Annotated in this window: 54 protein-coding genes, 1 tRNA gene and 1 riboswitch (1 of these 56 only partly in view); of the genes, 34 read left to right on the top strand and 21 right to left on the bottom strand. The window is 69.9% G+C overall.

Annotated features, from left to right (window positions below; all coding sequences use genetic code 11):
- Window positions 1-306, bottom strand: the 5' portion of a protein-coding gene (locus ABE488_RS14210) for a hypothetical protein (RefSeq protein WP_346449037.1). The gene continues 198 nt to the left of window position 1, outside the view; the window shows 306 of its 504 coding nt (coding positions 1-306); the start codon lies at window positions 304-306; its stop codon lies beyond the left edge, outside the window.
- A gap of 120 nt (window positions 307-426) precedes the next feature.
- Between ABE488_RS14210 and ABE488_RS14205 the strand changes: the two genes are divergently transcribed.
- Both ABE488_RS14205 and ABE488_RS14200 read left to right on the top strand, forming a co-directional pair.
- A tRNA-Leu gene (locus tag ABE488_RS14205) sits at window positions 427-512 on the top strand.
- 104 nt (window positions 513-616) lie between these two features.
- Window positions 617-1,387, top strand: a complete 771-nt coding sequence (locus ABE488_RS14200) for an NRDE family protein (protein ID WP_346449036.1) — start codon at window positions 617-619, stop codon at window positions 1,385-1,387.
- A 16-nt stretch (window positions 1,388-1,403) separates the two neighbouring features.
- Here ABE488_RS14200 and ABE488_RS14195 read toward each other — a convergent pair whose 3' ends face one another.
- The 5 genes from ABE488_RS14195 to ABE488_RS14175 form a co-directional block, all read right to left on the bottom strand.
- On the bottom strand, window positions 1,404-1,868 hold the full coding sequence (locus ABE488_RS14195) for a hypothetical protein (protein WP_346444958.1): 465 nt from the start codon (window positions 1,866-1,868) through the stop codon (window positions 1,404-1,406).
- A gap of 4 nt (window positions 1,869-1,872) precedes the next feature.
- Window positions 1,873-2,076, bottom strand: a complete 204-nt coding sequence (locus ABE488_RS14190; RefSeq protein ID WP_346444960.1) for a PspC domain-containing protein — start codon at window positions 2,074-2,076, stop codon at window positions 1,873-1,875.
- 46 nt (window positions 2,077-2,122) lie between these two features.
- A complete protein-coding gene (gene phaC / locus ABE488_RS14185; protein WP_346444961.1) occupies window positions 2,123-3,190 on the bottom strand; it encodes a class III poly(R)-hydroxyalkanoic acid synthase subunit PhaC in 1,068 nt (355 codons plus the stop codon).
- A gap of 1 nt (window position 3,191) precedes the next feature.
- Window positions 3,192-4,370 (bottom strand): poly(R)-hydroxyalkanoic acid synthase subunit PhaE, encoded by a 1,179-nt coding sequence (locus ABE488_RS14180; protein ID WP_346449035.1) that lies wholly within the window; start codon window positions 4,368-4,370, stop codon window positions 3,192-3,194.
- Between the two features lie 93 nt (window positions 4,371-4,463).
- Window positions 4,464-5,084, bottom strand: a complete 621-nt coding sequence (locus tag ABE488_RS14175) for a CDP-alcohol phosphatidyltransferase family protein (protein ID WP_346444965.1) — start codon at window positions 5,082-5,084, stop codon at window positions 4,464-4,466.
- Window positions 5,085-5,205: 121 nt separating this feature from the next.
- Here ABE488_RS14175 and ABE488_RS14170 point away from each other — a divergent pair, with 121 nt between their 5' ends.
- From ABE488_RS14170 to ABE488_RS14145, 6 genes are read left to right on the top strand one after another with little or no spacing between them, the layout of a single operon-like run.
- Window positions 5,206-6,057 carry an SPFH domain-containing protein gene (locus tag ABE488_RS14170; RefSeq protein WP_346444967.1) on the top strand — a complete coding sequence of 284 codons (852 nt, stop codon included), beginning with the start codon at window positions 5,206-5,208 and terminating at the stop codon, window positions 6,055-6,057.
- Window positions 6,057-6,395, top strand: a complete 339-nt coding sequence (locus ABE488_RS14165) for a hypothetical protein (RefSeq protein ID WP_346444969.1) — start codon at window positions 6,057-6,059, stop codon at window positions 6,393-6,395. Before ABE488_RS14170 ends, ABE488_RS14165 begins: the two co-directional genes overlap by 1 nt.
- A complete protein-coding gene (locus ABE488_RS14160) occupies window positions 6,392-6,589 on the top strand; it encodes an Arc family DNA binding domain-containing protein (RefSeq protein WP_346444971.1) in 198 nt (65 codons plus the stop codon). Before ABE488_RS14165 ends, ABE488_RS14160 begins: the two co-directional genes overlap by 4 nt.
- Window positions 6,582-6,758 carry a DUF4177 domain-containing protein gene (locus ABE488_RS14155; protein WP_346444973.1) on the top strand — a complete coding sequence of 59 codons (177 nt, stop codon included), beginning with the start codon at window positions 6,582-6,584 and terminating at the stop codon, window positions 6,756-6,758. The genes ABE488_RS14160 and ABE488_RS14155 overlap by 8 nt, the downstream gene beginning before the upstream one ends.
- A complete protein-coding gene (locus ABE488_RS14150) occupies window positions 6,755-7,576 on the top strand; it encodes a CPBP family intramembrane glutamic endopeptidase (RefSeq protein WP_346444975.1) in 822 nt (273 codons plus the stop codon). Before ABE488_RS14155 ends, ABE488_RS14150 begins: the two co-directional genes overlap by 4 nt.
- Before the next feature lie 56 nt (window positions 7,577-7,632).
- Window positions 7,633-8,427, top strand: coding sequence for a M15 family metallopeptidase (locus tag ABE488_RS14145; RefSeq protein WP_346444976.1), 795 nt, complete (start codon window positions 7,633-7,635; stop codon window positions 8,425-8,427).
- Between the two features lie 25 nt (window positions 8,428-8,452).
- Here ABE488_RS14145 and ABE488_RS14140 read toward each other — a convergent pair whose 3' ends face one another.
- The 4 genes from ABE488_RS14140 to ABE488_RS14125 all read right to left on the bottom strand — a co-directional run bounded on the left by ABE488_RS14140 (window position 8,453) and on the right by ABE488_RS14125 (window position 12,224).
- Window positions 8,453-8,821: a DUF423 domain-containing protein gene (locus tag ABE488_RS14140; protein ID WP_346444978.1), complete on the bottom strand. Its 369-nt coding sequence runs from the start codon at window positions 8,819-8,821 to the stop codon at window positions 8,453-8,455.
- Window positions 8,822-8,936: 115 nt separating this feature from the next.
- Window positions 8,937-10,103: an SRPBCC family protein gene (locus ABE488_RS14135; protein ID WP_346444980.1), complete on the bottom strand. Its 1,167-nt coding sequence runs from the start codon at window positions 10,101-10,103 to the stop codon at window positions 8,937-8,939.
- 241 nt (window positions 10,104-10,344) lie between these two features.
- Window positions 10,345-10,986, bottom strand: coding sequence for a response regulator transcription factor (locus tag ABE488_RS14130; RefSeq protein ID WP_337246030.1), 642 nt, complete (start codon window positions 10,984-10,986; stop codon window positions 10,345-10,347).
- A gap of 23 nt (window positions 10,987-11,009) precedes the next feature.
- Window positions 11,010-12,224, bottom strand: a complete 1,215-nt coding sequence (locus tag ABE488_RS14125; RefSeq protein ID WP_346444982.1) for a histidine kinase — start codon at window positions 12,222-12,224, stop codon at window positions 11,010-11,012.
- Window positions 12,225-12,403: 179 nt separating this feature from the next.
- Between ABE488_RS14125 and ABE488_RS14120 the strand changes: the two genes are divergently transcribed.
- From ABE488_RS14120 to ABE488_RS14095, 6 genes are all read left to right on the top strand, one after another.
- Complete coding sequence (locus ABE488_RS14120) at window positions 12,404-12,991, top strand: GNAT family N-acetyltransferase (RefSeq protein WP_346444984.1); 588 nt, start codon at window positions 12,404-12,406, stop codon at window positions 12,989-12,991.
- The gene (gene minC, locus ABE488_RS14115) at window positions 12,991-13,776 is read left to right on the top strand and encodes a septum site-determining protein MinC (RefSeq protein WP_346444985.1); all 786 of its coding nucleotides are present in this window, start codon (window positions 12,991-12,993) and stop codon (window positions 13,774-13,776) included. Before ABE488_RS14120 ends, minC begins: the two co-directional genes overlap by 1 nt.
- Before the next feature lie 26 nt (window positions 13,777-13,802).
- A complete protein-coding gene (minD, locus tag ABE488_RS14110; RefSeq protein ID WP_346444987.1) occupies window positions 13,803-14,612 on the top strand; it encodes a septum site-determining protein MinD in 810 nt (269 codons plus the stop codon).
- A gap of 2 nt (window positions 14,613-14,614) precedes the next feature.
- Entirely contained in the window at window positions 14,615-14,878 is a 264-nt protein-coding gene (minE, locus tag ABE488_RS14105) for a cell division topological specificity factor MinE (RefSeq protein ID WP_346444989.1), read from the top strand.
- A gap of 6 nt (window positions 14,879-14,884) precedes the next feature.
- Window positions 14,885-15,412, top strand: coding sequence for a hypothetical protein (locus tag ABE488_RS14100; protein WP_346449034.1), 528 nt, complete (start codon window positions 14,885-14,887; stop codon window positions 15,410-15,412).
- 110 nt (window positions 15,413-15,522) lie between these two features.
- Complete coding sequence (locus ABE488_RS14095) at window positions 15,523-17,523, top strand: M2 family metallopeptidase (protein ID WP_346444993.1); 2,001 nt, start codon at window positions 15,523-15,525, stop codon at window positions 17,521-17,523.
- A gap of 220 nt (window positions 17,524-17,743) precedes the next feature.
- Here the strand turns inward: ABE488_RS14095 and ABE488_RS14090 are convergent, their stop codons facing one another.
- Window positions 17,744-18,988 carry a multidrug effflux MFS transporter gene (locus ABE488_RS14090; protein ID WP_346449032.1) on the bottom strand — a complete coding sequence of 415 codons (1,245 nt, stop codon included), beginning with the start codon at window positions 18,986-18,988 and terminating at the stop codon, window positions 17,744-17,746.
- Between the two features lie 385 nt (window positions 18,989-19,373).
- A riboswitch (glycine riboswitch) is annotated at window positions 19,374-19,469 on the top strand.
- 93 nt (window positions 19,470-19,562) lie between these two features.
- Between ABE488_RS14090 and gcvP the strand changes: the two genes are divergently transcribed.
- Entirely contained in the window at window positions 19,563-22,493 is a 2,931-nt protein-coding gene (gene gcvP, locus ABE488_RS14085) for an aminomethyl-transferring glycine dehydrogenase (protein WP_346449030.1), read from the top strand.
- A 110-nt stretch (window positions 22,494-22,603) separates the two neighbouring features.
- Here gcvP and ABE488_RS14080 read toward each other — a convergent pair whose 3' ends face one another.
- The 7 genes from ABE488_RS14080 to ABE488_RS14050 form a co-directional block, all read right to left on the bottom strand.
- Window positions 22,604-22,870, bottom strand: a complete 267-nt coding sequence (locus ABE488_RS14080; RefSeq protein ID WP_346444998.1) for a hypothetical protein — start codon at window positions 22,868-22,870, stop codon at window positions 22,604-22,606.
- Window positions 22,860-23,588, bottom strand: a complete 729-nt coding sequence (locus tag ABE488_RS14075) for a glycosyltransferase family 2 protein (protein ID WP_346449029.1) — start codon at window positions 23,586-23,588, stop codon at window positions 22,860-22,862. The genes ABE488_RS14080 and ABE488_RS14075 overlap by 11 nt, the downstream gene beginning before the upstream one ends.
- Window positions 23,585-24,190, bottom strand: a complete 606-nt coding sequence (locus ABE488_RS14070) for a class I SAM-dependent methyltransferase (protein WP_346449027.1) — start codon at window positions 24,188-24,190, stop codon at window positions 23,585-23,587. Before ABE488_RS14070 ends, ABE488_RS14075 begins: the two co-directional genes overlap by 4 nt.
- Window positions 24,187-24,963 (bottom strand): PIG-L family deacetylase, encoded by a 777-nt coding sequence (locus tag ABE488_RS14065; protein ID WP_346449026.1) that lies wholly within the window; start codon window positions 24,961-24,963, stop codon window positions 24,187-24,189. Before ABE488_RS14065 ends, ABE488_RS14070 begins: the two co-directional genes overlap by 4 nt.
- Entirely contained in the window at window positions 24,951-25,910 is a 960-nt protein-coding gene (locus tag ABE488_RS14060; protein WP_346449024.1) for an acyl-CoA dehydrogenase, read from the bottom strand. Before ABE488_RS14060 ends, ABE488_RS14065 begins: the two co-directional genes overlap by 13 nt.
- A 158-nt stretch (window positions 25,911-26,068) precedes the next feature.
- Window positions 26,069-28,468 (bottom strand): catalase, encoded by a 2,400-nt coding sequence (locus tag ABE488_RS14055; protein ID WP_346445007.1) that lies wholly within the window; start codon window positions 28,466-28,468, stop codon window positions 26,069-26,071.
- A 160-nt stretch (window positions 28,469-28,628) separates the two neighbouring features.
- Window positions 28,629-31,541, bottom strand: coding sequence for an EAL domain-containing protein (locus ABE488_RS14050; protein ID WP_346449022.1), 2,913 nt, complete (start codon window positions 31,539-31,541; stop codon window positions 28,629-28,631).
- Between the two features lie 245 nt (window positions 31,542-31,786).
- Here ABE488_RS14050 and ABE488_RS14045 point away from each other — a divergent pair, with 245 nt between their 5' ends.
- The gene (locus ABE488_RS14045) at window positions 31,787-32,053 is read left to right on the top strand and encodes a hypothetical protein (RefSeq protein ID WP_346449020.1); all 267 of its coding nucleotides are present in this window, start codon (window positions 31,787-31,789) and stop codon (window positions 32,051-32,053) included.
- 136 nt (window positions 32,054-32,189) lie between these two features.
- On the opposite strand, the gene ABE488_RS14040 is transcribed toward ABE488_RS14045, so the two are convergent.
- Window positions 32,190-32,690, bottom strand: coding sequence for a DNA-binding protein (locus tag ABE488_RS14040; protein ID WP_346449019.1), 501 nt, complete (start codon window positions 32,688-32,690; stop codon window positions 32,190-32,192).
- A 170-nt stretch (window positions 32,691-32,860) separates the two neighbouring features.
- On the opposite strand from ABE488_RS14040, the gene pyrH reads away from it, so the two are divergent.
- The 15 genes from pyrH (at window position 32,861) to ABE488_RS13965 (ending at window position 50,969) form a co-directional block, all read left to right on the top strand.
- Complete coding sequence (gene pyrH, locus ABE488_RS14035; protein ID WP_183425800.1) at window positions 32,861-33,586, top strand: UMP kinase; 726 nt, start codon at window positions 32,861-32,863, stop codon at window positions 33,584-33,586.
- An 89-nt stretch (window positions 33,587-33,675) separates the two neighbouring features.
- Window positions 33,676-34,233 (top strand): ribosome recycling factor, encoded by a 558-nt coding sequence (frr, locus tag ABE488_RS14030; RefSeq protein ID WP_346449017.1) that lies wholly within the window; start codon window positions 33,676-33,678, stop codon window positions 34,231-34,233.
- A 141-nt stretch (window positions 34,234-34,374) separates the two neighbouring features.
- Window positions 34,375-35,112, top strand: coding sequence for a polyprenyl diphosphate synthase (gene uppS / locus ABE488_RS14025; RefSeq protein WP_346449042.1), 738 nt, complete (start codon window positions 34,375-34,377; stop codon window positions 35,110-35,112).
- Window positions 35,109-35,948 (top strand): phosphatidate cytidylyltransferase, encoded by an 840-nt coding sequence (locus ABE488_RS14020; RefSeq protein ID WP_346449016.1) that lies wholly within the window; start codon window positions 35,109-35,111, stop codon window positions 35,946-35,948. The genes uppS and ABE488_RS14020 overlap by 4 nt, the downstream gene beginning before the upstream one ends.
- Window positions 35,949-35,988: 40 nt before the next feature.
- Complete coding sequence (gene dxr / locus ABE488_RS14015) at window positions 35,989-37,167, top strand: 1-deoxy-D-xylulose-5-phosphate reductoisomerase (protein WP_346449014.1); 1,179 nt, start codon at window positions 35,989-35,991, stop codon at window positions 37,165-37,167.
- 9 nt (window positions 37,168-37,176) lie between these two features.
- Window positions 37,177-38,541: an RIP metalloprotease RseP gene (rseP, locus tag ABE488_RS14010; protein WP_346449013.1), complete on the top strand. Its 1,365-nt coding sequence runs from the start codon at window positions 37,177-37,179 to the stop codon at window positions 38,539-38,541.
- A gap of 65 nt (window positions 38,542-38,606) precedes the next feature.
- Window positions 38,607-41,126: an outer membrane protein assembly factor BamA gene (bamA, locus tag ABE488_RS14005; protein ID WP_346445021.1), complete on the top strand. Its 2,520-nt coding sequence runs from the start codon at window positions 38,607-38,609 to the stop codon at window positions 41,124-41,126.
- A gap of 13 nt (window positions 41,127-41,139) precedes the next feature.
- The gene (lpxD, locus tag ABE488_RS14000) at window positions 41,140-42,165 is read left to right on the top strand and encodes a UDP-3-O-(3-hydroxymyristoyl)glucosamine N-acyltransferase (RefSeq protein ID WP_346449012.1); all 1,026 of its coding nucleotides are present in this window, start codon (window positions 41,140-41,142) and stop codon (window positions 42,163-42,165) included.
- Entirely contained in the window at window positions 42,162-42,617 is a 456-nt protein-coding gene (gene fabZ / locus ABE488_RS13995; RefSeq protein WP_346445024.1) for a 3-hydroxyacyl-ACP dehydratase FabZ, read from the top strand. The genes lpxD and fabZ overlap by 4 nt, the downstream gene beginning before the upstream one ends.
- Before the next feature lie 2 nt (window positions 42,618-42,619).
- A complete protein-coding gene (gene lpxA, locus ABE488_RS13990) occupies window positions 42,620-43,405 on the top strand; it encodes an acyl-ACP--UDP-N-acetylglucosamine O-acyltransferase (protein WP_346445026.1) in 786 nt (261 codons plus the stop codon).
- A gap of 73 nt (window positions 43,406-43,478) precedes the next feature.
- Window positions 43,479-44,711: a lipid-A-disaccharide synthase gene (gene lpxB, locus ABE488_RS13985; RefSeq protein WP_346449010.1), complete on the top strand. Its 1,233-nt coding sequence runs from the start codon at window positions 43,479-43,481 to the stop codon at window positions 44,709-44,711.
- Window positions 44,708-45,334, top strand: a complete 627-nt coding sequence (rnhB, locus tag ABE488_RS13980) for a ribonuclease HII (protein ID WP_346449009.1) — start codon at window positions 44,708-44,710, stop codon at window positions 45,332-45,334. Before lpxB ends, rnhB begins: the two co-directional genes overlap by 4 nt.
- 118 nt (window positions 45,335-45,452) lie before the next feature.
- Window positions 45,453-48,983 (top strand): DNA polymerase III subunit alpha, encoded by a 3,531-nt coding sequence (dnaE, locus tag ABE488_RS13975; protein ID WP_346449007.1) that lies wholly within the window; start codon window positions 45,453-45,455, stop codon window positions 48,981-48,983.
- Between the two features lie 47 nt (window positions 48,984-49,030).
- On the top strand, window positions 49,031-49,903 hold the full coding sequence (locus ABE488_RS13970) for a hypothetical protein (protein WP_346449006.1): 873 nt from the start codon (window positions 49,031-49,033) through the stop codon (window positions 49,901-49,903).
- A gap of 106 nt (window positions 49,904-50,009) precedes the next feature.
- Entirely contained in the window at window positions 50,010-50,969 is a 960-nt protein-coding gene (locus ABE488_RS13965; protein ID WP_346445036.1) for an acetyl-CoA carboxylase carboxyltransferase subunit alpha, read from the top strand.
- A 58-nt stretch (window positions 50,970-51,027) separates the two neighbouring features.
- On the opposite strand, the gene ABE488_RS13960 is transcribed toward ABE488_RS13965, so the two are convergent.
- Window positions 51,028-52,089, bottom strand: coding sequence for an NADH:flavin oxidoreductase/NADH oxidase (locus tag ABE488_RS13960; protein WP_346449004.1), 1,062 nt, complete (start codon window positions 52,087-52,089; stop codon window positions 51,028-51,030).
- Between the two features lie 103 nt (window positions 52,090-52,192).
- Here ABE488_RS13960 and tilS point away from each other — a divergent pair, with 103 nt between their 5' ends.
- The 3 genes from tilS to ABE488_RS13945 are packed head-to-tail and all read left to right on the top strand — an operon-like array spanning window position 52,193 to window position 54,760.
- The gene (gene tilS, locus ABE488_RS13955; protein WP_346449003.1) at window positions 52,193-53,533 is read left to right on the top strand and encodes a tRNA lysidine(34) synthetase TilS; all 1,341 of its coding nucleotides are present in this window, start codon (window positions 52,193-52,195) and stop codon (window positions 53,531-53,533) included.
- Window positions 53,534-53,580: 47 nt separating this feature from the next.
- Window positions 53,581-53,868, top strand: coding sequence for an exodeoxyribonuclease VII small subunit (locus ABE488_RS13950; RefSeq protein WP_346449001.1), 288 nt, complete (start codon window positions 53,581-53,583; stop codon window positions 53,866-53,868).
- Window positions 53,861-54,760 (top strand): farnesyl diphosphate synthase, encoded by a 900-nt coding sequence (locus ABE488_RS13945; RefSeq protein WP_346448999.1) that lies wholly within the window; start codon window positions 53,861-53,863, stop codon window positions 54,758-54,760. Before ABE488_RS13950 ends, ABE488_RS13945 begins: the two co-directional genes overlap by 8 nt.
- A 201-nt stretch (window positions 54,761-54,961) precedes the next feature.
- On the opposite strand, the gene ABE488_RS13940 is transcribed toward ABE488_RS13945, so the two are convergent.
- Window positions 54,962-55,405, bottom strand: coding sequence for a DUF4870 domain-containing protein (locus ABE488_RS13940; protein WP_346448997.1), 444 nt, complete (start codon window positions 55,403-55,405; stop codon window positions 54,962-54,964).
- Window positions 55,406-55,644 lie beyond the last annotated feature (239 nt).

Here is a 55,644-nt window from a genome sequence, read left to right as displayed (position 1 = left end):
CGCAGGCTGTCCCTCGACGTCGGACACCATGTAGCCGTTGGGACAGGGCGCACGCACGCAGCGGATGTTGCTCAGGTGCACGCGGAAGACGCCCTGCGCCAGACGCAGCTGTCCGGATGGCTGCGCCGGCACCCGCAACACTGCAGGATCGAGCACCCGTTCGCCGACGGGCTCGGCGGCGCCCACGTGCCGGCCGGACGGGCTTGCGCATGCGGCCAGCGCCAGGAGCAGCATGCCGACCGGCACGCCTACGAGCCGTCGCCCCAAGCGGTCTGCGCGCCCGCGTCCACGTTGACTGCCCGCCATGCCCGTCTCCTGCTGCCACCGGCACGCGCCGGCCCGCGGAGCATGCCAGGCGGGATGTTCGGATGGCGCGAATGCGTTGTCCGCTCCACCGCCGGACGATCCGCTATACTCGCCCTCCGCGCCGGAGTGGCGGAATGGTAGACGCAGTGGACTCAAAATCCACCGCCTTTAAAAGCGTGCGGGTTCGAGTCCCGCCTCCGGTACCAGCAGGCCGCATCCCGACGGGCCTGGACGCAATCTTGGCGTCGTTTGAGCAGTGCAGCCCAGCCAGTGCGCACGGCGCCGCCCCGCATTCGACTAGCATCGGCGCATGTGCCTGATCGCCGTCGCCTGGAACACCCGCCCCGACCTGCCGCTGGCGCTGATCGCCAATCGCGACGAGGCGCATGCGCGTCCGACCGCGGCGGCCGGCGCCGACCCCGAGGCGCCGCATGTGTTCGGCGGCCGCGACCTGCGGTCGGGTGGCAGTTGGCTGCAGGCCTCGTCGCGCCGCCGGTTGGCGGCGGTGACCAATGTCCGCGCCGGCGTGGCGCCGGAGACCGCGCCATTGTCGCGCGGCTGGCTGGTGCGCGACTTCGTCCGCGGCGACGCTCCGGCCGAACGCTTCGCCCATGCCTTGGCCGACAATGCTGCAGGCTACGGGCGCTTCAACCTGCTGCTGTGGGACGGCGACGCGCTGTGGTTTGCCAGCAACCATCCCCGCTTCGCGGTCGCCGAGGTCGCACCGGGATTGCACGCGATGTCCAACGGCGCATTCGATGCGCCCTGGCCCAAGAGCAACGCGGCCACACGCACTTTGCACGACTGGCTGGCCGCGTCGCCTGACGCTTCAGGGTCTCTGGCGCCGCTGTTCGCCGGCCTGCGCGACGTGCGCCCCGCCGACGATGCGCAACTGCCCGATACCGGCGTCGGCCTCGCGCTGGAACGGCGCCTGTCGCCGCCCTTCATCGAGGATCCGGTCTACGGCACGCGCAGCAGCACCGTGGTCCTGGCCGGCACCGACGACATCATGTTCGCCGAACGGCGCTTCGCTGCGGACGGGATGCCGGCGGGTGAAACCTGCGTGCAGCTCGGGCGCTGAATCGGGACGCGTCCAGTCACGGCGTCGGCCACGGCCACCAACCGTGCCCGGTCAGCGCATAGCGGTCGGCGGCGCGTTCGAAGCGGTTGCGCACGCTGACGCCGCCGCACAATAGATACAACGGCAAGAACAGCGGACCGAGCACCATGTACTGGTAGACATGGGCGCGCTCGTGGTCGCTCAGGCGGATCGGCGCCTCCACGCACAGTGCGGCGCGGTGCGCGTACGTGTAGCAGGCGCAGTCGAGCGAGTCGCCGGTATGCAGGATCGTGTTGCCGAACGTGATCGCCCCGCCCGGCCCCCAGGGCCAGCGGTCGAACACCAACGCCCAGTCGTCGCCGCGCCATCGGGCGCGCGCGCCGAACGGCAGGCCGGCCAGCCCGCCGAGCAGGCCGATGGCGGTATTGGGCAAGGTCCACACCGCCCCCAAGGCCGGCAACAGCGCACGCAATGGGGCCGGCAGGCGTCGCCCACGCTGCATCGCCTCAGGTCTCGCCTTCGGGCATCAGCAGCCACAGCAACAGGTAGACCAGCACGCCAGGAAACGCTGCCGAGAGCACCGACACCACGACATAGAGCGCGCGCACCAGCGTGGAATTCCAGTCGAACCGACGCGCCACCCCGCCCAGCACGCCGGCCAGGACACGGTCGCTGCGGGAACGGCTCAAGCTTGGGGCGGGGCTGGACATCGATCGGCTCCTGACGGACGGGGAAGACAGCGGTTAGGCGGCGCGATCAGTTGCGCTGTGCGAGCCAGTCGCAGATGGCCGCGGGCACCTGCGCCTGCGCCCGTCCGGACACGTAGATGCCGATATGCCCGCCGCGGAACGAGAACTCGGTGTAGTCGTCGGTGCCGACCAGACCGCGCATTGCGCGCGATGCGTCGGGCGGCACCATGTGGTCCTGCTCGGCGTAGATGTTGAGCACCGGCATCGTGACCCGCGCCAGCTCCACCGCGCGCTCGCCGATCACCAGGCTGCCGGCGACGAAGCCGTTGTCCTGGTAGAACTGGCGCACGAACTGGCGGAACGCCTCGCCGGCCTGGTCGGGCGAATCGAAGATCCACTTTTCCATGCGCAGGAAATCCTCGACCCCCTTCGGATCGTCGAGGATGTCGATCAGCCCCACGTACTTGTGCACCAGCAGCCGCCACGGCTTCATCATCAGGTAGCAGGCATTCATCATGTCCGCCGGGACGTTGCCCAGCGTCTCGACGAACAGGTCGACATCCAGATCCCGCGCCCAATGCGCGAGCATGTTGTCGTCGGTGTGGAAGTCCACCGGCGTGACCATCGTGATCAGATTGCGCACGCGCTCGGGATGCAGCGCCGCATAGCTGAGCGCGAACGTGCCGCCTTGGCAGATGCCGAGCAGGTCGATCGCAGGCAGACCGAAGCGGCGGCGCAGATGATCCACAGCGCCGCCCAGAAAGCGCTCGATGTAGTCCTCCAGCGTGAGGAACCGGTCCGAGCGATCGGCATAGCCCCAGTCCAGCACGTAGACGTCCTGCCCGCGCGCCAGCAAGCCGGCCACGATCGAGCGGTCGGCCTGCAGGTCGATCATGTACGGCCGGTTGACCAGCGCATAGGCGACCAGCAGCGGCGTACGCGAGGTCGGCGCCTGCGCGCCGATGAAGCGGTACAGCACGACCTTGCCGTCGCGCCAGACCTCCTCGCGGGGCGTGGCGCCATAGTCCACGTCGCCGACATCGCGCAGCGTCGCCAGGCCGGCCAGGAGCTTGCGCTGGACCTGCAAGGCCTCTTCGGCAATGCGTTCGGGCGTGATGCGCACCGGTCCCGCCATGTCAGCGCTTCCGGGTCCGCGGCTTGGCGGACGTCAGCGGTGCGGGCGCCTGCGGGATCGTCGCCGACAAGTGCTTGGCCTTGGCCGCACGCTTGGCGGGCGCACGCTTTGCGCCCTGGCGCTGCGCCGCGGCGGTCTTCCTCGCAGCCTGCCGCGGCGCGGTCTTGGCGGCCGCCTTCTTCGGCACGCGGCTTGGCCGTGCAGGCTTCTCGGGCTCCTGACTGGACCCGGCTGACGGCGCGGTGCGCGCCGCCTCGACGTCATCGAGGCGATCGCGCATCCGGCGCACGGTCCGCTCCAGATCGGCGATCTTGCGGTGCGCGCCGTCGAGTTCGCTGCGCGTCGGCAGGTCGAGCAACCGACAGGCCTGCTCGACCTCGCGCTGCAGCGCCTGGCGCAGGCGCATCTGCCCGGCGACCATCTGCGCATAGGCGCTGCGGAACCCCGGCGACAATGCGACTTCGGCGTAGGCCTCTTCGGCGGCCTCGACCCACAGATCGAACAAAGCCCGTGGCGACTCGATCGTCACCGCCTCGGCATCGAGGTTGGACAGTCGGCGCTCGAAGCGTGCGAACGCGGCCTGCGAGGCCTGCAACAGCAGGCCCTGGTAGGCCTGCTGCGTCCTGGGATACTCGGCGAACGCGTGGAGCAGCGCCTGCCAGCGCAACTGGTGCTCGCGCAATGGCCCCAACGCGGGCCTGGGCCCGTCAGCGGACCCATCGCCGCGCAGGGCATCGACCAGCGGCTGCAGCGCCCGCAGCCAGCCATCCCAGCCCTCGACGCCGGTGCCGCCCAGCCCACCGAACATCTGTGCGAACGGATTGGCCGCATCGCCGCCCAGCGCGTCGCGCCAGGTGCGTGCCACGGTCTCGGGCGACGGCTGCTGGCCGGCGAACCCCTCGGCCACGCGCTGCATCCGCGTCCACCAGTCACCTGCCTGCCGGTTGAAGCGCTGCAACACGTCCTCGATGCCGGCCTTGCCGCTCGGCGACGACGGCATCCAGGCCTCGAACATCGCCTGCCAGGGCGCGGTCGGCCGGGCGGCCGCGTCGTTCGGGAAGCCGGGCGCAGCGCCGGGCATCGTGCGTTGCAATGCGGCCTGCCAGGCATCCCAGTAGCGGCGCGCGAGCCGCTCGAGTTCCTCGCCCGGCGCTGCCGGGTCCCACGCACTGTTGGCCATCGTTCGCTCCCGCCGCGATGGCCCGATCATAGCAACAGCGGCGGCGCGCCCGGCGCCCTTGCACGCCCCATCTCGAGCCGCCACGAAGCTGCCCTAAGGCTTGGGAATGCGCAGCGTCTTGCTGATCATCAGCGACCCCGACAGCGCGAACATCAGCACCAGCGGGTGCAGCGACCAGGGGCCGAGCCGAACGTCGCCCAGCCACAGCGCATCGCCGATCCGGCCCTGCGATGCGGCGATTGCGAGCACCACGACCAGCAGCAGGCTGCTGGGGATCGGCGTGCCCTCGAAGAACTTCACTTTGTCGCCGCCATCGGCCAGGGTCTCAGCGGTGACGTTGTAACGGGCCAGCCGGCTGACGCCGCAGCCGACGAAGAAACTGAGCACGATCCAGTCCCAGCCGCCCTGCATGCCGCAGGCATAGGCCAGCGCCGCTGGTGCCAGGCCGAACGAGATCACGTCGGCCAGCGAATCGAGCTCGCGCCCCAGCGTGGAGGCAACCTTGCGCCAGCGCGCGATGCGGCCGTCGAGCGCATCGAACACGAACGCCAATGGAATCAGCGCCATCCCGATCATCAGATCGCGCACGCCGCCGTCCTGGAGGAACCGCATTGCCGCAAACACCGCGCCGGTACCGCAGAACGCGTTGGCCAGCGTGAACCAGTCGGCCAGATGGAAGTCGCGCAGCATCGAGAAATGACGAGGGCGGTGCATCGGGGCTCCAGGGCTGGGGGGCATCCGCATCGTGCCGCGGCGGCAGGCAGGCGCATGTGAGCGCCGCTTGACAGAATGATATCGCATCGATATCACTTGGCGAACTCTTGGGAGATGCCGCATGAAAGAGAATCCGATCCGCTCCTTCCCCGGCATCCCGGTGGTGGGCCTGCAACTGGTCGCGATCGCCGCCTGCGCCTGGATGATGCTCAACACCGGCGGCGCCCTACCCGTGCTTGCGGTCGTGGCCGCGCTACTGATCGCGTTCTCCGCGCTCGGCCTGTACATGGTCGAGCCCAACCAGGCCGCCGTGCTGAGCCTGTTCGGCCGCTATGTCGGCACCGCCAAGGACAACGGGCTGCGCTGGAACAACCCGTTCCTGACCAAGAAGAAGGTGTCCTTGCGCGTGCGCAACTTCGAGAGCGGTCGGCTGAAGGTCAACGAGCTCGACGGCAGCCCGATCGAGATCGCGGCGGTGATCGTCTGGCGCGTGGTCGACTCGGCCGAAGCGGTGTTCAACGTCGACAACTACGAGAGCTTCGTGCACATCCAGTCCGAAGCCGCGTTGCGCGCGATGGCCACCAGCTATCCCTACGACCAGCACGAGGACGGGCAGATCTCGCTGCGCAGCCACCCGGTCGAGATCTCCGACCGGCTCAAGGAACATCTCGACGAGCGCCTGGCGGCGGCAGGCGTGGAGGTGCTCGAAGCGCGGATCAGCCACCTGGCCTACGCGCCGGAGATCGCCCACGCGATGCTGCAGCGCCAGCAGGCCAACGCGGTGATCGCGGCGCGCACGCGGATCGTCGCCGGCGCGGTGGGCATGGTCGAAATGGCGCTGTCGGAGCTGCAGAAGAGCGGCGTGGTCCAACTCGACGAGGAGCGGCGCGCGGCAATGGTCAGCAACCTGCTGGTCGTGCTGTGCGCCGACCGCGGCACCCAGCCGGTGGTCAACGCCGGCTCGCTGTACTGATGGCGGCCCATCATGTCGTCGCGCTGGTGTTCGCGGTCTTCGCGCTGCCGGCGTTCGTGTTCGCGCGCTGGCTCGGCGATGGCCGGCTGCCGCTGGCCGGCGACAGTCGCATGACGGTCCGCGACAAGGCGTTGCTCGACAGCCGACTGGCGCGGCTGATGCGGATGGTCGGCGTGGCCACGCTGGCCACCGCGGCCGGTATCGCACTGTGGGGCGACGACGACCGCCGATTGTCGATCCTGGCGGTGGTCATGGTGCTCGTGGTCAACGGGCTGGCGATCGCCTTCGTCTACACCGTTGCCCGCAGCAAGCGGCGCGCGCGTGGCGGGCGCGGGTGAGCGCCCGCAAGGCCTATCCGCTGCGGATCGATGCCACGGTGCTGGCCGCAGTGCAGCGCTGGGCCGATGATGAACTGCGCAGCGTGAACGCGCAGATCGAATACGTATTGCGCGACGCGCTGCGCCGGTCCGGCCGGCTGCCGGCCCCCGGGCACCCCGATCGCACGCCATCCAAGGGAGATTCGCATGAGTGAGCGCTGGCAGTACAAAGTGCAGGAGATCAAGCCGGGCATGTTCGGCCTCAAGACCGAGACGGTCGAAGCCGAACTGCAGGCGCTCGGCCAGCAGGGCTGGGAGCTGGTCGATGTCGTGCAAGCAGCACCGTGGCAACCGATGATGTTGTTCCTGAAGCGCCGGACATGAGCGCCGCCGCAGCACCCCGCGTCCGTCAGGACCTGCGCGTGGCGGTCGCGCTTGCCGCGGCCGCGGCGCTGTCGACGGTCGCGGTGTTCCCGTACCTGATGCAGCTCGCCCCCGGACAGATCGAGGCGTTGCCGGTGTCGCTGCCGGCACTGATCGCGATCCAGGCGATGCAGATGTTCGTGCTCGCCGCGCTGTTGGCGTGGGCCGGATTGCGCATGGGGCATCGCGTCGGGCTGGGCGCACCGCTGCTGCAACGCTGGCTCAACCGCCATGGTCAGGCGCGACTGGCGCCGCTGCAGCCCTGGCGCGCCGCCGGCCTGGGCGCTGCCGCAGCGGTGGTCGTGCTGGTCTTGTCCGCCCTGCTCGACCCGCTGCTGCTGCCGCCGGCCAAGGTCGCGATGCAGGACATCGACGGCGCGCGCAGCGCGGCATACGGGCTGCTCGCCTCGTTCTACGGCGGCATCGTCGAGGAACTGCAACTGCGGCTGTTTCTGATGACCCTGCTGGCCTGGGCTGTCACCTGGCTGCTGCGACGCGGCCGCGGGTATGACGGCGGCTTGCCGCCCGCCGCAGCGTGGATCGCGATCCTGGGCGCGGCGCTGCTGTTCGGCGCCGGTCACCTGCCGGCGGCCGCCGCCGTCTGGGAGCTCGATGCCGGGGTGGTCGCGCGCACAGTGCTGCTCAACGCGCTCGCCGGCATCGCGTTCGGCTGGCTGTACTGGACGCGCGGCCTGGAGATGGCGATCGTGGCGCACTTCACGGCCGATCTGGTGCTGCACGTGCTGATGCCGCTGCTGATGCCACACACGGTGCTGTAAACGCCACTGCCCGCGGGCGTCGTGCGTGGCCGGCGCCCGGCCGGTAAGCTGGGGCGATGCGTCGACCGCCCGCCGCCCTTCTGGTCAACACCCCGGACATCGAACTGTGGCCAGCCACCTTGCTGCGTGCGCGCGCCAATCGCGATGCCCGCGTGCTGGTGCGCGCGTCGTGGGTGCTGCGGCGCAAACGCGACGGCCGCTATCTGGCCGCGCTGCTGCCCGAAGGGCTGATGCCGCTGCTGCCCGAGTGGCGTCGCAGCCCCGGGCTCGATGCGGCACTTGGCCTGCTCGACACGTCCCCGTCCGCGATCCCGTCCACCCCGGCCGACACGCTGCCGGTCGCGCGGCTGCAGGGGCGGCTCGACGGCCTGGGCATCGAGGCGCAGGCCTACGCGGCCCGCACCGGCCTGTCGCTGGTGCCCGAGCCTGCCTGGCTGGCCTTCGCCGGCGTGGACCGCTACCGCCGGCCGCTGTGGCTCCAAGCCACGGCCGCTCGCGCCTGGGCGCGGATGCGCGAGGCCGCGCGAGGCGACGGCATCGTGCTGGAGGCAATTTCCGGCTACCGCAGCCACGACTACCAGCTTGGCATCTTCGAGCGCAAGCGCGCCCGCGGCCTCGACGTGGACACCATCCTCGAGGTCAACGCCGCCCCCGGCTACAGCGAGCACCATTCGGGCCGCGCGCTCGACATCGGCACGCCTGGCGAGCCCAGCGCGGAGACCTCGTTCGAGGCGACGCCGGCATTTGCCTGGCTGACGCACCATGCCGGTGACCACGGCTTTGCGATGAGCTACCCGCAGGGCAATCCCCACGGCATCGTCTACGAGCCGTGGCACTGGCGCCACGGCTGAGCCGCTCGAAGGCGGCGGCGCGGCCTCAGCGTCGCGGTGTGCGCAATGCCGAGATGGCGTAGAGCAGCCACCCGAACATCGTCAGCCCGCCGCCCCAGGGCGCGAACGCCGACGGGCCACCGAGCAGATGGCGCGAGACGACGGCACCTGCGAACAGCAAGGTGCCGCCCAGCAGCGCCAGCAAGGCCAGTTTCGCCATCGGATCGCACAGGCCCCGCGACAGCGCGGCCAGGGCGACGCCGTGACCGAACGCGAACACCGCGGCCGACTGCAGCGCCGCGCGCGCATCGCCTTCCATCCCGTGGCTGGCATAGGCCGCCAGTGCGACTGCCACCCCGGCCAGCAGTGCCCCAGCCGCGGCCAGGCCCGATGCATTTCCTTCGTATCTGCGCAAGACACTCCCCCCTGTCCTGGGGCACCGTGACGATGCCCGGTTTCCCAACGCAACACGCCGCATCCAATGGATGCGGCGTGCGCGTGATCCTGTGTCGCGGTACGAAGACCGCCGCTTACGGCTGCTGGCGCAAGGTCCAGAAGACTTCGAACTCGCCGTTCTCGGTGAACGCGGACTCGATACCGTTGCGGTAGGACTCGTACGGACGATCGGTGACTTCGTAGCCCTGGGTCAGCGCCCAGGCGCGCACGGCGTTGCGGACGTTGTCCAGCTCGGCCATGAAGCCCTTGTAGTTGGCCTTGGCGACGCGGCCGCGCGGCAGGTGCACGTACTTCACCGGGCCCAGCAGCTCGAGATCGGACAGCTCGGCGGCGTCGGTGGCCGGGGCCTCCGGTGCTGCGGCGACCTGTGCGTCAGCCTCGCCTTCGCCTTCACCCTCGGCGGCAGCGGCGGGCGCGGCCGGGCCGGTGCCCTTGGCGCGGACCGGCAGCGCGATGTCGAAGGTATAGGTCTCGCGGCCCAGTTCGGTGGTGATGATGCGCAGCGGGCCGGCGGCTTCCAGATCGTTGGCCGCGATCGTGCGGTTGATCCACTCCAGGTTGGCCTTCATCGAATCCTGGATGACCTGGTTGTTGCGCTCCACCGCGCCGGCGCTGACGACCAGCAGGTTCTCGGCCGGACGGTTGACCGCCGCCAGATCCGACAGCGAGCTGCCTTCGACCCGGTAATCGACGTTGGGCACGGCGGCCAGCAGGTTGCTCATCTGGCCCAGCCCCAGCTTCATGTCGTCGCCGACGTTGCGGCTGACGTACAGGCCGGCAAAGCGACCGAGCAGATCCCAGCCGTAATCGACGTTGTAGGTCTGGGTGATCTCGATGTTGCGGTTGTTGCGGCCGGTGGGCTTCAACGTGAAGGTCATCTTCTTGTTGTCGCCGCGCTGCGGGTTCTCGACCGCGTAGACCACGCGCTTGTCGGCGTCGGACTCGGTGATCTCCCAGTGGCCCTGGCCGATGCGCTTGTCCTTGGAGGTGTAGTCGACGCGGGCGCCGACGCCGGCATCCGGGCCGGAGAGCTTGAGCTGGACGGCGGGGTCGTAACGCGGGATCGGCGACCAGTCCTTGAAGCGACGGACGCTATTGATCGTGTCGAACACGATCGACTGCCGACGGTTGGTCTCGACAGATTCGGTCAACGTGCGGCTGGACGGGAGCAGCACGGCCACCACCAGGAACAGCACGGCAACGATGACGCAAGAGATCAGCAGTTCGAGCAGACGGGTCATTCAGGGTTCTCCAGGACCAATTCCGGCCTGAGGCGGCACAGACCGGCAATCGTAGCAAGATTGTATTGCCGCGGGCGAGCGATGTTGCGAGTGAATCGACGGTCGTAAGCGCGGCTTCGCGCCGGGCTCGGCAGCTGCCATGCGCGGCGCGGCAGGCAGCGCACGACACCGGTGTCGTCCAGGCGCCGCCGGGCCGGCGTTTGACGCCCCACGCCGCCGGCGTGATGGCCCCCGCCTCCGCTCAGACCAGTTGCAGCTCGAAGGCCTTGAGCACGGCCCGGGTGCGGTCGCGCACGCCCAGCTTGGACAGAATGTTGGACACGTGATTCTTGATCGTGCCCTCGGCCACGCCCAGCGAGTTGGCGATCTCCTTGTTGGAGAAGCCGCCGGCCATCAGCCGCAGGATCTCGGTCTCCCGGTCGGTCAGCGGATCGGGCCGGTCGAGGCTGACGAACTCGTTGCGCATCTGCTCCAGGCCGGTCAGCAGGCGCTGGGTCACGGCCGGCTGCACCAGCGAACCACCGTCGGCGACCGTGCGGATCGCACCGACCAGTTGCTCGAGCGACACGTCCTTGAGCAGGTAGCCCTTGGCGCCGGCCTTCAGGCCGGCCAGTACCAGTTGGTCGTCATCGAAGGTGGTCAGGATGATCGTCGGCGGCAGCGCGTCGGCGCGCGCCAGCGACTGCAGCGCCTCGAGTCCGGACATCGCCGGCATGCGCATGTCCATCAGCACCACGTCGGGTTTGAGGCCGGGGATCAGGTCGACCGCCTGGCGGCCATCGGCGGCCTCGCCGACGACCTCGATGCCGCCGTCGAGCGCGAGCAGCGAGCGGATGCCCTGGCGGACTAGGGTCTGGTCGTCGACCAGGCAGACTCGGATCATGGGGCCTCCCAACGGATGCGGGCTCACGGCGGCGGGGCCGCAGCCGTGCGGGGTGCAGCATCGCGCAGGCGGGCGTCGTCCGCCAGCGGCAATTCCAGGTGCAGCACGAAGCCGCTGCCCGGCGCGGTCTCGACCTGCAGGGCGCCCCCATAGGCGGCCAGCCGCTCGCGCATGCCGGTCAGGCCGTTGCCGGCGCGGGCGACGTCGGCGCCGCGGCCGTCGTCGCGGGCATCGAGCCGGATCGCGCCGGCGTCCTGCACGTAGCGCAGGCGCAGCAGACTGGCGCCCGAATGGCGCACGGCATTGGTGATGATCTCCTGGGTGCAGCGCAGCAGCACGTGCGCGCGCTCAGGATCGTCGACCAGGAACTGTTGCGGCATCTGCATGTCGATCCGCAGGCTCGGCACGTTCTCGGCCAGCGGCAGCAGCGTGGCGCGCATGTCGATGGCATCGTCGTCGCGCAGTTGGCTGACCGCCTCGCGCACGTCGCTGAGCAGTAGCTTGGCCAGCGTCTGCGCCTGGCCGACGTGTTCCTGCGCCTGGCCGCTGGCCAGATGGCTGGCGATCTCCAGGTTCAGGCTCAGCGCCGTCAGGTGGTGGCCCAGCAGATCGTGCAGCTCGCGCGAGATGCGTGTGCGCTCGTTGACGCGCACGCTCTCGGCGAGCAGCGCACGGGTCGCGCGCAGCTCGGCGTTGAGCCGGCGCTGCTCCTCCCGGGCCTGCGCCTGTTGCCGCGCGACCAGGCCGGTCACGAACGCAAAGCCGGTGAAGCCCACGTACAGCGCGGCCTGCAGCACCGCCTCGGCCCAGGTGAAGTCGAAGCCGCGCACATAGACCGGCACGATCACGAACTCGCAGGCCACCAGCAGCGCCACCCCGACCCACAGCGGCAACAGCCACGGCAGCACGCAGGCGACGACCATCAGCAGGATGCTGCCCAGGCCACTCTGGCTGTAGTAGCTGATCGCGATCGCACTGCCGGCCAGCACCAGCACCAGCAGCCGATCGAAGACGCCGATGCGGCGCTCGCCCAGGCCGCGCGTGAGCCAGGCGTAGCTGGTGCCAAAGACCGCCCAGGCCAGCCAGGAGCGCCAACTGTCGAGCCAGAGCCGCGACCCGCCCTCGACCAGTTGGTCGGCCGGCGCCAGCGACAGCATCAGCAACGGCAGGCCGATCACCGCCCAGGTGAACAGGCCGGCGACGCGCAGCAGGCGGTTGTGGTTCAGGGCACGGATCATGCGCCATGGTAGGCGCGCACCGGACCTCGCGCAGAGGGCCTGAAGTCATGCCGGCGCCCGTGCCATGCCTCGCCCACGCGCAACGGGCATGCAATAATCCGCCCTTGCGACGCATTGCGGCCAAAATTGCCGTCTGCGGTCGATTCGTGTGTCTGTCGTCGTCTCACATGGAGTCTGGAATGTCGATCGTCGTCCGCGACGTGCATGCGCACGAGCTGGATTCCATCCTCGAACTCAACAATGCCGCTGGCCCGTCGATCCTGCCGCTGGATGCCGCCCGCCTCCGCCGTCTGCACGACACCGCCGAGTACTTCCGCGTCGCCGAGCGCGACGAGGCCATGGTGGGCTTTCTGATCGGCTTCGGCTCGGGCAGCGGCCACGACAGCAGCAACTACGCCTGGTTCGGCGCGCACTATCCCGAATTCTTCTACATCGACCGCATCGTGGTCGCCAGCCGCCGCCGCGGCGGCGGCGTCGGGCGGGCGTTCTATGCCGACGTGCAGAGCTACGCCGAGGTCCGCTACCCGCTGTTGACCTGCGAGGTGTTCGTCGAGCACGACAACGATCCGGTCCGTCTGTTCCACGGCGGTTTCGGCTTCCGCGAGGTCGGCCAGCACGTCATGCCCGGCACCGATCTGCGCGCCTCGATGCTGGTCAAGGACATGTGCAGCTACCCGTGGGTGCGCGACACCTACGGTGGCCGGCTGCCCGACACCGCCTGGCTCAGGCCCAGGCAGTTACCCGCCCGCGCAGGGGCGGCAGCCTGATGGCCGGCCAGCCCGCGCCCGCGCCGGCAGCCGATTTCGAACCGGCCGGCGAACTGAAGATCGGCCAGGTCGGCATCGCCAACCTGCGCATCCGCACGCTCGACGTCGCCCGGCTGGGCGAGGAGATGCGCAGCCGCGTGACCCGCGCGCCCAAGCTGTTCGAGCGGGCGGCGGTGATCCTCGACTTCGGCGGCCTGCCCGCGACCCCGGACCCGGCGACCGCACAGGCACTGATCGACGCGCTGCGCGAGGCCGGCGCGCTGCCGGTCGCACTGGCCTGGGGCAGCAGCGACAACGCCCTGCTCGCGCAGGCGCTCGGCCTGCCGCTGCTGTCGAAGTTCCGCGCCCAGTACGAGAACGCGGACACAGCTGCCGTGCCCGCCCCGGCGCCTGCGCGCGCAGCGCCCGCCCCTGCGGCGCCGGCGCCTGCGCCTGCACCGCCCCAGGCGGCCGCCGAACCGGGCCTGATGCAGACCTCGGCGGTGCGCTCGGGCCAGCAGGTCTACGCCCGCAACCGCGACCTGACGGTGATGTCGCAGGTCGGTGCCGGCGCCGAGGTCATCGCCGACGGTTCGATCCACATCTACGGCCCGCTGCGCGGTCGCGCACTGGCCGGCGCCCAGGGCAACCGCAATGCCCGCATCTTCTGCCGCAGCTTCCATGCCGAACTGGTGGCCGTGGCGGGGCAGTACAAGGTGCTGGAAGATATCCCACGAGAACTCCACGGCAAGGCCGTCCAGGTCTGGCTGGAGCATGAAGAACTGAAGATCGCCGCACTCGAGTGACGGCGGCACACCCCAGGAGACGTGTTTTGGCTGAAATCATCGTAGTCACATCGGGCAAGGGCGGGGTCGGCAAGACCACCACCAGCGCCAGCATCGCCAGCGGCCTGGCCCGGCAGGGCAAGCGCACCGCGGTCGTCGACTTCGACGTCGGCCTGCGCAATCTCGACCTGATCATGGGCTGCGAGCGCCGCGTGGTGTACGACCTGGTCAACGTCGTCCAGGGCGAGGCCTCGCTCAAGCAGGCGATGATCAAGGACAAGCGTTTCGACAACCTCTATGTGCTCGCCGCCTCGCAGACCCGCGACAAGGACGCGCTGACCAAAGAGGGCGTGGAACGGGTGCTCAAGGAGCTCGCCGACGACGGCTTCGACTTCGTGATCTGCGACTCGCCGGCCGGCATCGAGAAAGGCGCCTTCCTCGCGATGTACTTCGCTGACCGCGCGATCGTGGTGGTCAACCCCGAGGTCTCCTCGGTGCGCGACTCCGATCGCGTCATCGGCCTGCTCCAGTCCAAGACCCGGCGCGCCGAGTCGGGCGAGCGCGTGCAGGAACACCTGCTGCTCACCCGCTACAGCCCGGTCCGGGTGGAAAGCGGCGAGATGCTGTCGATCGCCGACGTCGAAGAGGTGCTGGGGCTCAAGACCATCGGGGTGATCCCCGAATCGGGCGACGTGCTCAACGCGTCCAACAAGGGCGAGCCGGTGATCCTCGATGCTCAGTCGATTGCCGGCCAGGCCTACGACGACGCGGTCGCGCGACTGCTCGGCCAGGAGCGCCCGCTGCGCTTCACCACCACGGAGAAGAAGGGCTTCTTCAGCAAGCTGTTCGGAGGTTGATGATGGCCCTGTTCGATTTCCTCAAGCCCAAGAAGAACACTGCGACGATCGCCAAGGATCGCCTGCGGATCATCGTCGCCCAGGAGCGGACCAACCGCGACGCCCCCGACTATCTGCCACTGCTGCAGCGCGAGTTGCTCGAGGTGATCCGCAAGTACGTCAGCATCGACGTCGAGGCGGTCAAGGTGGACCTGGTCAAGGACGGCGACAACGACGTGCTCGACATCTCGGTCGCCCTGCCCGACGAGCGCATCACGCCGGCCTGAGCCGACATGCCCTCGCCCTCAGTCGGCTCGGCGACGTCCACTGCGGCGCCGCACGCCGCCGCCGCGCCCGTGCTGCGTCTGGCCGACATCGGCTTCGAGGCCCCGACCGCCCTGTTGCGGGGCTATGGGCTGCGGCTGCATCGCATCGCCCCGGGGCTGCCGATTCCCGGCAGCTACTGGGGCGAGAGCGAGGCGGGCATCATCGGCTGCGACGTGCATGCGCGCGACGACACGCCGGTGCACTCGTTGTTGCACGAGGCCTGCCACTTGATCGTGCTGCCGTCCGAGCGCCGCGCGACGGTGCATACCGACGCCACCGATTCGGTCGAGGAGGAGGATGCGGCCTGCTATCTGCAGATCCTGCTCGCCCAGGCGCTGCCCGGCGTCGGCAGCGCACGCTTGATGGCCGATATGGACGCGTGGGGTTACACCTTCCGGCTGGGCTCGGCCCAGGCCTGGTTCGAGCGCGACGCCGAGGATGCGCGCGCGTGGCTGGCCGCACGCGGCCTGTTACCGGCGCCCGTTTCGGGCTGAATAGGCCTGCGGCAACGCCGCCACACCGCGTTGCCGGCCGTGCCGCCTGACTTGCGGCCCCGCAACCGGCGCACTAGCCTCCCGGTTCCTTCTGTACACCGGATGCCGTCGTGACCCATCGCCATGCCCTGCTCGCCCTCGCGGTCGCCGCGAGCCTGACGCTCGCCGGCTGTAACCGCTCCCCCTCGCCCGAGGCCACGACGCCGGCTGCATCCACAGCGCCCGAGGGCGAGACGGCCGACCAGTTCATCGCACGCGTGAACGACGAGATGCGCACGCTGATGCCGGAACTGACCGCCTCACAGTGGCTGTCGGCGACCTACATCAACGACGACAGCCAACTGCTGGCGGCCAAGTACAACGAGCGCTACCTCGCCCAACTCAACAGCTGGATCGAGCAGTCGCGCAAGTTCGAAGGCCAGCAGATGTCGCCCGAGACCGCACGCGCCATCAACCTGCTCAAACTCGGCGCTTCGATGCCGCCGCCGCGCAATCCCGAACACCTTGCGGAGCTGACCAAGATCGCCTCGAAGATGGAAGGCACCTACGGCGCCGGCCAGTACTGCACCGGCGAAGGCGAGGCGCGCAGCTGCCGCCAGCTCGGCCAGCTCGAGGACGTGCTGCGCAACAGCCGCGACTACGATGCGCAGCTCGACGCCTGGCAGGGCTGGCACACGATCGCCCAGCCGATGCGCGGCGACTACACGCGCTTCGTCGAACTGGTCAACGAAGGCGCGCGCGACCTGGGCTTCGCCGATGCCGGCGAGGCCTGGCGCTCGGGTTACGACATGCCGCCGGCCGAACTGGCCGCCGAGACCGACCGCCTCTGGGGCCAGGTCAAGCCGCTGTACGAACAGCTGCACTGCTACGCGCGCGGCCGGCTGGAAGCCCGGTATCCGGGTCGCGGCACGGTCGACGGCGGCCTGCTGCCGGCACACCTGCTGGGCAATATGTGGCAACAGGACTGGGGCAACCTCTGGGACGTGCTGCAGCCCTACCCCGACGCCGGCGATCTCGACATCACCGGTGCGCTGGAGAAGAACTACCAGGCGCTGCTCAACGAGCGGATGGTCAAGGAGAACGCGCTGATCGATTCCGACCGCCGCGCCGACATCGCGCACGCCGCCCAGGTCGACAACGCCAAGCGCATGAACGAGCGCGCGCAGGACTTCTACGTCTCGCTCGGCATGCCCAAGCTGCCCGACAGCTACTGGGCCAAGACGCAGTTCATCAAGCCGCGCGACCGCGACGTGGTCTGCCATGCCAGCGCCTGGGACATGGGCGGCAAGATCGACGGCCAGCCGGACGTGCGCACCAAGATGTGCACCAAGCCGAACGAGGAAGACTTCACGACGATCTACCACGAGCTCGGTCACGTCTACTACTACCTCGCCTACAACGGCCGCCCGCCGCTGTTCCAGAGCGGTGCGCACGACGGCTTCCACGAAGCGATCGGCGACACGATCGTGCTGGCGATGACGCCCAAGTACCTGCAGTCGATCGGTCTGGTCGGCGAACAGCGGCAGTCGCAGGAATCGCTGGTCAACTCGCAGATGCGCATGGCGCTGGCGAAGGTGTCGTTCCTGCCGTTCGGGCTGATGATCGACCGTTGGCGCTGGGGCGTGTTCGACGGCTCGATCACGCCCGACAACTACAACGCCGCATGGTGGTCGCTCAAGGCGCAGTATCAGGGCGTGGCACCGGCGACGCCGCGCGGCGAGGACTTCTTCGATGCCGGCGCCAAGTACCACGTGCCGGGCAACACGCCCTACACGCGCTACTTCCTCTCGCACGTGCTGCAGTTCCAGTTCTACAAGGCGCTGTGCGATGCATCGGGGCACACCGGCCCGCTGTACGAGTGCAGCTTCTACGGCAACAAGGCGGCCGGCGAGAAGTTCTGGGCCATGCTCGAAAAGGGCAACAGCCAGCCCTGGCAGCAGACGCTCAAGGAACTGACCGGCGGCGAGACGATGGACGCAGCGCCCGTGCTTGAATACTTCGCGCCGCTGCAGACCTGGCTCGAGCAGCAGAACGAAGGCCGCAGCTGCGGCTGGAGCGCACCGGCGGCCGCGCAGTCCCCTGCTCCGGTCGCGACGCCTGCACGGAGCTGAGCGACCTGCGAAGTACCGCGGCCTGTCTGCGGGATGCGCGCTTTAGTTCGGACAGGCCCGCCTGCCGACCAGTCGCCGCGCCTCCCTCAGTCGGGCCGCTTCGCGGCCCGCCCACACGCCCCCGGACCAGCCCCCGGCCCCCAACGGACCGTAACAAACCGGGGGTCAGCGTCCAATTTCGCCTCGCGAAATTGCACTCTGACCCCGGTTTTGATCCCTGCTACAGCGGTTCGGTCGGCGGCATCGGGGCAACCTCGCGCGCGGGGGTTGAAGGCGGTGCGCCACGCGCCAGCTCGGCGCGCCAGAACAGCCAGCCGACGCACATGAAACCCGCCGAGGTCAGCGCGAGCACGCGCGGATGATGGCTGACCAGCGGTGAGAGCACACCCGCAGCGATCGCATTGAGGACCAGGACGACGAACGCCTGCATCGACGACGCCGACCCGCGCTGGCGGGGATACATGTCCAGCACCGCGAGCGCCAGGATCGGAGACACCAGCGCGATGCCGAAGGAATTGAGCATGATCGGCAGCATCGCCCACGGCACCGCAGGCTGGTCGACCAGCAGATTGTAGCCGAGATTGGCGACCATCGCCACGCCACTGCACGCAAAGCCGATGTTCGCCAGCCGCGGGCCGCTGATCCGTCCTGCGGCCCGGCCCGACAGCCAGGCACCGAGCATCATGCCGGTGATCATCGGGATGAAGAACCAGCCGAACTGGCGCTCGTTGAGGCGCAGCACGTCGACCACGAACACCGGCGTCGAAGCGATGTACAGGAACAGCGCCGAGAAATTGAACGCGCCCGCCCCAGCGATGCGCTGGAACCTGCGGTTGGCGACAATCGCTGCATAGCCGCGCAACAGGCGGAGCGGCGCCGGTGAGATCCGCGCCGACGCCGGATGGGTCTCCGGCAGCCTCAGCCAGCACACCACCAGCAGAAACAGCGAGAACGCGACCAGGAACCAGAAGATCAGCGGCCAGCGCCCCCAGCCGAGCAGCCAGCCGCCGATCACCGGGGCGATCGCCGGGGCGATGGCGAAGATCATCGACACCTGGCTCATCAGCCGCTGCGCATCGTCGCCATGCAGCACGTCGCGGATCACTGCGCGCCCGACGATCAGACCCACGCCCGCCGACAGCCCCTGCAACGCACGGAACGCCAGCAGCGCGCCGAGACTGGTCGACAGTGCGCAACCGATCGAGGCGACCACAAACACCGCCAATCCGCCCAGGATCACCCGCCGCCGCCCGAGTGCGTCCGACAGCGGTCCGTGCACGACGCTCATCAGCGCGTAGGCCACTAGGTACACCGAGATGGTCTGCTGCATCGCGGTCGCATCCGCGCCCAGGTCCGCACCGATCGCCGGGAACGCCGGGAAGATGGTGTCGATCGAGAACGGGCCGAACATCGCCAGCCCGGCCAGCAGCAGGGTCAACAGGCGAATCGGGACTTGCGGGGACATTGACGAGGTCATGGCCATCGTCGGCGGCCCCCGGATGGGCAAACGCACATAGGTGGGAGGTTCGAGAACGGCCGCGCAGCATAGCAACGCGCCCCCGGTCGTCGGGCCGGACGCAGCGTTCCCGGCAAGACCCTCGGCCGCTTGGCGGCGACACGGGCGTGCGGCCAGGCCAGCCGGACCTGGCCGAAGCCCGAGCATCGATCGCCCGCGCGGGCGTCGCGCGCCCCGCATGCGCACACACGCCGGTCCCCGCGCGCTGCTGGCCAAGGCGGCGGCGCGCAGTCACGGTATAATCGACGCGCTGCAACCAACCGGTGGGAGAAGCGGGTCCGCCCCGCTGCCGAAGGCGCAACGCCCGTAATCGCTCAGGCCCACGTACCGCCGGCGGGAAAACTCTGGAGAGACCGGTTCGATCCGGCGCCGAAGGTGCATGGGGACGCGTCACCCCCGAACTCTCAGGCAAAAGGACAGAGGGGCACGAGGAAGGCCGGCGCCTTCCGTCGCCGCATGCCGTCCCGGGCGCGGCGCGGCATCCGTCGGCCCGCCGCCCCTGCCGCCCTACCGGATGCCCGCCATGACCGCATCGCCCCTGCGCGACCTCGAACACCCCTCGGCTTTCGTCGAGCGCCACATCGGCCCGAACGACGCCGAGATCGCCCATATGCTCGAGGTCGTCGGCCACGCCTCGCTCGACGCGATGACCGATGCCATCGTCCCGGGCAGCATCAAGTCGGCCGCCGAACTGGCGCTGCCGACCGCGACGACCGAGGTCGAGGCGCTGGCGAAGATCCGCGCCGTGGCGAAGAAGAACACCGTGCTGCGCAGCGTCATCGGCCAGGGCTACTACGGCACCCACACGCCGAACGTGATCCTGCGCAACATCCTCGAGAACCCGGCCTGGTACACCGCCTACACCCCGTACCAGGCGGAGATCTCGCAGGGCCGCATGGAAGCCTTGATCAACTTCCAGACCATGGTCGCCGACCTGACCGGCATGGATATCGCCAATGCCTCGCTGCTCGACGAGGCGACCGCCGCGGCCGAGGCGATGACCCTGGCCAAGCGCTCGGCCAAATCGAAGTCGAATGTGTTCTACGTGGCCGACGACGTGCATCCGCAGACGCTCGACGTGCTGCGCACGCGCGCAGCGGGCCTGGACATCGAACTCGAGGTCGGCCCTGCCGACGCTGCAGCCCAGTCCGACAGCTACGGCGTGCTGCTGCAGTACCCCAACACCTTCGGCCGCATCGACGACCACCGCGCGGTCGCCGCCGCGGTGCATGCGCGCGGCGGCATCGTTGCCGTCGCGGCCGACCTGCTGGCGCTGACGCTGATCGAGGCGCCCGGCGCCTGGGGCGCGGACATCGTCGTCGGCAGCGCGCAGCGCTTCGGCGTGCCGTTCGGCTTCGGCGGCCCGCATGCCGGCTACATGGCCTGCCGCGACGCATACAAGCGTTCGATGCCCGGCCGCCTGATCGGCGTGTCGGTCGACGCCGCCGGCAACCCCGCCTACCGGCTGACGCTGCAGACCCGCGAGCAGCACATCCGCCGCGAGAAAGCGACCTCCAACATCTGTACCGCCCAGGTGCTGCTGGCGGTCATGGCCTCGATGTACGCCGTCTACCACGGCCCGGAAGGCCTGACCCGCATCGCCCGCCGTACCCACCGGTTGACCGCGATCCTGGCCGCCGCGCTGCGCCAGGCCGGCGTCTCGGTCGGCGACGCGTTCTTCGACACGCTGCACGTGACCGGCGTCGACGCCGACGCGCTGCACGCCAAGGCGCGCGCGGCCGGCTTCAACCTGCGGGCGATCGATGCCGCGTCGGTCGGCATCAGCCTCGACGAGACCACCACGCGTGACGACGTCGTCGCCCTGGCCAAGGTGTTCGGCACCGACGCCGACATCGACGTGCTCGACACGGCGACCGCCGACGCGCTGCCGCAGGCGCTGCGCCGCAACTCGGGCTTCCTGCAGCATCCGGTATTCAACACCCATCACAGCGAACACGAGCTGCTGCGCTACATGCGCACGCTGGCCGACCGCGACCTGGCGATGGACCGCACGATGATCCCGCTGGGCTCGTGCACGATGAAGCTCAACGCCACCGCCGAGATGATTCCGGTCACCTGGCCCGAGTTCGCCAACATCCATCCGCTGGCCCCGGCCGATCAGACCGCCGGCTACACCGAGCTGATCGACGGCCTGGAAGCGATGCTGGTGGAGATCACCGGCTACGACGCCGTCAGCTTCCAGCCCAACTCCGGCGCGCAGGGCGAGTTCGCCGGCCTGCTGGCGATCCGCGCCTACCAGCGCGCGCAGGGCCAGGGCCATCGCGATATCTGCCTGATCCCCGAATCGGCGCATGGCACCAACCCGGCGTCGGCGCAGATGGTCGGCATGACCGTGGTGGTGACCCGCTGCGACAAGGACGGCAACGTCGACATCGACGACATCCGCGCCAAGGCCGAGAAGTATTCCGATCGCCTGGCCGCGATCATGATCACCTACCCGTCCACGCACGGCGTGTTCGAGGAAGACGTGGTCGCGATCTGCGACATCGTCCACCAGCACGGCGGCCAGGTGTACACCGACGGCGCCAACATGAACGCGCTCGTCGGCCTGGCCAAGCCCGGCAAGTGGGGCTCGGACGTGAGCCACCTCAACCTGCACAAGACCTTCTGCATCCCGCACGGCGGCGGTGGGCCGGGCGTGGGCCCGTGCGCGGTGAAGTCGCATCTTGCGCCCTATCTGCCCGCCGCAACCCCGCTTCCCCCGCTCGCGGGGGAAGGTGCCCGCAGGGTGGACGGGGGCGATGGCGCCACTGGCACGGTCGGCATGGTCTCGGCCGCCACCCACGGCTCGGCCTCGATCCTGCCGATCAGCTGGATGTACATCGCGATGATGGGCGCCGACGGCCTGCGCCGCGCCACCCAGGTCGCCCTGCTCAACGCCAACTACGTCGCCAAGCGTCTGGCGCCGCATTTCCCCACGCTCTACACCGGCCGCAACGGCCTGGTCGCGCACGAGTGCATTCTTGACCTGCGCCCGCTCAAGGACGCGACCGGCATCAGCGCCGAGGACGTGGCCAAGCGCCTGATCGACTTCGGCTTCCATGCCCCCACGCTCAGCTTCCCGGTCTCGGGCACGCTGATGGTCGAGCCGACCGAGAGCGAATCGCTGCATGAACTCGATCGGTTCATCGACGCGATGATCCAGATCCGCGACGAGATGCGTGCGATCGAGGACGGCCGCCTGGACCGCGAGGACAATCCGCTCAAGCACGCACCGCACACTGCGATGCAGGTCGCCGCCAGCGAATGGACGCATGCCTATCCTCGCGAGCTGGCCGCGTTCCCGCTCGCGAGCCTGCGCCAGACCAAGTACTGGCCGCCGGTCGCGCGCGTGGACAATGTGCACGGCGACAAGAACGTGTTCTGCAGCTGCATTCCGATCGGCGCCGCCGAAGACGCCCCCGAAGCGTTCAGCGAGCCCGACGTCGCCTGAGCGCGGCCCCGTTGTACCGACGCGATCCCGGGCTCTTTGCCCGGGATCGCCGGATGGCCGGACCGCACACCCCCGCCCCGCACATACTGGGCCGTTCGACATGACGCGGCCTACGCGGCCGCGCGCCGCCGTTTGCGCCAGGTCACGACCTGACCGACGATCGCAGTGATCAGGATGCAGACGTTGGTGACGATGAACACCCAGTCGCCGACCAAAGCGCTGTAGGTGACGAAGCCCGTCGAGGCCGCGATCTGGCCGAGGAACAGCCATTTCGATACCCCACGCGCGCTGTCGTCGCGCAACTGCGTGGCGATCTGCCGCGCCAGTGTGGCCAGCAGGATCACCGAGGCCGCCCAGCCGATCAGTTCAGGGCCCATGCGCCACCGGGAGCGGATCGACCGGGTGCCGTTCGCCGCTGCCGCCCAGGACTGCAGCCGACTGGACGCGCGCCTCGAGCGCGCGCAGGTAGTCGCCGAACCCCTGCCGCGCACGCGGGCTGCGGCGCGCACTGGTGAGCACGATCGGCGCCGCGCAGCGCGCGATCTGCGCACCGCAGGCGACCAAGGCATCGACCAGCGCAACATCCTCGTGGGCGGCGATCGCCGGGAATCCGCCGCAGCGCAGATAGATCTCGGCGGCCAGTCCCAGATTGGCGCCATGGACATGCAGATGGCCGTCGCGCCGTGGATGTCGATGCTCGTGCGCAGCGCGGACGTCGCATGCGTAGTCGAGCCAGTCGTCGACGGCCACCATGCCGCAGAACGCATCGCCCCCACAGGCCAGTTGGCTCGACAGCCAGTCGGGCGGGACCACGGAGTCTGCGTCGGTACTCGCGAGCCAGCGCGCACCGGTGGCGATCGCGGCGCGCATCCCGGCATCGCGGGCGCTGCCGACATTGCCGCCGCAGACCACGAGCCCGGTCGCACCGTGCGCCGCGGCGATCTCGGCACTGCGGTCGCTGCAGCGATCGAGGGCCACGACCACGTGGACCGTCTCGCCTCCAAGCCGCGGATCGGCGGCGGCCATGCGTACCGATGCCAGGCATCGGCCGAGCAAGACCTCCTCGTTGTGGGCCGGCACCACCACACCGATCATCGCAATGCCTCGCGTTGCGCGACCGAGTGCGGCGAGGCCGACCAGCCTTCGAGCAGAAGGTCGGCATCCTCGTAGCGGATCGTCGGCGCACCCAGCGCCTGCGCGATGACGTCATGGACCTGGCGGCCGGTTTGGGGCGCTTCGTCGAACGGGTGCAGCCAATGACAGGCAACGAACGTCCCCGCATCGCGCAGGCTCGTCGGCAGTCGCGCCAACAACCCGTCTAGCGTGTCGGGCGCCAGGTAATAGCCGACCTCGCTGAGCACGATCAGATCGAACGTGCCCTGTGGCCACTGCTGCGGATGGCGCATGGCCTCCACGTGCACGTCGATGCAGGTCGCGGTGCGCGCGCGCGCCAGTTCGACTGCGCGTGGATCGAGATCGGTCGCGAGCAAGCTGCGGCATCGATCCGCGAGCACGGCGGTCAGTTCTCCGTTGGAGCAGCCGATCTCCCAACCGGCGTCATAGGCAGCTGCCGGCAGGCTGGCCAGCAGCAGCGCGCGTTTGCGCGCCTCGTACCAGCGGTGCCGGTAGCCGAATGGATCGTCCTCCGCGTACAGCGCACGGAAGTAGTCGGGTGAGGTGGAGGCGACGGCATTCATGGCAGCAGGACCTCGAAGTCGCGCGAAAAGCGCGCGATCACGTGCGGCGGCAGAATCGGCGTGGCATGTCCGCCAGCACGCTGCGAGACGAAGCAGTCCAGAGCCCGGGCTTTCCTGGCGACCGCCTGCATCGACAACCCGACAGCGTACGCATCAGCAAACGGCGGCGACGCGGCGGCCGGATCCAGCCAATGCCACCCCCAGACGGGAAATTCCTGCAGCGACGCCCCGGCCCGGCGCACGGCGACGGCGGTCGCACGTGCCGTCGCCTCGTGGTCGGGATGCCCGTCGTGCCGCCAGGTGGTCAGCACCCGATCGCCGGCGCGCAATTGCGTGGCAATCCGCTCGGCCAGCGCCGATTCGCCTGCACCGACCCGGCCGTCGCCCAGCGCCAGTGTCGCGATAGTTGCCGGGGCACCGCTGCCGCCCAGCATGTCCAGCGCAGCCCGAAGTTCGGCACGCCGCACGGCCCGTGTATGCGCCGGCGGCCACTGCGGGTCGTCCGCGTAACAGGCTTCGCCATCGGTCACCGAGACCACGTGCACTGGCAGTCCGCGCATGCCCGCCTCGACCATCAGGCCGCCGCATCCGAGCACTTCGTCATCGGGATGCGGCGACACCACCACCAGGCGGGCGACACCGGCCAAGCAAGCATCGGCGGTGACGCGCGGCAGCGCCTGCAGCCAGGCGGACGCACGCCAGTCGCCTTCATGCTGGCCGTCGCCGACGATCGTCGGCGCCGCCGGGGCCCGACGTTCGGCTACAGCGTCCACGCTGCCTCCTGGCGTGCCACTGCTTCGCCCAATGCCGTCCAATCGCGTTCGGCATGACTCTGGCGGATGAACGTCGTGAGGTCCGCGCAACGCCGCGCATGGTCGAAGTCCTCGCACAAGGGGCCCGGGCCCAGTGCGCGGCCGACACGGTCGACGACCTCGGTCGCCACACGCTCGAGCAAGGAGCGCGCCCGGATCACCGCCGCGGTGTGCGGCGCGGCGGGCGCCGTGTCGATCAGCGCTGCGGTCTCGCGCAGCACCGCGGCCGCGGCCGACAACGCGATGTCCACCGCGCCCAGATGCGCGGACGCATGGGCATCGGTGGCGATGCGCGGATGCGTCCGCAGTCGTTCCGCGATCGCGGCGCTCGCGCCGAACCAGCATGCAGCGATGCCCGCTCCCCCGTGCCAGAAGCCCGGCCGCGCCAGATAGGCGCCAGGCGCGCCCACCCGGCTCGCGCGGGCGTCTTCGAAGGCCACGCGCCCACTGTGGACGCGGCCCATGCCCACGGCGTGCCAGCCACCGCGCAGGCGCGCCACGCCGGGCTGGCGCAACTCGACCAGGACCAGGACGCGCTCGTTGTCCTGGTACGCGGTCACCAGTGCGGCATCGACCAGGTCGGCGCCCGAGCACCAGGCCTTGACCCCGTCCAGCCGCCCCTCGGCCCCGTCCTGCGCGACGAACTGCACACGCGCATCCGGCGGCTCGGCGGCCCAGACCGCGAGCAGCCTGTCTGCGGGCGACGACGCGGCGTCGAGTTCGTCTAGGATCGCCAAGGCATCGTAGTGCGCTTCCATCACCTTGACCACGCACAGGTCGCCGGCGGCGATGTGGGCCAGTGCGCGCCACCGCGCAAGCGTCGCACCCGCGCCCGGATGCGGTAACGCAGGCCGCTGCGCCAGGCAGGCGCGGACGTCGGCATGGAGCGGCGTCGTGGCGGCGGCCATGCGGCCGCGTTCGGACACCGGAGGCAGCGACGATTTCGGTATCGCGGACAGGGGCATGGCGTCGGTTCCCGGGAAAGAGGCGACGGGCGCGGCCCGCGGCGACACGAGCGGCGTGGTGCGCGCGGCCGGACGCCGCGCACGCCGTGCGGGGCGTCCGCTCAGATCAACGGCGGGTCGCGTTCGCGATCGAAGTTGCGATGCTGCGCCAGTGCCTTGACGAAGCGTGCAATCGATGTCTTGCCGGCATCGCGCGCCACGATCAGTGCGGCGTCCTCGCCATCGAGCGCAATGCCCGCCGCCTCGAGCAGATCGGTTCCGTTGCCAAAGGCGAGAATCGCCTTGCAGTGGCGGAACTGGTCGCCGACGAACTCCACCGCGCGCCCGTCGCCGGCCAGGCGTGCGACCGCCTTGCCGCCCGGGATCGCGACCCCGTCGAACAGCACCGACGGTTCGTTCTCCAGCGAGGCGTCGGCATCCAGGCTGGCGCCGTCGGCGGCGGTGAACGCGCCCACGCGCGGACCGACCAACCGGCCGACCGCGCCTTCGGCCAGCAACGCCTTCTGCAATGCGGCGACCTGGTCGGCATCGCTGCCCTCACCGATCAGGATCGCGATCTTGCGGGTACGGATGCCCGCCTCGCCCGGCCGCGCCAGCATCGACAGCGCCGGTGACATCTCGACTTCGGGCGACGGCGGGTCGGGCAACACGCGCGGCATCGGCTCGGGCAGCGGCATGCCTAGGCCCTCTGCGACCCGGCCGGCGAGATCGTCGGAGACATTGCGCAGCATCGACACCACCCGCTCGCGGATTGCCGGCACCGTCACCTTCGACAACTCGAAGCGGAACGCGGCGACGATATGCGCCTGTTCGATCTTGGTCTGGCTGTTGTAGAACAACGTCGCCTGGTTGAAATGCTCGGCGAACCGCTCGGGCTTGCCGCGCACCTCATCCTGCTCGACGGGCTCTGGAAACGGCACGAAACCGGCCTTGCCCGCCTGGAACGGGCAACCGCCGCCGAGCGAGTTGGGTTCGTAGGCGACCCTGCCGCGATGGATCGCTTGCCGGTGCATGCCGTCGCGCTGGTTGTTGTGCACCGGTGCGATGGGCGCGTTGATCGGCAACTCGTGGAAGTTCGGGCCGCCGAGCCGCGAGATCTGGGTGTCGACGTAGGAATGGATGCGACCGGCGAGCAGCGGATCGTTGGTGAAGTCGATGCCCGGGACCACGTGCGCGGTACAGAACGCGACCTGCTCGGTCTCGGCGAAGAAATTGTCCGGATTGCGGTTGAGCACCAGACGGCCCAGCGGGGTCAGCGGCACCAGTTCCTCGGGCACGAGCTTGGTCGCGTCGAGCACGTCGAACGAGAAACGCTCGGCATCGTCTTCGGAGAACACCTGCACCGCCAGTTCCCACTCCGGATACGCGCCCGCCTCGATCGCATCCCACAGGTCGCGGCGATGGAAATCGGGATCACAGCCGGAGGTCTTGACCGCCTCGTCCCACAGCTGCGCGTGCGTGCCGAGCACGGGCGTCCAGTGAAACTTCACAAACGACGACACGCCCTCGGCGGTCACGAAGCGGAAGGTGTGCACACCGAAGCCCTGCATCATGCGATAGCTGCGCGGGATCGCCCGGTCCGACATCTGCCACAACAGCATGTGCGTGGACTCGGGCATCAGCGAGACGAAGTCCCAGTACGTGTCGTGTGCGGAGGCCGCCTGCGGCATCGCATGGTGCGGCTCGGGCTTGACCGCATGCACCAGGTCCGGAAACTTCATCGCATCCTGGATGAAGAACACCGGGATGTTGTTGCCGACCAGGTCCCAGTTGCCTTCGTCGGTGTAGAACTTCACCGCGAACCCACGCACGTCGCGCGCGGTGTCCTTCGAGCCCCGCTCGCCGGCCACGGTTGAAAAGCGCACGAACACCGGCGTGATCTTGCCCGCCTCCTGGAACGGCGCCGCACAGGTCAGCGACGGCACCGCGTCGTAGCATTCGAAGTAGCCATGCGCGCCGGACCCGCGCGCGTGCACGATGCGCTCGGGAATGCGCTCGTGATCGAAGTGGGTGATCTTCTCGCGGAGGATGAAGTCCTTGAGCAGCGCCGGGCCGCGCAGGCCCGCCTTGAGCGAGTCCTGGTTGTTGGCGACAGGCACGCCCTGATTGGTGGTCAGCCGCTGCCCGGCGGGGTCGACGCGGACGCGGTCGAGCGACTCGACGGTGGGATTGGCACCGGGCGCGGGCCGCGTGCCGACCTTCGCCGACGTATTGGACTCGCCCAGCGTGCTGGCCGTCGGCAGGTCCGAGGGCGGCGTCGCCTGCTGCCCGGCCGGTGGCGTGGTGGCGCGATCGCGGCCGTACTCGGACGCCTTGTTCTGGTTGTGGGTGAACGCGGCGGCAAGATGCTCGGTGTCGGCCGCCTGGCCGGCCTGCAGATCACCGGTACCGGGCGCGGGCGCCTTCGACGCGGCGCTGTCGGAAGCACGCGCGGCGGATGTCTGCTGCGCGGCGGCATTCGACGACGCGGACCGCTTGGGGGACTTTGGGGACTTGGCCATCTCGGTGCTGCTCCTGGGTCGCCGGGGATCCAAGCTCCGCACGCTAGAGCGGGCGATGTGCGCAAGCCGTGCACAGCGATCGCCGGCCCGCGACCGACCACGTCAGTTGTGCCGGCCATGCGCACAGGTTCCGCGCGCACGTCCGGCATACCGCCATTCGTCACCTTGCCTGCAACAGCGCGAGCGCATCCTCGAACGGCATGGGCCGCCCGAAGTGGTAGCCCTGCGCCTGATCACAGCCATGGGCGATCAGCCAGTCGCATTGCGCCGCGTCCTCGACGCCTTCGGCGATGATCGACAGCCCCAGGCCGTGGCCCAGGTCGATCAGTGCACGACAGATCGCTGCGCTGTGCACATCATGGGCGACGTCCCGGACAAAGACGCGATCGATCTTCAGCGCATCGAGCGGCAGATCGCGCAGGTACGCCATGCTGGAAAAGCCGGTGCCGAAATCGTCGATCGACAGACACACACCTTCGTCGCGCAGCCGGCCCATCTGTGCGCGCACCGCATCGGGATCGCGCAACAGCACACTCTCGGTCAGTTCGAGATGCAGGGCGCCTGGGCGGAGCGCCTGCGTCTGGCGCAGCGCGCGGATCGCCTCGACGGGCAGTCCGGCCTCGAACTGTACCGCCGAGACGTTCACCGCGATCGCGACCTCCGCCCCGGCCTCGGCCAGACGCTGACTCGCACGCGCGGCTTGATCGATGACCCAAGTGCCGATCGGCACGATCAGACCCGACTCCTCGCACAGCGGCACGAACTGCGCGGGCGGTACGAAACTGCCGTCGGCCTGGCGCCAGCGCAGCAGCGCCTCGAAGGCCACGATGCGGCCATCGTCCAGGCGTTGGATCGGCTGATAGAACAGCTCGAACTGCCGCTGGTCGAATGCCTTGCGCAGCCGCCTGAGCAGCGCCAACCGCTCGGCCGCCTGCGCGGCCATCTCCGTGTCGTAGCGGACCACCGCAGTCCGCCCGCGCCGTGCCTGGAACGCGGCCAGTGCGGCATGCGCGATCACGTGCTCGGCGCCGCCGTCCTCGCACGGTCCGTCGGCCAGCCCGATCCAGGCCTCGAGCGGGAACATGCCCGCGTCGGCTTCCACCGGCGACTGGCTGGCCGCGACCAGGTCCTCGACCAGCGCCGGCAGGTCCGCAGGATCGAACGCTGCAATCGCGAAAGTCTCGGGCGGCGCATGGCTGCCGAGTCCGTAACGCTCGGCGATCCGCGCAAAACGGCCGGCCGCTTCGCGCAGCACCGCCTCCCCGGTCCGGCGCCCCAGGGTGGGGGCGATCAGCTCCAGGTCGCGCAGTTGCACGTAGGCGACCGCGAACCCATCGCAGGGCCGCAACGCACACTGCGCGTCGATCTGCTGGGCCAGCGCGGCGAGCGTCAACATGCCGGTCGCCGGGTCGTGGCTGGCGCGCCAAGCAAGTTCGCGCTCGTAGGCCAGGCGCGCGCCGATATCCTCGGCCAGCACCAGCCGCGCGCGTCCGACCTCCATCTCGATGTCGCGGGCGTGGACGCGGGCCTGGATCCGTCGTCCATCCCGCGTGACCAGCGTCCAGGTCCGCTCGCTGCTGCCCTCGCCGCGACGCAGGATCACGTCGGTGCCGGCGTCGCGATCCTCAGGCGCGAGCAGATCGGTCACGCGCATGCCGACGAAGGTCTCGCGGCTGTAGCCGTACACCTCCATTGCCGCCTCGTTGACCGCGAGCACGTCCAGCGTGCCCACGTCGTAGAGCCAGGCCGGCAGCGGATTGCGCTCGAACAACTGGCGGAACTGCATCTCCGCACGCTCGACCCGCATCTGCGCATCGCGGCGCTCGGTGATGTCGATCACCGTCCCGGTCATCACCTCGCGACCGCCATCGGACACGGTCGCCCCACTGCCCTTGAGCCAGCGGGTGCGCCCGTCGGGCAGCATCACCCGGTACTCCTGCTCATAAGGCTGGCGCCTGCGGCGCAGATCGCTGAACTGCTCGAAGGCCCGCGCACGGTCGTCGGGATGCATGTGTTCGAAGAACGCCTCCAGCGCAATGGTGCCGCCTTCGGGCACAAGGCCGAACAGCGCCGCCATCTCATCGGTGACGCGTACCCGGTCGTCGCCGGCCTCGACCCGCCACACACCGATCTGCGAGGCCAACTGCGCCTGGCGCAGCCAGCGGGTCTGGGTCTCGATCTCGGCCAGCAGATCGGCCTGCGCACGTTCGTTGGCGCGCAGCCGGACCAGCACCGCGGCCAGGGCGATCCAGTACGCCACGACCAGCGCCAGCGCCGTCCCCACATAGACGCGCCAGGGCGCGAGCACCTCGCGCACGCTCAGCCCGCCACTGACCACAAGCGGATAGTCGCTGGTCCGGCTGAAGCCCATCGCCCGCTCGATGCGGTCGAGCTGACTGACCCGAAGAATGTTGAAGCGCGCGCCATGCAACGCCGCCGAGGCCGGCAATTCGACCTGCTGGCCGACCTGCGAGGGCCCACGCCCGAACCGCGACACCACCCAGCCATCGTGGGTGTAGATCACGATGCTGCCGAAGCGACCGACATCGAAGCCTTCGGTCATCGCGTCGAACTCCCGGGTCAGCAGCCTGGCCACCAACCAACGGCCATGGCCGTCGGGAAAGGCCAGCGGCAGCTCCCAGCCGGCATCGCCGTGCCGCAGCGCGCCCACGCGAAGCGCCGTCGCCCCGGACGCCGCCGTCTTCCAGACATGCAGCTCGGATGCGTCGGGGCCTGCCGACAGCGCGCGCCCCTGCGCGTCGTAGAGCACGATCGAAGCGAGCTCGGCATGACGCGCGACGACGCCGGCTATCGCGTCCTGCGCCGACGCCGGCTCACCGCCGATTTCGGCTGCGATGCCGCCCAGGGCGCGCTCGATGTTGCGCAGTTCCAGATGCAGCAACCGGTCCACGCCGGTCGCCATCGTCAGGCTTTGGCGATCGGCGGCCTGCATGCGCGTCTGCCGGTCGAGCAGCAGCAACACGATCAGGCCGACGGTCATCGCCGCGCCCAGGGCGATGCCGATCGCGCGCGCAGTCGCCACCGACGGCCGGCGCCTGCTGTCCCCTCTCATGGCCTGCTTCCTCGGCATCCCGGCTCCCCTGGCCTGGCCACGCGCTTGACCCCCTCCGACGGCAGCAGACGTCACCATGCGGCAGCCACTCACCATACGAGGATGGCCACAGTCACCGTGTGCGCCGCGTCACGCTCTTCGATACACAAAGCTACGCCCTGCGACACCCACGGACAAGCGGTTCACGCCCCGCTCGCGCGCCGGCTGGCCACCATGGCGCTCCCCTGCCCTCCAGGAGCGCTGCCATGTCGCGCAAACCCGACACCGGCTCGGATGCCCATTCCGACCAGCCGCAGCAGGCCGACAATGTCGCCGTCAACGACCGGATCGCCGCCCGCGGCGCCGACTATGCGCACGACAACAACCCGTCGGCCGAAGGCAACGATCCGGCGCTGATCGCCGGTCCGAAGTTCGCCCGTCGGGTCAAGGCCGACGGCACGGTCGAAGCGGCATCGCCCGATGCCGACCGCCAGAGATCCGACGACGACGCGGGCGACACGGCGCCCGGCTGAGCCGGCCACACGGTCTCGCGCTGTGTCCGGCATGGCGCTGTGTGAGGCGGTCGGCACGGGCCGCGCCTTCGGGACGCCGGTCCGGATTCGCTGATGCGGTACCGCGACAACCGGTCGCCCGCCATGGGAGGTCCCCCTAATCCTGCGCGCGCGTTCGCGCGGCCTTCCGTGCAGCCGCCTTGCGACCGGCCGCCCCCTTGGTCTTGGCGGCCTTCTTCGCCGCGGCCGAGCGGTCGGCCGCAGTGCGCTTGGACGCCGCCTTCTTGGCCTGGCTCGATAGCGCCTGCTTGCTGGCGCCCTTCTTGGCCGGCGTCTTCTTGCTCGCGGTCTTGAGCGCCTGCTTGGCGCCGCGCGACCGGGCCGCCGAGGGCTGCGCATCAGTGCCGGCCTTGGCGGCGTCCTGTGCGGCTTTGGCCTTCGTCGCCTTGGACGCCGTCTTGCCCGGCTTGGCATCGATCCCCGCGCGTCGCGCCTTTGACAGGCCGATCGCGATCGCTTGCGTGGCCGATTTGGCACCGTGCTTGCCCTGGCGGACGTGCGCGATCTCCTCGCGCACGAACTCGCCGGCCTGGGTGCTGGCGGACTTGCCCGCCCGCTTGGCCCTTGCGGCCCGGGCGGTGGTTGTCTTCTCCGGCATGGCTCGCTCCCGCGATGGACGAGGGCTGCAATTAGCAAGTCATCGATCAAGCGTACGCGAACGATCCCTGCGGTTTCGCCCTGCCTTGCGCGAAAAATGCGGCACACCACGTGAGCGCGAATGGCGTCGATCTTCTAGAATTCACGCGCCCCCAACCTCCGGAGTCCGCCATGACCTCACCTCTCGCCTATCGCCGCGTCCTGCTCAAGCTGTCCGGCGAGGCGCTGATGGGGGACGAGGACTACGGCATCGACCCGAAGGTGATCGGCCGGTTGGCCGAAGAGGTCATCGAGGCGCAGAAGGCCGGCGCCGAGCTCGGCCTGGTGATCGGCGGCGGCAATATCTTCCGCGGCGCCGGACTGGCCGCCGGCGGCATGGACCGGGTGACCGGCGACCAGATGGGCATGTTGGCCACGGTCATCAATGCGCTGGCGATGCAGGACGCGCTGGAAAAGCGCGGTGCGCGCGTGCGGGTGATGAGTGCGATCAAGATCAACGACGTCTGCGAGGACTACATCCGCCGCCGCGCGATCCGTCATCTGGAAAAGGGCCGGATCGGGATCTTCGCCGCAGGCGTCGGCACCCCGTTCTTCACCACCGACTCGGGCGCGGCGCTGCGCGCGATCGAGATCGGCGCCGACCTGTTGCTCAAGGCGACCAAGGTCGACGGCGTCTACGACGCCGACCCCAAGAAGGTGCCCGGCGCCAAGCGCTACGACCGCCTGACCTACGACGAGGTGCTGGGCCAGGGCCTGGAGGTCATGGACACCGCAGCCTTCGCGCTCGCCCGCGATTCCGACCTGCCGCTGCGCATCTTCGACATGGGCCAGCCCGGCGTGCTGCTGCGGATCCTGCGCGGCGAGCCGATCGGCACCCTCGTCCAGGGACGCGGCTGAACCCGCCAACAGGCACGGGGCGACCGCCGCCCCGCGCCAGTCCTGGCCGCTTATAATCCCCCGATTCAGCACACGGACCGGGGGCGCGCATGCTCAACGACATCAAGAAAGACACCCAGACCCGCATGGCCAAGAGCGTCGAGGCCCTGCGCCACGCCCTGGTCAAGGTCCGCACCGGCCGCGCCTCGACCGCACTGGTCGACCACCTGAAGGTCAATTACTACGGTTCGGACATGCCGCTGACGCAGGTCGCCAGCGTCACCGTGACCGACGCCCGCTCGCTGACCATCACCCCCTGGGAAAAGCAGATGGTGGGCGCTGTCGAGAAGGCGATCCTGGGTTCCGACCTCGGCCTGACCCCCAATACCGCCGGCACCACGATCCGCCTCAACATCCCGGCCTTGACCGAGGAGCGTCGCCGCGACCTGAGCAAGGTCGTCCACGGCGAGGGCGAGGACGCCAAGGTCGCGATCCGCAACATCCGCCGGGACGCCAACCAGCAGGTCAAGGAATTGCTGAAGGAAAAGCTCGTCTCCGAGGACGACGTGCGCCGTAGCGAGGACGAGATCCAGAAGATCACCGACAAGGCGATCAAGGACGTCGACGACGTGGTCAAGGCCAAGGAACAGGAACTGATGGCGGTCTGAGGGCCCGTGATGGGTGATTCGCCCTTCGTGATTGGTCAACAGCCAGAACCAGAGCCAGAGGCCATTCCCTTGTCCGAACCCTCGCCCCCGCAGGACTCCGCCGTTCCCGATCACCCATCACCCAGCACCAATCCCGGCGATGTGCCGCGGCACGTGGCCATTATCATGGACGGCAACGGCCGCTGGGCGGCGCGCCGACGGCGCCCGCGCGCGATCGGGCACCGCGCCGGTGCGCGGACGGTCAACCTGTGCATCGACTTCTGCCTGGAACGCGGCATCGAGGCGTTGACGCTGTTCGCGTTTTCCAGCGAGAACTGGGGACGGCCCGAGGACGAAGTCGGGGCACTGATGAAGTTGTTTCTCGGCGCGCTCGATCGCGAGGTCGGCGAGCTGCACCGCCGTGGCGTGCGCCTGCGCTTCATCGGCGAACGCGCGCGTTTTGGCGAGGCGCTGGGGGCCCGCATGGCCGCGGCCGAGGCGCAGACCGCCGGCAACACGCGGCTGGCGCTGAACGTGGCGGCGAGCTACGGCGGCCGTCAGGACATCGCGATGGCGGCGCGCGCCCTGGCCCAGGACGTGGCCGCGGGTCGCCTGCGCCCGGAAGACATCGACGAGGCGGCGGTCGGCGCGCGGGTCGCCCTGGCCGACCTGCCGGCACCGGACCTGTTCATCCGCACCGGGGGCGATCTGCGCATCAGCAACTTCCTGCTGTGGCAGCTGGCCTACACCGAGCTGTGGTTCACGCCGACACTATGGCCCGAACTGGGGATGGCGGAACTCGAGCAGGCCCTGGCCGCCTACGGCTCGCGCGAGCGTCGATTCGGCCTGACCGGCGAGCAGATCGCCGCGACTGCGCCGCACAAGGAGAGCATCGAATGACAAGCACGCGCATCCTTGCCGCGCTGCTGATGGCCCCGACCGCCATCGCCGCCGTGCTGCTGCTCAACACCCCGTGGATGGCCGCGGTCTCGGCCATGGTTTTCCTCGCCGCGCTGTGGGAATGGCTGCGGCTGGCCGGCGTCGAGGACACGCTCGCGCGCACTGCGCTGCTGCTGCTGAACCTGCTGCTGATGGTCGCCATCGTCTGGGGATCGGCCACCGGCGGCGGCTCGCTGGTGCTGCTCAAGATGCTGGCCATGGTCGGCGTGCTCTGGTGGCTGGCGGCGGCGCTGTGGCTGCGCCACTACGATTTTGCCGCCGCCCCCGATGCCCGCGGGCGGATCCTCAAGCTCGCCGCCGGCACGCTGGCGGTGATCCCGGCCTGGGCGGCGCTGTGCGTGATCCACGCCAACGAGGGCGGCGAGCACGGCAACCGCTGGCTGCTGCTGGCGCTGGCGATCGTCTGGGCCACCGATACCGGCGCCTATTTCGCCGGCCGCCGCTTCGGGCGCCGCAAGCTGGCGCCGAGGATCAGCCCCAACAAGACCGTCGAAGGCCTGGCCGGCGGCATCGTTGCCGGCCTCGTCGTCGCGCTGGCTTTCGCGCCGCTGGCCGGCGCGCAGGTCACACAGCTGCCGCTGGTCGCCGTGGTCGCGGTGTTGACGGTGCTGGCCTCGGTGGTCGGCGACCTGTTCGAAAGCCTGCTCAAGCGTCAGGCCGGCGCCAAGGACTCGGGCACCCTGATTCCCGGCCACGGCGGTGTGCTCGACCGCATCGACAGCGTGCTCGCCGCGCTGCCGGTGTTCGCGTTCGGGCAGATCTGGCTGGGCTTTTGAACACGATGGCCGCCCCACTGCGCCGCCGGGCCGACGCCCGATGATCCGCCACGTCGCCGTGTTCGGCGCGACCGGCTCGATCGGCACGTCGGCGCTGGACGTCATCGCCCGACATCCGCAGCGCCTGCGCGCCAGCGTGCTCGCGGCCGGCAGCAACGTGTCCGCACTGATCGCGCTGTGCGTCGCGCATCGGCCCGACCACGCGGTGATCGCCGACCCGTCGGGCCTGGAGGCGCTGCGCACTGGGCTGCGCGCGGCCGGCCTGGGCACGCAGGCCCACGCCGGCATGGCAGCGCTCGAAGCGCTCGCGGTCGACCGCCAAGCCTGCGACACGGTGGTCGCGGCGATCGTCGGCGCCGCCGGACTCGACTCCACGCTCGCCGCCTTGCGTGCCGGCAAGCGGGTCCTGCTGGCCAACAAGGAGTCGCTGGTGCTGGCCGGGGACCTGATGATGCGCGCCGCACGCGAGGCCGGCGCGACCATCGTGCCGATCGACAGCGAACACAACGCGATCCACCAGTGCCTGCCCGCCGACGGCGACCGCAGCGGCGTGGCGCGGATCGTGCTCACCGCGTCCGGCGGTCCATTCCGCGGCCGCAACCGGGCGGCGCTTGCCGAAGTGACCCCGGCCCAGGCGGTCGCCCACCCCAAGTGGTCGATGGGGCCGAAGATCTCGGTCGACTCGGCCACGCTGATGAACAAGGGGCTGGAGCTGATCGAGGCCCACCATCTGTTCGCCACGCCCTCCGAGCGCCTGGACGTGCTGGTGCACCCACAGAGCCTGGTGCACTCGCTGGTGGAGTTCATCGACGGTTCCACCCTCGCCCAGCTCGGATTGCCGGACATGCGCACCGCGCTCGCGGTCGGCCTGGGCAGCCCCGAGCGCATCGCCTCGGGCGTCTCAGGCCTGGACCTGCTGCAGCATGGCCGGCTCGACTTCGAGGCGCCCGACACCGACACCTTCCCCTGCCTGGCCCTGGCGCGCGCGGCGTTGATCGCCGGCGGCACCGCGCCAGCGTTGCTGAACGCGGCCAACGAAGTGGCGGTTTCAGCTTTTCTTCAGGGACGGATTCGTTTTCTAGCCATTCCGGCGCTGGTCGAGCATGTGCTCGCCGCGCTGCCCACCCTGCCCGCCGATTCGCTGGATGTGTTGCGCGATGCCGATGCGCAAGCCCGGCGCGCCGCTGGGCAGGCGATCGATTCCGGCGTGGTCCATTGAGCGTGCGCGATGTCTGAATTCCTCGGCTCGGTGTGGTGGCTGATCGTCAGCCTGGGCGTGCTCGTGACCTTTCACGAGTTCGGGCACTACTGGGTCGCGCGTCGCTGCGGGGTCAAGGTGCTGCGCTTTTCGATCGGCTTCGGGCGTCCGTTGTGGTCGCGCCGCGGACGCGACGGCACCGTCTACCAGATCGCGATGCTGCCGCTGGGCGGCTACGTCAAGATGCTCGACGAGCGCGAAGGCGCGGTGCCCGCCGAACAGGCCGCCCAGGCCTTCAACCGGGCCTCGGTGTGGAAGCGCATCGCGATCGTCGCCGCCGGCCCGCTGGCCAACCTGCTGCTGTGCGTGGCGCTGCTGTGGGCGATGTTCGTGATCGGACGGCCCGACTACGCGCCGGTGGTGGGCCAGAGCACGGGCATCGCCCAGGCGTCGGGCCTGCAGCCCGGCGATCGGGTCGACCAGGTCGGCAATCGGGCCACCCCGACTTGGTCGGAGGTCCACCAGGCACTGCTGCCGGCCGCACTCGACCATCGCGACATCGCACTGCACGTCACCGATGCCGGCGACCGCCAGGTCGTGCGCGACCTGCGCCTGTCGCAATTGCCCGACGGCTTCGACCAGCGGCGCTTCATCCAGGCCATCGGCCTGCTGCCGCGGCACCTGCTGGTGCCGCCGCTGGTGGGACGGGTCGAGCCCGACAGCGCGGCCTGGGGCATCCTCGCCGAAGGCGACCGTGTGACTGCGGTCGACGGCAGCCCGGTGCGCGCATTCGAGGACATCGGCCCGCTGGTCCAGCGGTTGGGGGAGCGCGGCGGTGCGGCGATGGTCGAGGTCGCCCGCGACGGCGAGCGCCTGGCGCTGGAGATCACCCCCGGACGCATGAACCTGCCCGACGGCCGCGGCCAGTACTGGGCGCTGGGCATCGCGCCCCCGCGCAACCTGCCCATGCCCCCGAAGGATGCGATGCAGCGCTACGGCGTGGTCGCCGCCGCGCCGGTCGCGGTGCGCGAAGTCGGCCATCTGACCGGCCAGTTGGTCGGCATGATCGGGCGGGCGTTCTCCGGCCGGGTGGCCCTGGAGAACACCGTCGCCGGGCCGATCACCATTGCCCGGGCGGCCAATACCTACGCCCAGCAAGGCGCGGCCTGGTATCTGACGATCCTCGCCCTGCTGTCGCTCAGTCTTGCGATCCTGAACCTGCTCCCGATCCCCCTGCTGGATGGGGGCCACCTGTTGTATTACCTTATCGAGTTGGTCAAAGGCAGCCCCGTGAGCGAGCGCACGATGGTGGCCGGGCAGTACGTCGGCCTGGCCCTGCTGGCCAGCCTGATGGGCCTGGCGTTCTACAACGACATCCTGCAACTGGTGCGCTAGACAACCGCCCCGACCCGGTTTCCGTCGCCCTGCGCCGGACTCCCTCCCCTACCCGGACCCGAAGAATGACGCGTATCCCCGACCGCCGCCTGCTCGCCCTCGCCCTCGCCGCGGTGATCGCCGCTCCGGCCTGGGCCCAGACGACGGCCAACGCACCTGCCGCGCCCGCCGCGGCGCTGCCACCGCTCGCGCCGCCGGCTGCCAGCAGCTTCACCGTCAGCGACATCCGCGTCGACGGCCTGCAGCGCATCGGTGCCGGCACGGTGTTCACCTACCTGCCGATCGAGCGCGGCGACGCGGTCAACCAGACCCGCATCTCCGAGGCGGTCCGCGCGCTCTATCGCACCGGGTTCTTCGAGGACATCCAGGTCGCGCGCCAGGGCGACATCCTGGTGTTCACGGTCACCGAACGGCCGGCGATCAATCGGCTGACACTGACCGGCAACAAGGACATCAAGACCGAGGACCTGACCAAGGGCCTCAACGACATCGGTCTGTCGGAAGGCGAGACCTTCGACCGCCTCGATCTCGACCGCGTGACCCAGGAACTGGTCCGCCAGTACAACAACCGCGGCAAGTACAACGTCAAGATCACCCCGACCGTTTCGCGACTGGACCGCAACCGGGTCGACATCGCGATCAACATCGAGGAAGGCAAGGCAGCCAAGATCCGCCACATCAACATCATCGGCAACGAGGTCTACGACCTCGATACGCTGACCGACAACTGGGAGTCGGGCGAATCCAACTGGCTCAGCTGGTACCGCCGCGACGACCAGTACTCGCGCGAAAAGCTCGAGGGCGACCGCGAGAAGCTGCACAACTTCTACCTCGACCGCGGCTACATCGACTTCAGCGAAGACAGCATCCAGGTCGCGATCAGCCCCGACAAGGCCGACATGTTCATCACCGCCGGCATCACCGAAGGCGAGATCTACAAGGTGTCGGACGTGCAGATCACCGGCAACACGGTGCTGCCCAAGGAGGAGATCGAGAGCCGCGTCTTCGTCAAGAAGGACCAGGTGTTCTCGCGCGCGCTGCTCGAGCTGAGCTCCGATGCGATCACCGCCACGCTCGGCAACATCGGCTACGCGTTCGCGCAGGTCAATCCGATCCCAGAAGTCGATCGCGAGAACCGCACCGTGGCGATCAACCTGCAGGTCGTGCCCGGCCCGCGCGTCCAGGTGCGGCGCATCCAGTTCAAGGGCAACAGCCGCACCTCCGACGAGGTCATCCGCCGCGAGATGCGCCAGTTCGAGGGTAGCTGGTACTCGCAGGCCGCGATCGACCGCTCCAAGGTCCGACTCCAGCGCCTGGGCTACTTCGAATCGGGCAGCGTCAATGTCGAGACCCAGCCGGTGCCGGGCAGCAACGACCAGGTCGATGTGGTGTTCAGCATGACCGAGACCACGTCGGGCAGCTTCGTGTTCGGCCTGGGCTACTCCCAGCTGGCCGGCGTGACCACATCGGTCCAGCTGTCGCAGAACAACTTCCTGGGCAGCGGCAACAGGGTGTCGGTCGAGGCGCAGCGCAATACTTACTTGCAGCGCTACTCGTTCTCGTTCATGAATCCGTACTTCACCGACGGCGGCATGTCGCTGGGCTACAACCTGTGGTGGCGCGAGTTCGACAACTCCAAGTTCAACACCGCGCAGTACTCGTCGACCAGCGCCGCCGGCCAGGCCATCCTGGGCATCCCGCTGACCGAGAACGACTCGATCTCGCTGCTGTTCGGCGTCGACCGCAACCAGATCTTCGCCTGGCGCGGCTCCTCGCCCGACTCGATCGTCGACTACATCGAGGCGTTCGGCTCGCGCACCTTCCACGCCTGGCGCAGCGAACTGGCCTGGGCCCGCGATACCCGCAACGACTATCTGCAGCCCACCCGCGGCATGATGCAGCGCGTCTCGCTGGAGGCCACCCTGCCCGGCTCGACCGCCGAGTACTTCAAGCTCAACTACGAGATCTCCAAGTACTGGCCGCTCAGCCGCTATCTGGTGCTCAACACTCGTGCCGAGATCGGCTACGGCGACAGCTACGGCGACGACATCGTGCGCAACACCTGCTACGTCGCATCGACCGAGGCCAATCCCAATCCGACGCCGAGCTCGCCGTGCGAGCCGACCTCGCCCGATTACGTGCGCACGGTGACCGCCTCCGGCCTGCCGTTCTTCGAGAACTTCTACGCCGGTGGTGCACGCTCGGTGCGCGGCTTCCGCGACAACACCCTGGGCCCGCGCGAGACCGCGTTCGCCAGCAGCTACCGGCAGCCGATCGGCGGCGCGGTCAAGACCGTCGGTTCATTCGAGATGTTCTTTCCGCAGCTGATCAAGTCCCCGGCCGCGCGCATCTCGGCGTTCGTCGACTTCGGCAATGTGTTCCGCAACATCGATTCCTGGGATGCCAAGGAACTGCGCGCCTCGGCGGGCGTGGCGCTGATGTGGCGTGCGCCGGTCGGCCCGATTTCGATCAGCTACGCCTACCCATTGCGCAGCCAGAAGGAAGTCCGCGGCGGCTCGGGCGAGCTGATCCGTGGCGGCGACGAGCTCGAGCGCCTGCAGTTCACGTTCGGCGGCGCGTTCTGAGCCGCCTGGACCGATGACTGCCCATGCGCCCCTCACCGCCCGCGCGCTCGCCGACCGCTTCGCGCTGACCGTCCACGGCGATCCCGGCGTCGCCGTCGTCGGCGTCGCCACACTGTCGGCGGCCGGTCCCGACCGGCTCGCGTTCCTGTCCAACCCCCGCTACCGGCCGCAGCTCGCGCACACCGCGGCCGGCATCGTCGTGTTGCGCGAGGCCGATGCGGCGGAATTTGCGGGCACGGCGCTGATCGCGCGCGATCCCTACGTCGCTTACGCGAAGATCGCCGCGCTGTTCGCGCCGCGCGCCGATGCGCCTGCAGGCGTCCATCCCTCCGCCGTGGTCCATGCGACCGCGTCGGTCGATCCCACAGCGTCGGTCGGCCCGATGACCACGATCGGCGCGCGCAGCGTGATCGCTGCCGGCGCGACCATCGGCCCGGGCTGCACGATCGGCGAGGACTGCGTGGTGGGTGAAGGCGCGCGGCTCGTCGCACGAGTGTCGCTGGTCAAGCGCGTCCGACTGGGCCAGCGTGTGACCGTCCATCCCGGCGCCGTGCTCGGCGCCGACGGCTTCGGCCTGGCGATGGAGGGCGGCCGCTGGCTCAATGTGCCTCAGCTCGGCGGCGTGGTGGTCGGCGACGACAGCGACATCGGCGCCAACACCACGATCGACTGCGGCGCCCTCGAGGACACGGTGATCGAGGAGGATGTGCGCTTGGACAACCTGATCCAGGTCGCGCACAACGTCCACATTGGTGCACATACCGCGATCGCCGGCTGTGTCGGCATCGCCGGCAGCACCCGTATCGGCCGCTACTGCATGCTGGCCGGCAAGGTCGGCGTGGCCGGCCATCTTGAAATCTGCGACAAGGTCGTCGTCCACGCGATGACGATGGTGTCGGCTTCGATCACCGAGCCGGGCGAGTACTCGTCCGGCATTCCTGCCCAGCCCACCCGGGAATGGCGCAAGAATGCCGTGCGGATCCGCCAGCTCGATTCGCTCGCCCGCCGCATCGGCGCGCGCGCAAAGGGGGATGAATGACGTTGGACCTGACGCTGCCGATCGACATCGGCGGCATCCGCAAGCTGCTGCCGCACCGCTACCCGTTCCTGCTCGTCGACCGCGTCGTCGAGTTCGAGTCGGGCAAGCGCGTGCTCTGCTACAAGAACGTCTCGGCCAACGAGCACTTCTTCCAGGGCCATTTCCCCGACCATCCGGTGATGCCGGGGGTGCTGGTGATCGAGGCGCTGGCGCAGGCCGGCGGCATCCTGAGCCACCTCAGTCGCGGCCGCACCTGCGAGGGCGCGCTGTCGTACCTGGTCAAGGTCGATGCGGCGAAGTTCTCGCGCATGGTCGTACCTGGCGACCGGCTGGAGCTGGAGGTGAGCATCAAGCGCGAGATCCGCAACATGACGCTCTACAGCGGCATCGCCCGCGTGGACGGCCACCAGGCCGCATGCGCGGACATCCTGTGCGCGGAAGTGAAGGACTGACGATGACCGAGGCCGCGATCCACGCCACGGCCGTCGTCGATCCCGGCGCCAGGCTCGGCGCCGGCGTGCGCATCGGCGCCTTCACGATCATCGGCCCCGAGGTCGAGATCGGCGATGGGACCGTGATCGGGCCCCATTGCAGCATCCACGGCCCGACTACGATCGGACGCGACAACCGCGTCCACGGCCACGCCGCGATCGGCGGCGAACCGCAGGACAAGAAGTTCCGCGGCGAGCGGGTCGAACTGACCATCGGCGATCGCAACACGATCCGCGAGTTCGTCACGATCAACCGCGGTACCGGCGACGGCGGCGGCGCGACCCGCATCGGCGACGACAACTGGCTGCTGGCCTATACCCACGTCGCCCACGACTGCATCGTCGGCAACCATTGCGTGTTCTCCAACAACGCCACACTGGCCGGCCACGTCGAGGTCGGCGATCACGTGATCCTCAGCGGCTTCGTCGGCATCCACCAGTTCTGTCGGATCGGCGCGCACGCGTTCATCGGTATGGGCGCGTTCGTCAACGGCGACGTGCCGCCGTTCGTGATGGTCGCCCAAGACGGCTACGGCCGCCCGCGCGGCATCAACGCCGAGGGTCTCAAGCGCCGCGGCTTCGACGCCGACCGCACCGCCGCGATCAAGCGCGCCTATCGCGCGCTGTACGTCTCGGGCGAACCGCTCGAGGCTGCCCGCGCTCGACTGGCGGAACTGGCCCAGGACAGCGCCGATGTCCGCGCGATGCTCGCGTTCATCGACGCCAGCGAGCGGCCGCTGCTGCGCTGACGCCCGGATCGGGAATTCGGGATTCGGGCGTCGAGCGGGCACAATGCCCCGATCCCTGCGCCGTCGATCTGTCGTGTCGAATCCCGAACCCAGCATCCAGAACGTCCAACGCGCCGCCAAGCCCCCGCTTCGCGTCGCGCTGGTCGCCGGCGAAGCCTCCGGCGACCTGCTCGGTGCGGGGCTGATCGAACGCTTGCGGGCGAGCCACCCCGATATCGAGTGCGTCGGCGTCGGCGGCGATGCGATGCGCGCGGCCGGGATGACGACCTGGTACGACGCCTCGGAGCTGGCGGTCATGGGCTTGAGCGAGGTGCTGCGGCACCTGCCGCGCTTGCTGCGGTTGCGCAGCGCGTTGCGCGCCCGCCTGCTGGCCTGGCGGCCGGACGTGTTCGTCGGCATCGACGCACCGGACTTCAATCTCGGGCTGGAGCGCACGCTCAAGCAGCACGGCATCCGCACGGTGCACTACGTCAGTCCGTCGATCTGGGCTTGGCGCCAGGGCCGCGCGGCGAAGATCGGACGCAGCGCAGACCGGGTGCTGTGCCTGTTCCCGACCGAGCCGCCGATCTACGCCGCACACGGCGTCGATGCGCGCTTCGTCGGCCATCCGCTGGCCGAGATGCTCGCGCTCGAGCCCGATCGCGATGCCGCGCGCCGGGCGCTTGCGCTCGACGGCGACGCGCCGGTGCTGGCGGTGCTGCCCGGCTCCCGGCTGGGTGAGATCGGGCGCCTGGGCGACACCTTCCTCGATGCTGCCGCCCGCGTCGCCACCCGTCTGCCGGGCCTGCGCATCGTCGTGCCGGCGGCCAATGCCGGTTGCCGTACGGCGATCGACGCCCTGCTGGCGCATCCGCGGTTCGCCGCGCTCGACGTACGCGTCCTCGATGGCCAGGCGCGCGCCGCGATGGTCGCCTCCGACGTGGTGCTGCTGGCCTCGGGCACCGCGACCCTCGAAGCACTGCTGGCCAAGCGGCCGATGGTCGTGGGCTACCGCATCGCCCCGAGCACGGCGTTCCTCGTCCGGCTGCTGAAGCTGATGAAAGTCGATCGCTATTCTCTGCCCAACATGCTCGCCGGCCGCGCGATCGTGCCCGAGCTGATCCAGGAGGACTGCACGCCCGAACGGCTGGCCGAGGCGGTGCTGCACTGGTTCGAAGACCCCGCCGCCAGCGCCGCGCTGCAGCCCATCTACCGCGACCTGCATCTGCAGTTGCGACAGGGCGCTTCGGCGAGCGCCGCCGACGCCGTTGCGCAGCTGGCGCCGCCAGCGCTGCCGGCCGGTTCCCATCACGGGACGCCGGCATGACCCGGCGCCTGCGTGTGGCCGGCGTCGATGAAGCCGGGCGCGGCCCCTTGGCCGGCCCGGTCGTGGTCGCGGCCGTCGTGCTGCACCCCAAGCGGCCGATCGCCGGCCTCGACGACTCCAAGAAGCTGACCGAAAAGCGCCGCGAGGTGCTGTATCCGCAGATCGTCGAGCGCGCGCTGGCCTGGCGGATCGAGTTCGTCGGCGTCGAGGAAATCGACCGCATCAACATCTACCACGCCACGCACGTCGGCATGACCCGCGCGGTGCAGGCGCTGGCCCCGGCCGCCGAGCGGGTGCTCGTCGACGGCAACCGGCTGCCGCCCGGCCTGCCGTGTCCGGCGCGCGCGATCGTCGGCGGCGACGCCATCGAAGAAGCGATCATGGCCGCCTCGATCCTCGCCAAGGTCGCCCGCGACCGCGCGATGGTCGCGTTGCACGCGCAGTTTCCCGTCTACGGCTTCGACCGCCACAAGGGCTACAGCGCCCCGTCGCACTTCGCCGCGCTCGAGCGTCACGGCCCGTGCATTCACCATCGGCGCAGCTTCGCCCCCGTCTCCCGGCTGCTCGCACCCGCGCCGCCGCCCGCGCTGGCGGATCTGTTCGACGCGCCCGCCCTGGCCTGAACGCCGACTGCCCTGCGGCGGCTGCCCGGCCGCGCCGCGCGGCGGTCGCCCGGCTGTCAAGCCTTGTCCGCCCCCCGCCACGGCCCTACCCTGACGCTCCGGCCGCCTCGCCCCCGCAATGCCCGCGCGCTTCGTCCACCTTCACGTCCACAGCGAATACTCGCTCGCCGATTCGACGATCCGGATCAAGGCGCTGGTCAAACGCTGCGCCGAACTCGGCCAGCCTTCGGTCGCGCTGACCGACCGCAACAACCTGTTCGCGCTGGTGAAGTTCTACCGCGCGGCCGAAGGCGCGGGCATCAAGCCGGTCATGGGCGCAGATATCTCGCTGGCCGAAGGCGACGAGCCGGCCTCGACGCTGACGCTGCTGTGCCGCGACCACGACGGCTACCTGTCGCTGTCGCGTCTGCTGACGCGCGCCTGGATGGAGGGCCACCGGACCGACGGCGTGGTGGTGCGGCCCGATTGGCTGCGCGAATGCAATGCCGGCCTGTTCGCGATCGCTGGGCGCCACGGGCCGGCCGCGCGGTTGCTCGCCGGTGGCCGCCAGGACCTGGCACGGCAGTGGTACACGCAGTGGCGCGAGGTGTTCGACGAGCGCTTGTTCCTGCAGCTCACCCGCTGCGGCGTCGATGAGGAAACGGTCCACAACGCGCTCGCGATGCAGGTCTCGTCCGACCTGTCGCTGCCGGTGGTGGCCGGCAACGACGTGCGCTTCCTCGATGCCGAGGGCTTCGACGCGCACGAAGCGCGCGTGTGCATCGCCACCGGCCGGGTGCTCGACGATCCACGCCGGCCTCACCTCTACACCCGCGAGCAGTACTTCAAGTCGGCCGACGAGATGGCCGCGCTGTTCGCCGACGCGCCCGACGCGATCGACAACACGCTGGCGCTGGCGCAGCGCTGCAATCTCGAGTTGCGCCTGGGCACCTACTACCTGCCCGCCTACCCGGTGCCCGCCGAGGAAACCCTCGACAGCTGGATCCGGGTGCAATCGCGCGAGGGCCTGGAGGAGCGGCTGGCGAAGTACCCGCTGGCGCCCGGACACACCCGGGAAAGCTATTTCGAGCGGCTGGACATCGAGCTCGACGTCATCTGCAAGATGGGCTTCCCGGGCTACTTCCTGATCGTCTCGGACTTCATCAAGTGGGCCAAGGAGCACGACATCCCGGTCGGTCCGGGCCGCGGTTCGGGCGCCGGCTCGCTGGTGGCCTGGGCGCTGAAGATCACCGATCTCGACCCGCTGCCCTACGACCTGCTGTTCGAGCGGTTCCTCAATCCCGAACGCGTGTCGATGCCCGACTTCGACATCGACTTCTGCATGGACCGGCGCGACGAGGTCATCGATTACGTCGCCGCCAAGTACGGCCGCGACCGCGTCAGCCAGATCATCACCTACGGCACGATGGCGGCCAAGGCGGTCGTACGCGACACCGGCCGCGTGCTGGGCTTCCCCTACGGCATGGTCGACGGCATCTCCAAGCTGGTGCCGATGACGCTGGGCATCGGCCTGGAGGATGCGCTGGGGCGCACCGACAAATCGCGCAGCGACGATGCCTGGCGCTCGGACGAGTTGATCGCGCGCTACAACGACGAGGACGACGTCCGCGACCTGCTGGACCTGGCGCTGCAACTCGAGGACCTGACCCGCAACGCCGGCAAGCACGCCGGCGGCGTGGTCATCGCGCCCTCGCCGCTGTCGGATTTCTGCCCGCTGTTCGCCGAACACGACGAGGGCGGCCGCGGCCGCAACCCGGTCACCCAGTTCGACAAGGACGACGTGGAATCGGTGGGCCTGGTGAAGTTCGACTTCCTGGGCCTGCGCACGCTCACCATCATCGACTGGGCGGTCAAGGCCATCAACCGGCGGCGCGCGGCGGCCGGCGAGGCGCCGCTCGACATCGCCGCGCTGCCGCTCGACGATGTGGCGTCCTACGACCTGTTCGCACGCGGCGACACGGTCGCAGTGTTCCAGTTCGAATCGCGCGGCATGCGCGAGTTGCTCAAGCGTGCGCAGCCCGACACCTTCGAGGACATCATCGCGCTCGCCGCGTTGTTCCGTCCCGGCCCGCTGGGTTCGGGGATGGACAAAGAATGGGTCGACCGCAAGCACGGCCGCACGGACGTGACCTATCCGCACCCCTCGCTCGAGCCGGTGCTCTCGCCCACCTACGGCGTCATCGTCTATCAGGAACAGGTGATGCAGATCGCCCAGGTCCTGGCCGGCTATTCGCTCGGCGGCGCGGACCTGCTGCGCCGCGCGATGGGCAAGAAGAAGGCCGAGGAGATGGCCAAGGAACGCGCCAAGTTCGAGGCCGGCGCGGCCGCGAACGGTGTCGATCCCAAGGTCGCCACGTCGATCTTCGACCTGATGGAGAAGTTCGCCGAGTACGGCTTCAACAAGTCGCACTCGGCCGCCTACGCGCTGGTCGCCTACCAGACCGCGTGGCTCAAGGTGCATTACCCGGCCGAGTTCATGGCCGCCGTGCTGTCCTCGGACATGGACAACACCGACAAGGTTACCGGCTTTCTGACCGAGGCGCGGGCGATGGGCCTGGAGGTGCTGCCGCCCGACGTCAACGCCTCGGCGTACATGTTCGAGGCGATCGACCCCACGACGATCCGCTACGGCCTGGGCGCGGTGAAGGGCGTGGGCCGCGGCGCCTGCGAGAACGTGGTCGAAGCGCGCGCGCGCGGCGGGGTCTACACCGACCTGCTCGACTTCTGCCGCCGGGTCGATTCGCAGCGCCTGAACAAGCGCACGCTCGAAGCCCTGATCAACGCCGGTGCGCTCGACGCGCTGGGCCGCAACCGCGCCTCGCTGATGCTGCAATTGCCCGAGGCGATCAAGGCCACCGACCAGCTCGCGCGCAACCGCAGCGCCGGCATCGTCGACATGTTCGGCAGCGCCATGGGCGGCGACGACGTGCTGCACATCGATCTGCCCGAATGCGACGAATGGCCGCTGCGGCAGAAGCTCGACGGCGAACGCGAGACACTCGGCCATTACCTCAGCGGACATCCGCTCGACCCCTACCGTGAGGAGTTGCAGGCGCTGGTGGGCACCGACCTCGGCCAGCTCGACAGCCTGTGGGCCGCGCGCGATGCCAAGGCCGCCGGCAACAGCTGGCGACCTGAGACCCAGGTCATCGTCGCCGGCCAGGTGTCGTCGATGCGCAAGCGCGGCGACGCGCAGGCCTTCGTGCTGCTCGAGGACGGCCGCGGCCGGCTCGAGTGCGGCTTCTTCTCCGAGACCAGTGCCGAGTACGCGCATCTGCTGACCCGCGACCGCATCCTGATCGTCGAGGGCGGCCTGCGCGAGGACGAGTTCAGCGGCGGCTTCGCGTTGCGGGTCAAGCGCTGCTGGGATTTCCACGCGGTCTGCCCCGAACACGCGCGTCGGCTGTCGCTGCGCCTGGACCTGCGCGTGCCCGGCACGATGGCGCGGATCGAACAGCTCCTGGCGCAGCACCGGCCCGGCAAGACCGCGCTGCGCCTCGACCTGCTGCTGCCCGCCGGCGCGGCCGGCACGCTCGAGGTCAACGGCAGCCACGGCGTTCGCGCCGATGCCGAACTGCCCGGCACGCTGCGCGCGCAGCCGGGCGTGCGGGTCGCTCGGCTCGACATGAGCAAGCCATGGGCGCACTGAACCGGGCCGGCTGAAGGCCCCACTCCCCCCCGTCCAAGAGAGACACGATGATCCGATCCTTCGCCACGGCGAGCGCTGTGTTGCTGCTCGCCGCCTGCAGCCCGTCCACGCCCTCGTTCGAGATCGACAACCCCACCGACGCGCCAGTCCAGGTCACCATCGACGGCAAGACCCACGAGGTGGCGCCCGGCGCGAGCGCGGCGCTGGAACTCGACGCCGGCCCGCACACACTGCGCGCCGAGCGTACCGGCGAGGTCCGGATCTCGGTCTGCGGCGCCGAACGCGGCACGTTGATCAACCCGACGCTGTCGGACTACGTGCTGGCCCGCGAGATCTACGTCGCCGACGCGTCCAAGCTGCGCAACTTCGGCGCGGCGATCGCCACCGTTGAGCTCGGCGACGCCGTCTACGAAGGGCCCTTCGAGCAGTACACCGGCCTGTTCATCGACCGGTCCTGGGACTTCGGCGTGCGCGAGGCGTTCCCCAAGCAGCAGACCGTGGCGCGGATTCCGGAGAATGGCGGCAAGATCAGCACCAAGCTGTTCACGCCCCAGGCATTCATCGACTACATCGAGGACGCCAGCGACCGCCAGGGCGAGTTTGCGCGGCTGCACCCAGGCGGCTACACGCAGCCGGCGCGGGCGCTGGAGACCGCACCGGCCGAGCTGCCGCCGCTGCCGCAGGCGTTCGAGCCCCATGCGGCGCCGCTGCGCCAGGCCTACGCGCAGCGCCTGCAGGTCAACGATGCGGCCGATTGCGAGGCGGTGCGCAAGCGCTCGCACGAGGCCCTGATGGCCGTCACCGGCGCAACCGCGATGCTGCACGTCGATCAGAGCCCCCAGGACAACCAGGCCTACAACGATTTCATCGACCTCTACGGACGGCTGATGGGCGCCGGCGCGCTGGTCCTGCCCCGGTGAGGCCCGGCCGCCCGGTCGCCCTTCCGGCCGTTCCAACGCACCCCGCCGTACGGGGCGCCCAGGGCCGGTCGGCTACACTTTCCCCAAAGTCACCCGACGGCGCGTCATGAACCCGAACTACCTCGATTTCGAGCAGCCCATCGCCGACCTGGAAGCCAAGATCCAGGAACTGCGCCAGGCCAGCGATGGCCCGGCCGTCAACATCGACGCCGAACTGGCCACGTTGCGCGACAAGCTGCGCAAGCGCACCGCGCACATCTTCCGCGACCTGACCCCATGGCAGGTCTCGCAGTTGGCGCGCCACCCGCAGCGGCCCTACACCAACGACTACATCCGCACGTTCTGCGACGAGTTCGAGGAACTGGCCGGCGACCGCGCCTACGGCGACGATGCCGCGATCGTCGGCGGCCTGGGCCGCATCGATGGGCGCAGCGTCATGATCATCGGCCACCAGAAGGGCCGCGACACCAAGACCAAGGTGCGGCGCAACTTCGGCATGCCGCGCCCGGAGGGCTACCGCAAGGCGCTGCGGCTGATGAAGATGGCCGAGCGATTCAAGCTGCCGCTGCTGACCTTCATCGACACGCCCGGTGCCTACCCGGGCATCGGCGCCGAGGAGCGCGGCCAGTCGGAAGCGATCGCGCGCAATCTGATGGAGATGGCCGAGCTGCGCGTCCCGATCATCTGCACCGTCATCGGCGAAGGCGGCTCGGGCGGCGCGCTGGCGATCGGCGTGGGCGACCGTACGGTGATGCTCGAGTACAGCACCTATTCGGTGATCTCGCCCGAAGGCTGCGCGTCCATCCTGTGGAAGGACGCGGCCAAGGCGCGCGATGCCGCCGAGCAGCTCGGCCTGACCGCCAAGCGGCTCAAGCAGCTGGGGCTGATCGACAAGGTCGTGCGCGAGCCGATCGGTGGCGCCCACCGCAATCCGCGGCAGACCGCGACGCGGCTCAAGGCGGTGCTGATGAACGAACTCGACCAGCTCGAGCAACTGCCGGTCGAGACCCTGCTGCAGCGCCGCTACGAGCGTCTGCGCAGCTACGGCGCCTACGAGGCAGCGTGATCGCATCGGGACGGGCGTCTGCCCGTCCCGTACCGCGCTTTTCGGGCGACGCGCGCTGTTACCAAGCGCGCTGGTACTGCGCCGGCGGCTCGAGCGACGCGCCCAGCGCCTGCGCCGCGCGCCTGGGGAAGTAGGGATCGCGCAGCAGCTCGCGCGCCAGCAGCACCACGTCCGCGTCGCCGTCGGCGACGATGCGCTCGGCCTGCTCGGGCGTCGTGATCAGCCCGACCGCGCCGGTCGCGATGCCGGCCTCGGCGCGGATGCGCCGGGCGAACGGCACCTGGTAGCCGGGCACCGCATCGATCTGCTGCGCCGGCGACAGCCCGCCCGACGACACGTCGAGCAGGTCGACCCCGCGCGGCGCCAGCAGCCGCGCCAATGCGACGCTCTGCTCGACGTCCCAGCCGCCCTCGACCCAGTCGGTCGCCGAGAGCCGGAGCCACAGCGGCAGCCGCTCGGGCCAGACCTCACGCACCGCATCGACGACCGCCAGCACCAGACGCGTCCGGCCTTCGAAGCCGCCGCCCCAGGCATCGTCGCGGGTGTTCGACAACGGCGAGAGGAACTGGTGCAACAGATAGCCGTGGGCGGCGTGGAGTTCGACCAGCTCGAAGCCGGCGGCGAGCGCGCGCTGCGCGGCCGCGCGGAATGCCGCGACGACGCCGGCGATGCCGTCGGCATCGAGCGCGACCGGCGCGGGGTAACGCTCGCTGTAGGCCGACGCCGACGGCGCGACGACCTGCCAGCCGCCGTTGGCCTGCGCGACCGCGCCATGGCCCCGCCACGGGGCGTAGGTGCTCGCCTTGCGCCCGGCGTGCGCCAGCTGGATTCCAGGCACCGCGCCCTGCGCACGCACGAACGCCGCGATCGGCGCCCAGGCCTGCGTCTGGGCATCGTTCCACAGGCCGACGTCGTCGGGCGAGATGCGACCTTGGGGCAGTACCGCCGTGGCCTCGGCGATCACCAGGCCGGCGCCGCCGACCGCGCGGCTGCCCAGGTGCACCAGATGCCAGTGGTCGGGCATCCCGTCGACGGCGCTGTACTGGCACATCGGCGAGACGGCGATGCGGTTGCGCAGCGTCAGCGCGCGTTGCGCCAGCGCAGAGAACAGATCGGACATTGCAGGTTCCTGCAGGCGGGTCGCCGACTGTAGGCCCTGTGCCCCCGCGTCCGCGACCACGCGGCCGGATCGCTGCATTCCGATCGCATGGCACCATGCGCGGATGTCCGCGCCGTTCCCAGACCCGACGCTGCCCGCGCCGCCCGGCGACGGACCGCTGCACGTGGCGTTCAGCGGCGGCCTCGACTCGACCGCCCTGCTGCACCTGCTCGCACACGATGCGCGCGCGCGCGTACGCGGCCTGGTCGCGCTGCACGTCCACCACGGCCTGCAGCCGCAGGCCGACGCCTGGGCCGCGCATTGCGAGGCCGTCTGCGCCGCGCTGGGCGTGCGCTGCGAGGTGCTGCGCGTGACCGTCGTGCGCGACGGCGACCGCGGCCCGGAGGCCGCGGCGCGCGAGGCCCGCCATGCCGCGCTGCAGGCGCGGTTGCCACCCGGAGCGGTCGCGGTCCTGGCCCACCACCGCGACGACCAGGCCGAGACCGTGCTGCTGCGCGCGTTGCGCGGGGCCGGTCCCGACGGGCTGGCCGCGATGCGGCCACTGCGGCCCTTCGGCGCCGGCTGGCTGTGGCGGCCGTTGTTGGCAGTAGCGCGCGCGCAACTGCTGGCCTATGCCATGCGCCACGGCCTGCATTGGATCGAGGATCCGAGCAACGCCGCAGACGACGCCGACCGCAACTTCCTGCGCAATCGTGTGCTGCCGCTGCTGCGCACACGCTGGCCGCAGGCCGACGCCGTGCTGACCGATGTCGCGACGCTGCAGCGCACGACGATCGCCCTGCTCGACGACGAAGACACCGCGGCCCTGGCCAAGGTGCGCACATCCGACCCGGCGATGCTGGACGTGGCACGGCTGCGCACGCTGCCGACCGCGCGCCGTGCGCGGGTGCTGCGGCGCTGGATCGCCGCGCTGGGCCTGCCGCCGCTGCCGCGCCAGGGCAGCGCCTGGTGCGAGGCCACGCTGCAGATGCCTGCGGGGGATCGCAGCCCCCAGTTCGACTGGGCGCACTGCCGGCTGCAGCGCTGGCGCGACCTGCTGCACGCAGGGCCGCAACGCACGCCGCTGCCGCGCGAGTTTGCCGTCGACTGGGCCGGCACTGCGCCGCTCGTGCTGCCCGGCGGCGACCGGTTGCACCTGCACGGGCCACCGCCGGACGCCCCCTTGGACTGGCAGGTCCGGGCCCGGCGCGGCGGCGAGCGGATCGCCCTGCCCGGCCGGACCCATTCGCACGCGCTCAAGCACGTGCTGCAGGATCGCGCGGTGCCGCCCTGGCTTCGCGAACGATTGCCGCTGCTCATCGATGCCAGCGGTCGAGTGCTCGCGGCCGGCGACCTCGTCCTGGACGGCGCATTCGAGGCCTGGCTGCGCGACGGCGGCCGCCGCTTGCGCTGGGCGCACGACGCGGCAGTGCACGACACACCGGCTGAGACGCCGTCGCCTTGAGGGCCGCACTCAGCCCTCGCCCAGGCGTCATCGCTTAGAATCCAGGCATGGCCAAATCCGCTTCCACGCCCACCCCGTCCGCCCAGGATCCGTCCCCGGTCGCCGACTTCGAAAACGCCCTGGGCCAGCTCGAAGCGCTGGTCGAACGCATGGAAGGCGGCGAACTGAGCCTGGAGGAATCGCTCGGCGCCTACGAGCGCGGCGTCGGCCTGTACCGCCGCTGTCGCCAGGCGCTCGAGGACGCTGAGCAGCGCGTGCGCCTGCTCAGCGACCCGGCCGCCCCGGAGCGCAGCCAGCCGTTCGGCGGCGAGCAGGTCGACGATCCCGATGCCTGAGGCCGCCGGCGCGATCGCCGCGCGCATCGGTGACTGGCGCGCCCGCACCGACGCCGCATTGCAACGCGCGCTCGACACCGCCGCAGGCGGCGAGCCGCGTCTGGACGCCGCGATGCGCCATGCGGTGCTGCTCGGCGGCAAGCGCATGCGGCCGCTGCTGGTCCACGCCACCGCGGCGGCCTTCGGCGCCGCGCCCCCGCAGGCCGATGCGCCGGCGGTCGCGGTCGAACTCGTACACGCCTATTCGCTGGTCCACGACGACCTGCCGGCGATGGACGACGACGCGCTGCGTCGCGGCCAGCCGACCGTGCACGTCGCCTTCGACGAAGCCACCGCCATCCTCGCCGGCGACGCCTTGCAGACCTTGGCGTTCTCGGTGCTCGCCGAAGCGCCGCTTGCGGCCGAAACGCGGCTGGCGATGGTCGCGCGGCTGGCCTCGGCATCGGGCGCGCTGGGCATGTGCGGCGGCCAGGCGATCGACCTCGCCGCGACCGGCGGTGGCGGTACGCGCGACATCGCGGGCCTGGAGCGTCTGCATGCGCTCAAGACCGGCGCGCTGCTGCGCGCGGCGGTCGCGCTCGGGGCACTGGCGGCCGACGTCGACGCCACGACGCGGGCCCGGCTCGACGATTTCGCGACCGCACTCGGCCTCGCGTTCCAGATCCGCGACGACCTGCTCGACATCGAAGGCGACAGCGCGACGCTGGGCAAGACCGCCGGCAAGGACATCGCACAGGACAAGGCCACGTTCCCGGCCCTGATCGGTGCAGACGCCTCACGCGCGCGACTGTCCGAGCTCGCCTCGCGCATGCGCGACGCACTGGCACCGTTCGGCGACACCACCGCGCCGCTGGCCGAGCTCGGCCGTCAGGCCATCGAACGCGACCACTGAGCCGGGCGGGCCGGAAACGCAGTCCACATCCGCTGCCGGCCTGGGCCGGCATCTTCCCGTCGACGCTCTGCGGCTGCGCATGACCACACCGGCCGCCCTTGCGGTGCTGGACCCGACCGACGCGAGCGGACGCACCCCACGCTGATGCACACGAGCCCGCGCGATGCCGCACGGAGGCCGAGCGGACTGCGCGCTACGGCGTCAGCCGATCAGGCGCAGCGTGAGCGGGTAGCGGTAGGTCTCGCCGTTCCAGGCCCTGACCGCGGCCACGATGCCGCAGACCAGCCAGAGCACTGCCAGCGCGACCGCGCCCAGCACCAGCAACAGGCCGAGCGGCAGCGTGACGATCGCCCCGATGCCCAGCGTCAGCACCGTCATGCCGAGCAGCATGAGCCCGGTCACGCCGAGCGCGCAGGCGTAGAGGAACATGCTCAAGTTGAAGTTCAGCGCTTCCAGCGCATGGCCGGCAACGAAGGCATCATCGTCGCGCTTGACCAGGTAGACGGTGCCGGCGACGACGATACCGGCCACGCCCGACATCCAACTCGTCAGCAAGGCAAGCACCAGTGCGCCGATGTGCGTACCGGCGGCCCACTGGCGACTGACGATGGCGGGCGGGGCCTGGGGAAGCGTCGATGCATACATGGGGGGTCTCCAGGAAACGTCGAGGGCAGATCCATGATGGCGCCGCGCGTCGGCGGCGCAAGCCAACCGATGGCACCCAACCGATGGCAGGGGTGCGATACGACCGCAGGGGATCGCCCTGAGATTGGAAAATCGCGATCGCCCCAAACCAAAAACCGGGGTCAGAGTGCCAATTGGCCTCGCGAAAATGCACACTGACCCCGGTTTTTATGGCGCGGGGGGCGCCGCCCAGCCGCCCC

It is taken from the genome of Luteimonas sp. TWI662 (assembly GCF_039673825.1).
Taxonomy (GTDB): domain Bacteria; phylum Pseudomonadota; class Gammaproteobacteria; order Xanthomonadales; family Xanthomonadaceae; genus Luteimonas.
This window is presented reverse-complemented; position numbering and strand designations above follow the sequence as displayed.

Excerpts from the sequence above, each read along its gene's own strand:
- ABE488_RS14200 (WP_346449036.1), top strand. The coding sequence starts at position 617 with ATGTGCCTGATCGCCGTCGCCTGGAACACCCGCCCCGACCTGCCGCTG.
- ABE488_RS14195 (WP_346444958.1), bottom strand. The coding sequence starts at position 1,868 with ATGCAGCGTGGGCGACGCCTGCCGGCCCCATTGCGTGCGCTGTTGCCG.
- ABE488_RS14190 (WP_346444960.1), bottom strand. The coding sequence starts at position 2,076 with ATGTCCAGCCCCGCCCCAAGCTTGAGCCGTTCCCGCAGCGACCGTGTC.
- phaC (WP_346444961.1), bottom strand. The coding sequence starts at position 3,190 with ATGGCGGGACCGGTGCGCATCACGCCCGAACGCATTGCCGAAGAGGCC.
- ABE488_RS14180 (WP_346449035.1), bottom strand. The coding sequence starts at position 4,370 with ATGGCCAACAGTGCGTGGGACCCGGCAGCGCCGGGCGAGGAACTCGAG.
- ABE488_RS14175 (WP_346444965.1), bottom strand. The coding sequence starts at position 5,084 with ATGCACCGCCCTCGTCATTTCTCGATGCTGCGCGACTTCCATCTGGCC.
- ABE488_RS14170 (WP_346444967.1), top strand. The coding sequence starts at position 5,206 with ATGAAAGAGAATCCGATCCGCTCCTTCCCCGGCATCCCGGTGGTGGGC.
- ABE488_RS14165 (WP_346444969.1), top strand. The coding sequence starts at position 6,057 with ATGGCGGCCCATCATGTCGTCGCGCTGGTGTTCGCGGTCTTCGCGCTG.
- ABE488_RS14155 (WP_346444973.1), top strand. The coding sequence starts at position 6,582 with ATGAGTGAGCGCTGGCAGTACAAAGTGCAGGAGATCAAGCCGGGCATG.
- ABE488_RS14150 (WP_346444975.1), top strand. The coding sequence starts at position 6,755 with ATGAGCGCCGCCGCAGCACCCCGCGTCCGTCAGGACCTGCGCGTGGCG.
- ABE488_RS14145 (WP_346444976.1), top strand. The coding sequence starts at position 7,633 with ATGCGTCGACCGCCCGCCGCCCTTCTGGTCAACACCCCGGACATCGAA.
- ABE488_RS14135 (WP_346444980.1), bottom strand. The coding sequence starts at position 10,103 with ATGACCCGTCTGCTCGAACTGCTGATCTCTTGCGTCATCGTTGCCGTG.
- ABE488_RS14130 (WP_337246030.1), bottom strand. The coding sequence starts at position 10,986 with ATGATCCGAGTCTGCCTGGTCGACGACCAGACCCTAGTCCGCCAGGGC.
- ABE488_RS14125 (WP_346444982.1), bottom strand. The coding sequence starts at position 12,224 with ATGATCCGTGCCCTGAACCACAACCGCCTGCTGCGCGTCGCCGGCCTG.
- ABE488_RS14120 (WP_346444984.1), top strand. The coding sequence starts at position 12,404 with ATGTCGATCGTCGTCCGCGACGTGCATGCGCACGAGCTGGATTCCATC.
- minC (WP_346444985.1), top strand. The coding sequence starts at position 12,991 with ATGGCCGGCCAGCCCGCGCCCGCGCCGGCAGCCGATTTCGAACCGGCC.
- minE (WP_346444989.1), top strand. The coding sequence starts at position 14,615 with ATGGCCCTGTTCGATTTCCTCAAGCCCAAGAAGAACACTGCGACGATC.
- ABE488_RS14100 (WP_346449034.1), top strand. The coding sequence starts at position 14,885 with ATGCCCTCGCCCTCAGTCGGCTCGGCGACGTCCACTGCGGCGCCGCAC.
- ABE488_RS14090 (WP_346449032.1), bottom strand. The coding sequence starts at position 18,988 with ATGTCCCCGCAAGTCCCGATTCGCCTGTTGACCCTGCTGCTGGCCGGG.
- gcvP (WP_346449030.1), top strand. The coding sequence starts at position 19,563 with ATGACCGCATCGCCCCTGCGCGACCTCGAACACCCCTCGGCTTTCGTC.
- ABE488_RS14080 (WP_346444998.1), bottom strand. The coding sequence starts at position 22,870 with ATGGGCCCTGAACTGATCGGCTGGGCGGCCTCGGTGATCCTGCTGGCC.
- ABE488_RS14075 (WP_346449029.1), bottom strand. The coding sequence starts at position 23,588 with ATGATCGGTGTGGTGGTGCCGGCCCACAACGAGGAGGTCTTGCTCGGC.
- ABE488_RS14070 (WP_346449027.1), bottom strand. The coding sequence starts at position 24,190 with ATGAATGCCGTCGCCTCCACCTCACCCGACTACTTCCGTGCGCTGTAC.
- ABE488_RS14060 (WP_346449024.1), bottom strand. The coding sequence starts at position 25,910 with ATGGCCGCCGCCACGACGCCGCTCCATGCCGACGTCCGCGCCTGCCTG.
- ABE488_RS14055 (WP_346445007.1), bottom strand. The coding sequence starts at position 28,468 with ATGGCCAAGTCCCCAAAGTCCCCCAAGCGGTCCGCGTCGTCGAATGCC.
- ABE488_RS14050 (WP_346449022.1), bottom strand. The coding sequence starts at position 31,541 with ATGAGAGGGGACAGCAGGCGCCGGCCGTCGGTGGCGACTGCGCGCGCG.
- ABE488_RS14045 (WP_346449020.1), top strand. The coding sequence starts at position 31,787 with ATGTCGCGCAAACCCGACACCGGCTCGGATGCCCATTCCGACCAGCCG.
- ABE488_RS14040 (WP_346449019.1), bottom strand. The coding sequence starts at position 32,690 with ATGCCGGAGAAGACAACCACCGCCCGGGCCGCAAGGGCCAAGCGGGCG.
- pyrH (WP_183425800.1), top strand. The coding sequence starts at position 32,861 with ATGACCTCACCTCTCGCCTATCGCCGCGTCCTGCTCAAGCTGTCCGGC.
- frr (WP_346449017.1), top strand. The coding sequence starts at position 33,676 with ATGCTCAACGACATCAAGAAAGACACCCAGACCCGCATGGCCAAGAGC.
- ABE488_RS14020 (WP_346449016.1), top strand. The coding sequence starts at position 35,109 with ATGACAAGCACGCGCATCCTTGCCGCGCTGCTGATGGCCCCGACCGCC.
- dxr (WP_346449014.1), top strand. The coding sequence starts at position 35,989 with ATGATCCGCCACGTCGCCGTGTTCGGCGCGACCGGCTCGATCGGCACG.
- rseP (WP_346449013.1), top strand. The coding sequence starts at position 37,177 with ATGTCTGAATTCCTCGGCTCGGTGTGGTGGCTGATCGTCAGCCTGGGC.
- bamA (WP_346445021.1), top strand. The coding sequence starts at position 38,607 with ATGACGCGTATCCCCGACCGCCGCCTGCTCGCCCTCGCCCTCGCCGCG.
- lpxD (WP_346449012.1), top strand. The coding sequence starts at position 41,140 with ATGACTGCCCATGCGCCCCTCACCGCCCGCGCGCTCGCCGACCGCTTC.
- fabZ (WP_346445024.1), top strand. The coding sequence starts at position 42,162 with ATGACGTTGGACCTGACGCTGCCGATCGACATCGGCGGCATCCGCAAG.
- lpxA (WP_346445026.1), top strand. The coding sequence starts at position 42,620 with ATGACCGAGGCCGCGATCCACGCCACGGCCGTCGTCGATCCCGGCGCC.
- rnhB (WP_346449009.1), top strand. The coding sequence starts at position 44,708 with ATGACCCGGCGCCTGCGTGTGGCCGGCGTCGATGAAGCCGGGCGCGGC.
- dnaE (WP_346449007.1), top strand. The coding sequence starts at position 45,453 with ATGCCCGCGCGCTTCGTCCACCTTCACGTCCACAGCGAATACTCGCTC.
- ABE488_RS13970 (WP_346449006.1), top strand. The coding sequence starts at position 49,031 with ATGATCCGATCCTTCGCCACGGCGAGCGCTGTGTTGCTGCTCGCCGCC.
- ABE488_RS13965 (WP_346445036.1), top strand. The coding sequence starts at position 50,010 with ATGAACCCGAACTACCTCGATTTCGAGCAGCCCATCGCCGACCTGGAA.
- ABE488_RS13960 (WP_346449004.1), bottom strand. The coding sequence starts at position 52,089 with ATGTCCGATCTGTTCTCTGCGCTGGCGCAACGCGCGCTGACGCTGCGC.
- tilS (WP_346449003.1), top strand. The coding sequence starts at position 52,193 with ATGTCCGCGCCGTTCCCAGACCCGACGCTGCCCGCGCCGCCCGGCGAC.
- ABE488_RS13950 (WP_346449001.1), top strand. The coding sequence starts at position 53,581 with ATGGCCAAATCCGCTTCCACGCCCACCCCGTCCGCCCAGGATCCGTCC.
- ABE488_RS13945 (WP_346448999.1), top strand. The coding sequence starts at position 53,861 with ATGCCTGAGGCCGCCGGCGCGATCGCCGCGCGCATCGGTGACTGGCGC.
- ABE488_RS13940 (WP_346448997.1), bottom strand. The coding sequence starts at position 55,405 with ATGTATGCATCGACGCTTCCCCAGGCCCCGCCCGCCATCGTCAGTCGC.